Annotated in this window: 56 protein-coding genes and 1 pseudogene (1 of these 57 running past the window's edge); 17 read left to right on the forward strand and 40 right to left on the reverse strand. The window is 63.5% G+C overall.

Annotation, left to right across the window (positions count from 1 at the left end; genetic code table 11):
• Positions 1-462: 462 nt before the first annotated feature.
• On the reverse strand, positions 463-1,098 hold the full coding sequence (locus tag ABID44_RS17365) for a cysteine hydrolase family protein (protein ID WP_354152947.1): 636 nt from the start codon (positions 1,096-1,098) through the stop codon (positions 463-465).
• Positions 1,099-1,177: 79 nt separating this feature from the next.
• Positions 1,178-2,320: an ABC transporter substrate-binding protein gene (locus ABID44_RS17370; RefSeq protein WP_354152948.1), complete on the reverse strand. Its 1,143-nt coding sequence runs from the start codon at positions 2,318-2,320 to the stop codon at positions 1,178-1,180.
• 164 nt (positions 2,321-2,484) lie between these two features.
• On the opposite strand from ABID44_RS17370, the gene ABID44_RS17375 reads away from it, so the two are divergent.
• Positions 2,485-3,408 carry a MurR/RpiR family transcriptional regulator gene (locus ABID44_RS17375; protein ID WP_354152949.1) on the forward strand — a complete coding sequence of 308 codons (924 nt, stop codon included), beginning with the start codon at positions 2,485-2,487 and terminating at the stop codon, positions 3,406-3,408.
• On the forward strand, positions 3,409-4,725 hold the full coding sequence (locus ABID44_RS17380) for a type I glutamate--ammonia ligase (protein WP_354152950.1): 1,317 nt from the start codon (positions 3,409-3,411) through the stop codon (positions 4,723-4,725).
• 13 nt (positions 4,726-4,738) lie between these two features.
• On the opposite strand, the gene ABID44_RS17385 is transcribed toward ABID44_RS17380, so the two are convergent.
• Genes ABID44_RS17385 through ABID44_RS17405 form a run of 5 tightly spaced genes read right to left on the reverse strand, consistent with a single transcriptional unit; the run spans position 4,739 to position 8,770 of the window.
• Positions 4,739-5,368, reverse strand: coding sequence for a cysteine hydrolase family protein (locus tag ABID44_RS17385; RefSeq protein ID WP_354152951.1), 630 nt, complete (start codon positions 5,366-5,368; stop codon positions 4,739-4,741).
• Entirely contained in the window at positions 5,365-6,375 is a 1,011-nt protein-coding gene (locus tag ABID44_RS17390) for a branched-chain amino acid ABC transporter permease (protein WP_354152952.1), read from the reverse strand. The genes ABID44_RS17385 and ABID44_RS17390 overlap by 4 nt, the downstream gene beginning before the upstream one ends.
• A 1-nt stretch (position 6,376) precedes the next feature.
• On the reverse strand, positions 6,377-7,267 hold the full coding sequence (locus ABID44_RS17395) for a branched-chain amino acid ABC transporter permease (RefSeq protein ID WP_354152953.1): 891 nt from the start codon (positions 7,265-7,267) through the stop codon (positions 6,377-6,379).
• A complete protein-coding gene (locus ABID44_RS17400) occupies positions 7,264-7,986 on the reverse strand; it encodes an ABC transporter ATP-binding protein (RefSeq protein WP_354152954.1) in 723 nt (240 codons plus the stop codon). Before ABID44_RS17400 ends, ABID44_RS17395 begins: the two co-directional genes overlap by 4 nt.
• A complete protein-coding gene (locus ABID44_RS17405) occupies positions 7,979-8,770 on the reverse strand; it encodes an ABC transporter ATP-binding protein (protein ID WP_354152955.1) in 792 nt (263 codons plus the stop codon). Before ABID44_RS17405 ends, ABID44_RS17400 begins: the two co-directional genes overlap by 8 nt.
• 126 nt (positions 8,771-8,896) lie before the next feature.
• Here ABID44_RS17405 and ABID44_RS17410 point away from each other — a divergent pair, with 126 nt between their 5' ends.
• Positions 8,897-9,688, forward strand: coding sequence for an N-formylglutamate amidohydrolase (locus ABID44_RS17410; protein WP_354152956.1), 792 nt, complete (start codon positions 8,897-8,899; stop codon positions 9,686-9,688).
• A gap of 39 nt (positions 9,689-9,727) precedes the next feature.
• On the opposite strand, the gene doeB is transcribed toward ABID44_RS17410, so the two are convergent.
• The 10 genes from doeB to ehuR form a co-directional block, all read right to left on the reverse strand.
• Positions 9,728-10,714: a N(2)-acetyl-L-2,4-diaminobutanoate deacetylase DoeB gene (doeB, locus tag ABID44_RS17415; RefSeq protein WP_354152957.1), complete on the reverse strand. Its 987-nt coding sequence runs from the start codon at positions 10,712-10,714 to the stop codon at positions 9,728-9,730.
• Positions 10,715-10,717: 3 nt separating this feature from the next.
• On the reverse strand, positions 10,718-11,908 hold the full coding sequence (gene doeA, locus ABID44_RS17420) for an ectoine hydrolase DoeA (RefSeq protein WP_354152958.1): 1,191 nt from the start codon (positions 11,906-11,908) through the stop codon (positions 10,718-10,720).
• 34 nt (positions 11,909-11,942) lie between these two features.
• The gene (eutC, locus tag ABID44_RS17425; RefSeq protein WP_354152959.1) at positions 11,943-12,935 is read right to left on the reverse strand and encodes an ectoine utilization protein EutC; all 993 of its coding nucleotides are present in this window, start codon (positions 12,933-12,935) and stop codon (positions 11,943-11,945) included.
• A complete protein-coding gene (gene eutB, locus ABID44_RS17430; protein WP_354152960.1) occupies positions 12,932-13,918 on the reverse strand; it encodes a hydroxyectoine utilization dehydratase EutB in 987 nt (328 codons plus the stop codon). The genes eutC and eutB overlap by 4 nt, the downstream gene beginning before the upstream one ends.
• 5 nt (positions 13,919-13,923) lie before the next feature.
• Entirely contained in the window at positions 13,924-14,703 is a 780-nt protein-coding gene (gene eutA / locus ABID44_RS17435) for an ectoine utilization protein EutA (protein ID WP_354152961.1), read from the reverse strand.
• A gap of 3 nt (positions 14,704-14,706) precedes the next feature.
• On the reverse strand, positions 14,707-15,366 hold the full coding sequence (gene ehuD / locus ABID44_RS17440; protein WP_354152962.1) for an ectoine/hydroxyectoine ABC transporter permease subunit EhuD: 660 nt from the start codon (positions 15,364-15,366) through the stop codon (positions 14,707-14,709).
• On the reverse strand, positions 15,366-16,025 hold the full coding sequence (gene ehuC, locus ABID44_RS17445) for an ectoine/hydroxyectoine ABC transporter permease subunit EhuC (protein ID WP_354152963.1): 660 nt from the start codon (positions 16,023-16,025) through the stop codon (positions 15,366-15,368). Before ehuC ends, ehuD begins: the two co-directional genes overlap by 1 nt.
• A gap of 163 nt (positions 16,026-16,188) precedes the next feature.
• Positions 16,189-17,040, reverse strand: a complete 852-nt coding sequence (gene ehuB, locus ABID44_RS17450; protein ID WP_354152964.1) for an ectoine/hydroxyectoine ABC transporter substrate-binding protein EhuB — start codon at positions 17,038-17,040, stop codon at positions 16,189-16,191.
• 74 nt (positions 17,041-17,114) lie between these two features.
• Positions 17,115-17,900, reverse strand: coding sequence for an ectoine/hydroxyectoine ABC transporter ATP-binding protein EhuA (gene ehuA / locus ABID44_RS17455; protein ID WP_354152965.1), 786 nt, complete (start codon positions 17,898-17,900; stop codon positions 17,115-17,117).
• A gap of 150 nt (positions 17,901-18,050) precedes the next feature.
• Entirely contained in the window at positions 18,051-19,436 is a 1,386-nt protein-coding gene (gene ehuR, locus ABID44_RS17460; protein ID WP_354153003.1) for a MocR-like ectoine utilization transcription factor EhuR, read from the reverse strand.
• A gap of 86 nt (positions 19,437-19,522) precedes the next feature.
• Between ehuR and ABID44_RS17465 the strand changes: the two genes are divergently transcribed.
• From ABID44_RS17465 to ABID44_RS17480, 4 genes are all read left to right on the forward strand, one after another.
• Positions 19,523-20,014 (forward strand): Lrp/AsnC family transcriptional regulator, encoded by a 492-nt coding sequence (locus ABID44_RS17465; RefSeq protein WP_354152966.1) that lies wholly within the window; start codon positions 19,523-19,525, stop codon positions 20,012-20,014.
• 125 nt (positions 20,015-20,139) lie between these two features.
• On the forward strand, positions 20,140-21,633 hold the full coding sequence (locus ABID44_RS17470) for an NAD-dependent succinate-semialdehyde dehydrogenase (protein WP_354152967.1): 1,494 nt from the start codon (positions 20,140-20,142) through the stop codon (positions 21,631-21,633).
• A gap of 31 nt (positions 21,634-21,664) precedes the next feature.
• The gene (locus ABID44_RS17475) at positions 21,665-23,038 is read left to right on the forward strand and encodes an aspartate aminotransferase family protein (protein WP_354152968.1); all 1,374 of its coding nucleotides are present in this window, start codon (positions 21,665-21,667) and stop codon (positions 23,036-23,038) included.
• Positions 23,039-23,113: 75 nt separating this feature from the next.
• Complete coding sequence (locus ABID44_RS17480; protein WP_354152969.1) at positions 23,114-24,226, forward strand: alcohol dehydrogenase family protein; 1,113 nt, start codon at positions 23,114-23,116, stop codon at positions 24,224-24,226.
• A gap of 382 nt (positions 24,227-24,608) precedes the next feature.
• Here ABID44_RS17480 and ABID44_RS17485 read toward each other — a convergent pair whose 3' ends face one another.
• From ABID44_RS17485 to ABID44_RS17520, 8 genes are all read right to left on the reverse strand, one after another.
• Complete coding sequence (locus ABID44_RS17485; protein ID WP_354152970.1) at positions 24,609-25,433, reverse strand: transporter substrate-binding domain-containing protein; 825 nt, start codon at positions 25,431-25,433, stop codon at positions 24,609-24,611.
• A gap of 31 nt (positions 25,434-25,464) precedes the next feature.
• Positions 25,465-26,184: an amino acid ABC transporter ATP-binding protein gene (locus tag ABID44_RS17490; RefSeq protein WP_354152971.1), complete on the reverse strand. Its 720-nt coding sequence runs from the start codon at positions 26,182-26,184 to the stop codon at positions 25,465-25,467.
• A complete protein-coding gene (locus tag ABID44_RS17495) occupies positions 26,181-26,909 on the reverse strand; it encodes an amino acid ABC transporter permease (RefSeq protein ID WP_354152972.1) in 729 nt (242 codons plus the stop codon). Before ABID44_RS17495 ends, ABID44_RS17490 begins: the two co-directional genes overlap by 4 nt.
• Positions 26,906-27,589 (reverse strand): amino acid ABC transporter permease, encoded by a 684-nt coding sequence (locus ABID44_RS17500; RefSeq protein WP_354152973.1) that lies wholly within the window; start codon positions 27,587-27,589, stop codon positions 26,906-26,908. Before ABID44_RS17500 ends, ABID44_RS17495 begins: the two co-directional genes overlap by 4 nt.
• Positions 27,590-27,794: 205 nt before the next feature.
• Complete coding sequence (locus ABID44_RS17505; protein ID WP_354152974.1) at positions 27,795-28,151, reverse strand: RidA family protein; 357 nt, start codon at positions 28,149-28,151, stop codon at positions 27,795-27,797.
• Between the two features lie 31 nt (positions 28,152-28,182).
• A complete protein-coding gene (locus ABID44_RS17510) occupies positions 28,183-29,688 on the reverse strand; it encodes a hypothetical protein (protein WP_354152975.1) in 1,506 nt (501 codons plus the stop codon).
• Positions 29,689-29,712: 24 nt separating this feature from the next.
• Positions 29,713-30,969, reverse strand: coding sequence for an NAD(P)/FAD-dependent oxidoreductase (locus ABID44_RS17515; protein ID WP_354152976.1), 1,257 nt, complete (start codon positions 30,967-30,969; stop codon positions 29,713-29,715).
• Positions 30,970-31,147: 178 nt separating this feature from the next.
• A complete protein-coding gene (locus ABID44_RS17520; RefSeq protein WP_354152977.1) occupies positions 31,148-32,056 on the reverse strand; it encodes a LysR family transcriptional regulator in 909 nt (302 codons plus the stop codon).
• Between the two features lie 277 nt (positions 32,057-32,333).
• Here ABID44_RS17520 and ABID44_RS17525 point away from each other — a divergent pair, with 277 nt between their 5' ends.
• A complete protein-coding gene (locus ABID44_RS17525) occupies positions 32,334-33,314 on the forward strand; it encodes a zinc-dependent alcohol dehydrogenase family protein (RefSeq protein ID WP_354152978.1) in 981 nt (326 codons plus the stop codon).
• Positions 33,315-33,408: 94 nt separating this feature from the next.
• On the opposite strand, the gene ABID44_RS17530 is transcribed toward ABID44_RS17525, so the two are convergent.
• The 14 genes from ABID44_RS17530 to ABID44_RS17595 all read right to left on the reverse strand — a co-directional run bounded on the left by ABID44_RS17530 (position 33,409) and on the right by ABID44_RS17595 (position 47,310).
• Complete coding sequence (locus tag ABID44_RS17530) at positions 33,409-34,092, reverse strand: RraA family protein (RefSeq protein ID WP_354152979.1); 684 nt, start codon at positions 34,090-34,092, stop codon at positions 33,409-33,411.
• Positions 34,093-34,147: 55 nt separating this feature from the next.
• Positions 34,148-36,490, reverse strand: a complete 2,343-nt coding sequence (locus tag ABID44_RS17535) for a molybdopterin-dependent oxidoreductase (protein ID WP_354152980.1) — start codon at positions 36,488-36,490, stop codon at positions 34,148-34,150.
• A 130-nt stretch (positions 36,491-36,620) separates the two neighbouring features.
• Positions 36,621-37,997, reverse strand: coding sequence for an FAD-binding oxidoreductase (locus ABID44_RS17540; RefSeq protein ID WP_354152981.1), 1,377 nt, complete (start codon positions 37,995-37,997; stop codon positions 36,621-36,623).
• A 154-nt stretch (positions 37,998-38,151) separates the two neighbouring features.
• A complete protein-coding gene (locus tag ABID44_RS17545; protein ID WP_354152982.1) occupies positions 38,152-38,811 on the reverse strand; it encodes a 4-carboxy-4-hydroxy-2-oxoadipate aldolase/oxaloacetate decarboxylase in 660 nt (219 codons plus the stop codon).
• A 71-nt stretch (positions 38,812-38,882) separates the two neighbouring features.
• Positions 38,883-40,073 (reverse strand): mandelate racemase/muconate lactonizing enzyme family protein, encoded by a 1,191-nt coding sequence (locus ABID44_RS17550; protein ID WP_354152983.1) that lies wholly within the window; start codon positions 40,071-40,073, stop codon positions 38,883-38,885.
• Positions 40,074-40,129: 56 nt separating this feature from the next.
• On the reverse strand, positions 40,130-40,798 hold the full coding sequence (locus ABID44_RS17555) for a 4-carboxy-4-hydroxy-2-oxoadipate aldolase/oxaloacetate decarboxylase (RefSeq protein WP_354152984.1): 669 nt from the start codon (positions 40,796-40,798) through the stop codon (positions 40,130-40,132).
• Positions 40,795-41,742, reverse strand: a complete 948-nt coding sequence (locus tag ABID44_RS17560) for an NAD(P)-dependent oxidoreductase (RefSeq protein ID WP_354152985.1) — start codon at positions 41,740-41,742, stop codon at positions 40,795-40,797. The genes ABID44_RS17555 and ABID44_RS17560 overlap by 4 nt, the downstream gene beginning before the upstream one ends.
• A gap of 11 nt (positions 41,743-41,753) precedes the next feature.
• Positions 41,754-42,542, reverse strand: coding sequence for an RraA family protein (locus tag ABID44_RS17565; protein ID WP_354152986.1), 789 nt, complete (start codon positions 42,540-42,542; stop codon positions 41,754-41,756).
• A gap of 199 nt (positions 42,543-42,741) precedes the next feature.
• Positions 42,742-43,629 carry a LysR family transcriptional regulator gene (locus tag ABID44_RS17570; protein ID WP_354152987.1) on the reverse strand — a complete coding sequence of 296 codons (888 nt, stop codon included), beginning with the start codon at positions 43,627-43,629 and terminating at the stop codon, positions 42,742-42,744.
• Positions 43,630-43,636: 7 nt separating this feature from the next.
• Positions 43,637-44,536, reverse strand: coding sequence for an ABC transporter permease (locus tag ABID44_RS17575; protein WP_378226856.1), 900 nt, complete (start codon positions 44,534-44,536; stop codon positions 43,637-43,639).
• Entirely contained in the window at positions 44,529-45,335 is an 807-nt protein-coding gene (locus ABID44_RS17580; RefSeq protein ID WP_354152988.1) for an ABC transporter ATP-binding protein, read from the reverse strand. Before ABID44_RS17580 ends, ABID44_RS17575 begins: the two co-directional genes overlap by 8 nt.
• 169 nt (positions 45,336-45,504) lie before the next feature.
• Complete coding sequence (locus tag ABID44_RS17585) at positions 45,505-46,506, reverse strand: ABC transporter substrate-binding protein (RefSeq protein WP_354152989.1); 1,002 nt, start codon at positions 46,504-46,506, stop codon at positions 45,505-45,507.
• A gap of 130 nt (positions 46,507-46,636) precedes the next feature.
• Complete coding sequence (locus ABID44_RS17590) at positions 46,637-47,032, reverse strand: carboxymuconolactone decarboxylase family protein (RefSeq protein ID WP_354152990.1); 396 nt, start codon at positions 47,030-47,032, stop codon at positions 46,637-46,639.
• The gene (locus ABID44_RS17595; RefSeq protein WP_354152991.1) at positions 47,032-47,310 is read right to left on the reverse strand and encodes a hypothetical protein; all 279 of its coding nucleotides are present in this window, start codon (positions 47,308-47,310) and stop codon (positions 47,032-47,034) included. Before ABID44_RS17595 ends, ABID44_RS17590 begins: the two co-directional genes overlap by 1 nt.
• Before the next feature lie 119 nt (positions 47,311-47,429).
• Here ABID44_RS17595 and ABID44_RS17600 point away from each other — a divergent pair, with 119 nt between their 5' ends.
• Positions 47,430-48,965, forward strand: a complete 1,536-nt coding sequence (locus ABID44_RS17600) for an acetolactate synthase large subunit (RefSeq protein ID WP_354152992.1) — start codon at positions 47,430-47,432, stop codon at positions 48,963-48,965.
• Positions 48,966-49,085: 120 nt separating this feature from the next.
• Here ABID44_RS17600 and ABID44_RS17605 read toward each other — a convergent pair whose 3' ends face one another.
• On the reverse strand, positions 49,086-49,220 hold the full coding sequence (locus ABID44_RS17605) for a hypothetical protein (protein WP_354152993.1): 135 nt from the start codon (positions 49,218-49,220) through the stop codon (positions 49,086-49,088).
• A 217-nt stretch (positions 49,221-49,437) separates the two neighbouring features.
• Between ABID44_RS17605 and ABID44_RS17610 the strand changes: the two genes are divergently transcribed.
• From ABID44_RS17610 to ABID44_RS17645, 8 genes and pseudogenes are all read left to right on the forward strand, one after another.
• Positions 49,438-50,409, forward strand: coding sequence for a DMT family transporter (locus ABID44_RS17610; protein WP_354152994.1), 972 nt, complete (start codon positions 49,438-49,440; stop codon positions 50,407-50,409).
• Between the two features lie 86 nt (positions 50,410-50,495).
• A pseudogene (locus ABID44_RS17615) lies at positions 50,496-50,651 on the forward strand (IS6 family transposase); the annotation flags it as partial.
• Between the two features lie 288 nt (positions 50,652-50,939).
• Positions 50,940-51,995 carry an extracellular solute-binding protein gene (locus ABID44_RS17620; RefSeq protein ID WP_354152995.1) on the forward strand — a complete coding sequence of 352 codons (1,056 nt, stop codon included), beginning with the start codon at positions 50,940-50,942 and terminating at the stop codon, positions 51,993-51,995.
• A gap of 156 nt (positions 51,996-52,151) precedes the next feature.
• Positions 52,152-53,273 (forward strand): ABC transporter ATP-binding protein, encoded by a 1,122-nt coding sequence (locus ABID44_RS17625; RefSeq protein WP_354152996.1) that lies wholly within the window; start codon positions 52,152-52,154, stop codon positions 53,271-53,273.
• Positions 53,270-54,130 carry an ABC transporter permease gene (locus tag ABID44_RS17630; protein WP_354152997.1) on the forward strand — a complete coding sequence of 287 codons (861 nt, stop codon included), beginning with the start codon at positions 53,270-53,272 and terminating at the stop codon, positions 54,128-54,130. Before ABID44_RS17625 ends, ABID44_RS17630 begins: the two co-directional genes overlap by 4 nt.
• A 10-nt stretch (positions 54,131-54,140) precedes the next feature.
• The gene (locus ABID44_RS17635; protein ID WP_354152998.1) at positions 54,141-54,932 is read left to right on the forward strand and encodes an ABC transporter permease; all 792 of its coding nucleotides are present in this window, start codon (positions 54,141-54,143) and stop codon (positions 54,930-54,932) included.
• A gap of 44 nt (positions 54,933-54,976) precedes the next feature.
• The gene (locus tag ABID44_RS17640; protein ID WP_354152999.1) at positions 54,977-55,711 is read left to right on the forward strand and encodes an HpcH/HpaI aldolase family protein; all 735 of its coding nucleotides are present in this window, start codon (positions 54,977-54,979) and stop codon (positions 55,709-55,711) included.
• Between the two features lie 23 nt (positions 55,712-55,734).
• Positions 55,735-56,249, forward strand: the 5' portion of a protein-coding gene (locus ABID44_RS17645; protein WP_354153000.1) for a carbon-nitrogen hydrolase family protein. It continues 310 nt past the right edge of the window; only the first 515 of its 825 coding nucleotides appear in the window; the start codon lies at positions 55,735-55,737; its stop codon lies beyond the right edge, outside the window.

Genomic DNA, 56,249 nt, shown 5'->3' on the forward strand with positions numbered 1-56,249 from the left:
CCACGCGGGTCAGCGCCATCATCTGCCCAGACAATGGCCCAAAAGCCCATCATGCATTAAGACTGAAACCGGACCACCCCATGGGGTCAGGCCAGACAAGCCTGACACGCGCATGAGCGCCATAGGAGCCAGGGGCCTTGGTGAAATAGGCCTGCCCGGCGTAGCGGCGGCGATTGGCAACGCTGTTTTCCATGCAACGGGAAAACGATGCAGAAAGCTGCCGATCTCACTCGATTTTCTGACGCGGCAGGCAGGGGGCATTCAAACCCGTGAGTTTAGCGCCAAACAGGTTCTGAGCCTTGGAGGGAGCGAACATGCACCTCAAACTTGCCACCCATACCGCGCGAAATCATAAGACCGAACGTCTTCAGCAATCCCCGAATCTGGTTGCCACGTCGAGCGTCATGCTCGATCGGCTCGCAATAAATTAATTTTCTGAGAATTATGGGGGTGATATTGCAATTAATTCCGGCTTTCGAAATCGGCCAGAACTTCGTCAACCCGTTGCAGGCGGCAATAGCCGGCGAAGGCGCGCAGGGCGCCCTCATGCCGCTCCTGCGAATATGAGGCGCAGGCGTCGGCGGCGCAGACCATGTAGTAGCCCCGGTCGGCGCCATCGCGAATGGCCATGTCCACGCACTGATCGGTGAGGAAGCCGGCCACCACGACATTATCAGCGCCGAGATTGCGCAGCACATAGTCGATATTGGTCGAATTGAAAACGCCGGACGAGGTCTTGGGCAGGACGATATCGTCCTCAGCCGGAGCCACCTCGTCGATCACCCTGGCCAGCGGTGAGCCGCGCGGAATGTGGATGTTGGAAAGCTTGTGATCCAGCGAGCGATCGCGTCCGTCGCGGGTCAGCGACTCGATCACCGTGTAGACGATCTCCGCGCCATGGCGGCGCGCGCCCTCGATGAGCCTGCGCATATTGGGCAGCGCACGCGTGCGGACCTGCTCGTAGAATTCGGGATGATGCGCCTGCACCTCTTGGGAAATCTCGGCGTTCTGCGCATCCACGATCAGCACCACGGTGCGCCGGCCGTCCAGCTTGCGATTGCGCCCGCTATAAGAGGCCAGCGTGCTGCCCTGATGCATCCCTTTACCCTTTCCTGCAATGCAAGCGGGGCCATTCAGGCCCCGCCGGATTTCGACATGTCTTGCGCGAAGCCAGCCGCTACTGCTGTTCAGGTTTCCAGATTTCCTCGACCTTGTAGTTGCCCTGCTTGACGCTGATGACTGAAACCGGCTTTGGCGGCACCATCGAGGCGCGGGTGTAGCTGATCTCGCCGGTAACACCCTTGAAGCCGCGGGTTTCCTTGAGCGCCTTCTGGATATCGGCGGGCTCGGCGGAATTGGCGCGCTTGATGGCGTCGGCCACCAGCATCAGCGCGTCATAGCCGAGCGGAGCGAAGGCGTTTTCGGGATCACGACCATATTCGGCCTTATAATCTTCGATGAACTTACTGACCTCCGGCCGGTCGTCGGCGCGATAGGTGTGGGTCGAGAAATACACGTCGTTTGCAAGCTCGGGTCCGGGCACTGTCGTCACAAGCTCGGTGTCGAAGCCGTCGCCGGAGACAATCGGCATGGTGATGCCCTGCTCGCGGATCTGCTTGACCGATATGCCCGCTTCGGAGGGAATGGCGGAAACGAAGACCGCGTCGGGTTTCGGATCGATCGAGGCCAATCGTGCGATCTGCGCCGAAAAATCGGTGTCGCCCATCATGAAGGAATCTGTGCCCACCACTTCACCGCCCTTTTCGGTAAAGCGTTCGGTGAAGAAGGCGCTGAGGGCCTTGGTGAAATCCATGGAGTTGTCGGTCCACACCACCACCTTGCGTGCGCCAAGCTTGTCATAAGCATAGTCGGCAATGGCATAGGACTGGTCATCATCGCCGAAGGGCGCCATGAACATGTAATCGCCTACCCATTCGGGAAGCTTGGGGTGCGTGGCGCCGGACGTCACGAAAGGCACACCCTTTTCCTGGAACAACGGCGCTCCCGCCATTACGAAGGTGGTGTCGGACTGACCGATGCCCGCCACCACGCCTTCCGACAGCACGCGTTGCGCGGCCTTGGCTGTTTCCTGCTGGTCGGTCTTGCCATCGGGCGCGATCAGCTCCACCTGCTTGCCGAGAAGCCCGCCATCGGCGTTGATCTGCTTGGCGGCAAGCTGCGCGCCATATAGAGACGGCCCGTCCAGCGAGGACATGCCGCCCGTGACGTTGTAGAGTGCGCCGATCTTGATCGTCTCCTGGGCGAGCGCACCGCCCACCATTGCCGCCAGCGCGACGGACGCGATGAGAAACCTTTTCATTGCCGTCTTCCCCTTTGCTGTTTTCATTGAACCCGCAAACCGGAATGCAGGGCCTGTGTCTTTTGTCTAGATCAACAGAGGTATCGGGAAGAGTCAATCGAATCGTACATTTTTCTTTCTCTCTGGCGATTTGTCTGGTTTGATACAAATAAGGGTGAGGATGCATGACATATTCCGACACTGCGGATCTGGTGAAACGCCTGCGCGATGAACTGCCCTCGCTCGGCGCACGCGAGGCCCGTGCGGCCCGCTACCTGATGGACAACTATCCCATGGCGGGCCTGCGCACCGTAGCCGAGTTCGCTCACGAAAGCGGAGTCTCGACAGCGACGGTGCTGCGCCTGGTCAAGCGCCTGGGGTTTTCTGTCTATGCCGATTTCCAGGCGGCGCTCCACCAGCATATCGAGCAGACCTTGCAATCGCCGCTGCTACGCTTCGAAACGCAGCCGGGGCCGCCGGAAAGCGAGCAGGGCGGCTTTCTCGATCGCTTCGTGCTCACCATGGAGGAACATCTCAAGACGCTGCGCCAGAGCAACACACTGGCGGAGTTCGATGAGGTGACGGCGCTGCTGGCCAATGAGCGACGCGACATCCATCTGGTCGGTGGGCGTTACTCGTTCAATCTCGTACGCTATTTTGCCGACCTTCTGACAGCCTTGCGCGGCCGTGTGACGGTCATCGACGGCCAGACGCAGACCTGGCCGCAAAACCTGCTCGACATGGGCAAGTCGAGCGTGCTCGTCGCCATAGATGTGCGCCGCTACCAGCAGGATGTGATCGAGTTCACCGCAGCGGCCGCACGACGCGGGGCGACCGTGGTGCTGCTGACCGACAACTGGCAGTCGCCCGCCGTGCGGTCGGCCCGTCACGTGCTGCGCTTTCCGGTCTCGTCGCCGTCGATCTTCGACGTGCTGACCATCGGTCTGGCGCTGGCGGAGGCGCTGGTGGGGGCGGTGGCCCTGAGGCGCGGCGACGCCGGACGCAAACGCATGGAAATGCTGGAGGCGCTGCGCAAGCCCTTTTCGCCTCGTGAATCGGAGTTCAACCGCTCGCCGCAGAAGAGCGATGAGTCGACTGGAGCAGACTGAATGAAACGCGAAGAAATCGTCATGCTGTGCACCAGCGATCTCGCCGGCCAGGTGCGGGGGAAAGGGTTTCCCGCGCGCGACTACGAGACGCGGCTGCGCAAGGGGATAGGCTGGACGCCGACCAACAGCATGATCACGGCGCACGGCCCGATCGCGCCCAGCCCGTGGGGGCCGTTCGGCGACACGGTTCTGGTTCCCGATCCAAATACGCATGTCCGGGTGGATTTCGGCCCGGATCATGCCGCCGAGAATTTCATCATGGGCGATATCTGTCTGCTCGACGGCACACCATGGCCGGTATGTCCGCGATCTTTCCTCAAGCGCGTGGTGGCCGCTCTGGAGGAGCGTCACGGTTTGCGCGTGCGCGCGGCCTTCGAGCACGAGTTCGTCTATGACGGCGTCGACGAGCGGCCCAACGCCAGCTACGCGCTCGACGCCTTCCGCCGGCAGGACCGGTTCGCCGAAACTTACCTCGGCGCGTTGCAGCAGGCAGGTTTGGAACTCGACACCTTCATGCCCGAGTTCGGCCCGATGCAGTACGAGGTCACGGTAGGGCCTGCGGTCGGCGTGACGGCGGCGGATCAGGCGGTCGCAGTGCGCGAGACTGCCCGCGCCGTGGCCACCCGGCTCGGCCGGGGGGTCAGCTTCACCCCGATCCTGCGGCCTGATGCCGTGGGCAACGGCGTGCATGTCCATTTCAGCCTGTTCGAGGCGGCGACCGGCCGACCCGTGAACCACGATCGCGGCCACAAGGACGGATTGTCCGCCACAGCCGGGGCGTTCATTTTCGGCATACTCGCAAAGATGCCCTCGATCACCGCGCTGACCGCCGCCTCGACCATCTCCTATCTGAGACTGACCCCCAATCGCTGGAGCGCGGCATACAACAATCTCGGCTATCGCGACCGCGAGGCCGGTGTCCGCATCTGCCCGGTCTTCGCTGACGCTGGCGCGGACATATCGCGCCAATACCATTTCGAATTCCGCGCCGCGGATGCCGCCGCAAGCCCATATCTGGTGCTGGGCGCCATCCTTTCCGCCGGGCTCCACGGGCTGGATCGCGGCCTGCCGATGGCCCAGGTATGCGAAGGCGCGCCGCAAAGCCTGCCCGCCCCGGAACTCGAACGATTGGGCATCACCCGCCTGCCGCAATCGCTGGATGCGGCGCTCGATCTGTTCGAGGCGGACGCCGATATGGACGCGATGATTGGGGCTGATCTCAAGAGGGCCTACCTTGCCCACAAGCGCTTCGAGGCGGAGCTGATGCGCAACCTTTCCGATGAGGAGCAATGCGCCCGTTACCGCGCGGCTTACTGAACGCCGGGACCGGTCAGGAACCGATCTGGCCGAAGAGACTGTCGGTGGTTTCGGTCCGGCAGTAACCCTTGAAGGCGTTGAGCGCCGCGACGTGGCGCTCTTGCGTGTCGGTGGCGCAGCCGTCGCTGACGCAGATCATGTGGAAGCCACGATCCGCGCCGTCGCGGATGGTGTGGTCGACGCACTGGTCGGTGAGGAAGCCGGTGACGATGATTGTGTCGAGACCGATATTGCGCACCAGATATTCGAAATTGGTCGAGTTGAAGAGGCTGGAAGAGGTTTTGGGGATGATCATCTCGTCGCCGACCGGGGCCAGTTCGTCGATCACCCTTGCGTCGTGCGAACCCCTGGCGATGAAGAAGTTCGACAACTTGTAATCGAGGCTGCGGTCACGGCCGTCCCCGGTGAAGTTCTCCATCACCGTATAGATCACCTCGACACCGTGCCGGCGGCAGGCCGCCGCCAGCCTTTGCAGATTGGGGATGACGGTTTCGCGCGCCTGCCGGTAGAAAGTCGGCCGGGGCTGGCGGTTGGGTTCGTCCATCACCCAGTTCTGGGCGTCGATGATCAGCAGGCCGGTGCGCTCGGCCACAATAGGCTGAACGCGCGAGGCGTAGATGTCGCGCGGGCGCGGTGCGCTCATGGCAGGGAACCTCCGAAGATGCGACGCACGAAACGCGGCTCGCCGGAGCCCAGCAAGCCGTTCGGGCGGAAGAACAGAACGAGGATCAGGCCAAGCGCCACGATCACTTGGCTGAGCCCGTAGAGGCCGAGCTTTTCCTCCAGCGGGCGCACGGCTTCCGACAGGCCGGTGACCGCGACGGCGGCTGCGATGGAGCCGGTGATGCTGCCGGTTCCACCAATCACCACCATGGCGACAAGGTTGAAAGCCAGCACCACGGAGTAGGATTTTGGCGTCACCACGGTGATCAGGTGCACCATGAGACCGCCGGCGATGGCGGCGAAGAAGGCGCCGAGCACGAAGGCCAGCATGCGGATGCGATAGGTGCTGACGCCGGAGCTTTCAGCCGCCAGCGCGTTTTCGCGCGTGGCCATCATCGCCCGGCCCAATGAGGAGAATTTCAGGCGCAGCGCCGTGTAGACGACCAGAGCGGCGAAGCCGAAGCACCACCAGACGCCGGTGAGCCTCGGAATGCCATTGAGGCCCGAGCCACCCCTTGTCAGGCCGCTCCAGTTGGTGGCCAGCCCCTGCACGATGACGATCAGGCCCAGCGTCGCCACGGCCAGATAATGGCCTTTCAGCCGCAGCACCGGCAGGCCGACGAGGAAGGCGATGACCGCCCCGAGGATGCCGGCCACCGCCAGCGCCGGCAGCAGCGGAAGCTGGGTCGACATCAGGAATGACGGCAGGTCCGGCAGCATGAAGTCCTTGCGCCCGGGCGGGAAGGTCAGCACCGCCGAGACGTAAGCGCCGATGGTCATGAAGGCCGGGTGACCGAGGGAGAACAGGCCGGCCAGCCCATTGCTTATGTTGAGCGAAACCGCCAGCGACACGTTGATGAGCATGATGGCGAGCAGCGTCACCAGATAGGGGCTGAGCCTGGCCTGTGCGCCATAGACGAGCACGGCGCAGGCGCACAGGACGGCGATGCCGGCGACCGGACCGGTGACGCTGCGGGCTGCCGCCATGTCAGGCTCTTTCTTCGACATGGCGCACGAACAGTCCCGATGGCTTGAGAAGCAGGATGACGATCAGCAGCGTGAACACGAACACGTCGCGATAGCCGGCAAACTGAGGTGGCAGCAAGCCGACGAACAGCACTTCGGCCAGCCCCAGAAGATAGCCGCCCAGCATGGCTCCGCCGATCGAGCCCACACCGCCGATCACGCAGGCGATGAAGGCCTTGAGCCCCGGCGCGAAGCCGAGCAGCGGATCGATCTGCCCGAACTTGCCACCCCACAGCAGGCCCGCCGCGGCGGCCAGCGCCGAGCCGATCGCGAAGGCGGTCAGGATCGTGCGGTTGACGGCGATGCCCATCAGCCGCGCCGCCGTCAGATTGTCGGCGGTGGCGCGCATCGCAGCGCCCAACCGCGTCCGGTAGACGATCACGAGCAGCAGCGCGATCAGCATCACGGTGAGGCCGATGATGGTGAGATCGGTGAGCGAGGCGCTGACCGCGCCGATCTGGACGCGCTGACGCATGAAGGTGGGAAACAGGAAGTTGCGCGGCTGGCCGGACAAGAGCATCAGTCCGGTGTTCTGGATGACGATCGAGACCGCCAGCGTGGCGATGAAGCCCGTCACCTGCTGCGCTCCGCGCATCGGGCGGAACACCGTCGCCTCGATGGTCATCCCGGCCAGCGCGCCGACCAGCAGCACGAACATCAGGATCAGGGGCCATGGCACCCCGTAGCCGACGAGGGCAAGCGTGGTGAAAGCGCCGATCATCACCAGATCGCCATGGGCGAAATTGATCAGCCGCACGATGCCGTAGATCATCGAGAAACCGATGGCCACCAGCGCGTAAAGGCTGCCCAGCGCCAGCCCGTTGATGATCTGCTGGAAGACATACTGGCTCATTGCGCCATCCCCAGATAGGCCCGCCGCACGCGGTCGTTGCCGGCAAGTTCCGGCCCCGTTCCCGACAAGGTGATGACGCCGTTTTCAAGCACATAGGCCCGGTCGGCGATGTCGAGCGCCATGGCGGCGTTCTGCTCGACCAGCAGGATCGTCGTGCCCTGCTGCTTCAGGGTCGCGATCACGTCGAAGATGCGCTCGATCATCTGCGGTGCCAGTCCGAGCGAAGGTTCATCGAGCAGCAGGAGTCGCGGCTGCGCCAGGAGCGCACGGCCGATGGCGAGCATCATCTGTTCGCCTCCCGACAAGGTGCCGCCAGCCGCTTTCGCGCGCTCTTTCAGGATCGGAAACAGGTCGTGGACACGCTCCAGCGTCTGGCGCACCTCGTCGCGGTCGGTCCGCAGATAAGCGCCCATGGCAAGGTTCTCCGCCACGCTGAGCGACTGGAAAATCTGCCGCCCCTCCGGCGACTGCACCAGCCCTTCGCCGACGATCCGCTCGGGAGGCTTACGGGTGAGATCGACAGGCCCCGAGGCGCCCTGGAAGACGGCGGTTCCCGAACGTGGCCGCAACAGCCCGGAAAGCGTCTGCAATGTGGTCGATTTGCCAGCCCCGTTGGCGCCGATCAGCGCCGCCATCTCGCCCTCGCGCACGTCGAGCGATATGCCCTTGAGCACGTGGGTCGCGCCGCGAAACACATGCAGGTCGCGCACCTCAAGCATTTGCGCCGCCATTTCGCCTTGTGCCGAGATAGGCTTCGATAACGCCGGGATTGTTCTGCACCTCGGCTGGTGTGCCGTCCGCCACCAGCCGGCCGCGATTGAGCACCTGAACGCGCTGGCACAACCCCATGACCAGACGCATGTCGTGCTCGACGACCATCACGGCGGCGCCGAGTTGCCGGTTGATCCCGCGTATCAGGTCGACCAGCGTTTCCGTCTCCGACGGGTTGAGGCCGGCTGCCGGCTCGTCAAGCAGCAAGGCGGTTGGCTCACTGGCGAGCGCACGCGCGATCTCGACCCGACGCTGGTCGCCATAGGAAAGATCGCCGGCGCGTCGTCCCATCAGATGGGTAAGCCCGGTCAGTTCCGATATTTCCATCGCCCGTTGTTCAATCACGCGCTCGGCGCGGCGGAAGGCCGGCAATTGGAACAGGGTGGGGAAGATGGAAGCGCCATAGCGCATATGCGCACCGCACATGATGTTTTCCAGGACGGAAAGGTCGCTGAACAGGCGGATGTTCTGGAAAGTGCGGGCGATGCCGCGGCGCGCCAGCGCATTGGGCGCGCGCCCGGTAAGGTCCTCGCCGGCGATCCGGATACGCCCGGATGTCGGTCGGATGACCCCGGTCAACAGATTGAACGCCGTTGTCTTGCCCGCGCCATTAGGCCCGATCAGGCCGACAAGTTCGCCGGCGCGTAACGCCAGCGAATAGCCCTCGACCGCCACCAGTCCGCCGAAGCGGCGGGTCAGGTTGTCCGCAGTGATGACTTCCGGCGCTGACACGCTCGCTATCGTTCCCCGTTTGCTGCTGGAGCAAGCGTATTCGTGAATAGGCGTTTGCGTCAACCAAAAGATACAAGTAGAAGGGGAATAGCGATTTTGTACAATTTCGTACATCGGAGGGCATCCATGTCGCCACAGCCTCCCGCCGTCTTGCCGCATCGGCTTCTGGCCGTGGACGAGCCGCATCCGCTGGAGGTTTTCAACCCGCAAGGCGGATCGGACTTCTTCCTGATCTGCGAACATGCCGGCCGGCTCGTTCCCGCCAGGCTTGGTACGCTGGGGCTCGACGAGGCGGACCGTTCACGACATATCGCGTGGGATATCGGGGCCCGCGACATCGCCATGGAACTCGCCAGGCTGCTGGACGCGCCGCTCTATATGCAACGCTATTCGCGTCTGGTCTGCGATTGCAATCGCCAGCCCGACGTGGCGTCCTTCATTCCCGATATCAGTGAAACCACCGTCATTCCGGGCAATGCGAACCTGCCGCCCGAGGAAATCGAGGCGCGGGTTGCGGAGATATTCCAGCCGTTCCACGACGCGGTGACGCAGGCGCTAGACGCCCGCGATGCGGCAGGGCGCAGGACGATCCTGGCTACTGTGCACTCCTTCACGCCGGTCTACAAAGGCGTTTCCCGCCCATGGCAGATCGGCGTGCTGTTCAACCGCGATACCGTGCTATCGCCGCAGATCGTCCGCTATCTTGAAGCCAACACCGATTACGAGGTGGGCGTGAACCAGCCCTATGCGGTGGGCGACGACACCGACTACGCCATTCCCGTCCACGGTGAGAAACGCGGGTATCCTTGTGTCGAGTTCGAGATCCGCAACGATCTGACCGGCGGCAGACAGGCTGTGGAGGACTGGGCCGGATTGCTCGCCGACAGCCTCAGGCATGCCGCCGGAACGATGGCGTAACGCATCTGGAGGGCCAGGCGTTCGGCGGTGCGGTCTGGATTATTGCGCCAGCACGCACATGCAGTCGCCTGCCTTTACCAGACCGGGAAAGTGCCGCGCCACAAGGAGCCCGGACATTTTCGCCCGGATCTCCTGCGGGGCGACCCCGGTGCGCCCTATGGAATGGATGCGCGCGATGACCATGCCCTCACGCACGTCCTCGCCAAGGTCCACCATGGTCTCGAACAGGCCGTCATCCTCGGCGAAGGTGAAGCAATCGTCGGACGGCATATCGAGCCAGCGGGTCTCGGCCTTCTCGACCGCTCCTTCCAGCATGCCGGCATGGCGCAGCACATTGGCGATGCCGCGTCTTGCAATGCGCACCGTTTCGGCACGGGCCGTACCGCCGCCCCCAAGCTCCGTGGTGACGAAGACCTTGCCCATTTCTTCGGCGGCCGTGTCGTACATCCCCACGGTATCGATCTCGAGCATCTTCATCGAGTACGGCGCCGCGAAAGCTTCCACCGCCGCGAAGGCCTTCGCCTCCTGCGCCTTGTCCGGCAGTATGTGGGCCGCGCAATAGGGCAGGAAATCCAGCGTGCGCCCGCCGGAATGGAAATCGAAGACGAGGTCGGCGCGCGGCAGCAGTTCGCGCTGGAAATAGTCGGCGATCTTTTCCGTCGCCGTACCATCCGGCCTGCCGGGGAACGAACGGTTCATGTTGCCCTTGTCGATGGGCGAGGTGCGCGTGCCGGCGCGGAAGGCCGGATGGTTCATGGCCGGCACGATGATGACCGTTCCAGAAACTTGGTCGGGCTTGAGCGTGCGCGCCAGTTCGTAAAGCGCCAGCGGTCCCTCATATTCGTCGCCATGATTGGCCCCGGTCAGCAGCGCCGTCGGGCCCTCGCCGTTCCTGACCACGCAGATCGGGATCATCACCGAGCCCCAGGCGGAATCGTCGCGGCTGTAGGGCAGGCGCAGGAAACCGTGCTGCACCCCGTCGCGGTCGAAATCGACGGTTGGGGAAATGGGGGAAGGCTTCAGCATGTCCTAGTCCTTCACCACCAGCTTGCGGGGAACATTGGCGAGACATTCGACGCCGGTATCGATGATCAGGAGGGACTCGGTGATTTCCAGCCCCATGTCCTGAAGCCACAGGCCGGTCATGAAATGGAAGGTCATGCCGGGTTTCAGTTCGGTGCGGTCTCCGGGACGCAGGCTCATGGTGCGTTCGCCCCAGTCCGGCGGATAGGAGAGCCCGATCGAATAGCCGGTACGGTTGTCCTTGACGATGCCGTATCTCTTCAGGACGGCGAAGAAGGCGTTGGCGATATCCTCGCAGGCATTGCCGGGCTTCGCAGCCGCCAGCCCGGCCTCCATACCCTCCAGCGTCGCCTTCTCGGCATCGAGGAAAGCTTGCGTTGGTTTGCCAAGGAATACCGTTCGGGAAAGCGGGCAGTGGTAGCGGTTATAACAGCCGGCGATTTCAAAGAAGGTGCCTTCGCCCGCCTTCATCGGCCTGTCGTCCCAGGTGAGATGCGGCGCGGACGCATCGGCGCCGGAAGGCAGTAGCGGCACAATGGCCGGGTAATCGCCCCCGAACCGGCCATCGGGGCCGTCGACGCCGCGCGTGCCGGCGTCATAGATCTCGGCCACCAGATCGCATTTGCGCATGCCCACCTCGACCTTGTCGAAGATGCGCTGATGCATGGCCTCCACAATGCGCGCGGCCTTCTTCATATAGCCGATCTCGGCCGGGCTTTTCACCGCCCGCTGCCAGTTCACCAGCGCGGTGGCGTCGCTGAAGCGGGCGTTGGGCAGGTGCTGCTGCAGGGAGGCGAAGGCTTTGGCGGAGAACCAGTAATTGTCCATCTCGACGCCGATGCGCTTCGCGCCCCAGCCCTTGTCCGAGAGAATGCCGGCCAGATAGTCCATCGGATGGCGCTCGGTGGACTGCACGTAGTGGTCGGGATAGCCGATGATGTTATCCGGCTTCAGATAGGCCGTGCGCCTTGCCCCGTTGGCGTCCTGCCCGCGCCCGAACCAGATCGGCTCGCCCTCCGGCGGCACGATGACGGCCTGATGCACATAGAACGACCAGCCGTCATATCCGGTCAGCCAGGCCATGTTGGAGGGATCGGAGCAGATCAGGAGATCGACGCCTTTCGCCTCCATCGCCCGGCGCGTCTTTTCCAGACGCCCGGCATATTCCTCCCGGCTGAATTTCAGGTTTGGCTGCATTGTTGACGTCCTTCGTTAAGCCTCGCGGCCGGCATCAGCTTTCCAGAATGGTTCCCGCCCCGGCTGCCTTGGCGCGGTCGCGGGCGAGCGTGGCGATTGCGGTGTCCTGCACGCCGGTTCCGGTAAGATCGGCCAGCGTGATGTCGGCGGCGGAGCGGCGGCCGCGCCGGAGGCCGGCGATAATCTGGCCGAGTTCCGTCACCCCGGTATCGGCGGCGACCAGTCCGGCAGCAATCGCATGATGCAACTCACCCAGCCGGCGCGTCTGCGCGGCGCTGTCGGCGACATACAGATCGGCCATGCGGATGATCGCCGGCGCGATCTCGTTCTTGTGTTCGGCGTCCGAGCCCATGGCGGTTATATGCTGGCCGGCGGTGATGAAGCCGGCATGGATGAGCGGTTCGGATGCGGGCGTGGCGGTCACGATCACGTCGGCGTCGGCGGCCGCTTTGGCCGCGTCCGGCTCGGCGCGTACCTCGATGCCCAGCCGTTCACGCAATTCGCCGGCCGTGCGCTCGGCGCTTGCCGGATCGCGAGCCCAGATGCGCGCCTGCCTGATCGGTCGCACCAGCTTCAGCGCCTCCAACTGCATCTTAGCCTGCATCCCCGCGCCGAAAATGGCGGCGACCGCCGCATCCTCGCGCGCCAGATATCTGGCCGCCACGGCGCCGGCGGCCGCCGTGCGGATATCGGTGAGATAGCCATTGTCGAGCAGCAGCGCCTCAGTCAGCCCGGTAGTGGCCGAAAGCAGCACCATCAGCCCGTTGGTGCTCGGCAGCCCAAGCTTCGGATTGTCGAAGAAACCGGGGCTGATCTTGATAGCGAAGCCGTCAATGCCCGGCACGTAGGCGGTCTTGACGTCCACTTCGCCGCGCTGCTCGGGAATGTCGAGCCGCAGGATGGGCGGCATCGCCACCTTCTGCGTGGCCAGCGCGCGGAAGGCGTTCTCGACACAGGCCACCGCGTCCAGATCCAGCTTCACGATGCGCCGCAGTTCGGCTTCGGTGAGAATGGTCATCGATCTCATGCCGCCCGCTCCGTTTGCGTCGTCCCGCACACGATGTTTCTGTGCTGGCTCATGTCGATATTGCGGCCGGACAGGATGAGGACGGTCGGCCCGGATGGCTTCGCCTTGCCGGCCAGAAGCGCGGCGATGCCGACCGCCCCGGCACCCTCCACGATCTCGCGTTCCTGCTCATAGGCATGGACGATGCCGGCGGCGATCTCGCCCTCGGAAAGCAGCACCACATCGTCCAGAAGGTCGCGGCACATGGCGAAGGTCAGCCGGTTGTCGAGACCGATGCCGCCGCCGAGCGAATCCGCCAGCGTCGGCATCTCCTCGACCTGCACCGGCCGGCCGGCATCGAGGCTCGCCTTCATCGCGGCCCCGCGCTCCATGGAAATGCCGATGATTTTTGCCGACGGCTTCAGGCCCTTGACCGCGGCGGCAACGCCCGCCGCCAGCCCGCCGCCGGATAGCGGCACCAGCACCGTGGCCACATCCGGCACGGCTTCCACGATCTCCAGCCCGAGCGTGCCTTGCCCCGCGATGATGGCGGGATCGTCGAAGGGCGGCACCATCGCCAGCCCCTCCTGCACGACCAGCCGGTCCACCTCGACCTGCGCGTCGTCCTGGCTGTTGCCGACGATGCGGATTTCCGCGCCGAGGCGGCGGATTTCGTCGACCTTGTTGGCCGGCACCAGTTTCGACATGCAGATCACGGCGCGCACGCCTTCCAGCCGCGCCGCATGGGCCAGCGCCCGGCCGTGATTGCCGGTGGAGGCGGCCACCACGCCACGCGCCTTCTCCTGACTGCTCAATGAGGCGATCGCATTGGACGCGCCGCGCAGCTTGAAGCTGCCGGTGCTCTGGCGCTCTTCCAGCTTGAGATGCACCGGGACGCCGAACCGCTCGCTCAGCGTTGCAGAAAGAACCGTCGGCGTTGGCTCGATACGGCCGGCGATGTGCTGGCGTGCAACTTCAATGTCACGGAGAGGGACTGTCTGCATGGCGATCAATCGCAGGCAAGCGGCAAGGTCATCAGCCGCCCCCATTTCGGACGTGGCTCAGTATCGCCGCACAGGCGCAGGCAATTCCACGCCGTCGCCTGATTGGAGGTCACCACGGGACGGCCGATCGCCGCCTCGATTTCCGCTGCGACGCCGGCGGAACGCAGCGCCGTGCAAGAAATGAACAGCGCCTCCGCATCGGCGGCCGTGGCCTCTTGCGCCAGATCGACCAGAGCCGAGGGCCGGATGCGCGCCATCTCGCGGTCGTCATCCAGCCCGAGACAGGTGAAGCTTGCCAGATCGAACCCGTGCCGGCGGAAGTAGTCGGCCATCGGCCGGCCGGTCTCGGCCACATAGGGGGTGAGCACGCTGATGCGTCGGGCGTCGAGCGCCTTCAGGCCGCGCATCGCCGCCATGGTCGGCGTCACCACCGGCGCGCCCGGCCTGGCGGCGTGGATCGCCGTCTTGATCTCGTCGTCGCCGATCACCACAGAGGCCGAGGTGCAGGAATAGCAGATGGCGTCGAGCGGCTCGCCCGGCAGGATCAGTGACGCGCCTGCGGTCAGCGCTGGCTGCATGCGGCGCAGGTTTTCCGGCGTGGTCGGGTTGGCGTAGGCGATGCGCGCCACATAGACGCCGACACGATCGCTCGCCACCATTCGACGGAAATCGGGCTCCGTGGTGTGGTCTGTGGCGAGGATGACGAGGCCGACGCGCTTTTCCATTGGGCGCGGATCAAGCGGCGGGCGGCCGCCATGCAGGCGGATATCGGCCGAAGCGTTCATGGTCTAGTTCTCCACGCGTCCGTAACGCCGTTCCAGCCAGCGCAGCAGCACCACCGAAAACAGGCTGATGACGAGGAAGAAGGCGCCGACCAGCGTCATTGGCTCGAGGTAGCGGTAATAAGTGTTGGCGACGCTCTTGGCCTGGTTCATCAGTTCCAGGACGGTGATGGCTGACAGGAGCGGCGTTTCCTTGAACATGGCGATGAAGTAGTTGGCCAGCGCCGGAATCATCGGTGGAATGGCCTGCGGCAGGATGATGTGCATCCATGTCTGGCGCGCACCAAGATTGCAGGCCTTCGCCGCCTCCCATTGCCCGCGCGGCACGTTGTCGATGCCCGCCCGGTACACCTCCGCCGTATAGGTGCCGTAGTGCAGGCCCAGCCCGATGACGCCGGCCAGCAATGGCGGCAAAAGGATGCCGAAATCGGGCAGGATGTAGAAGATGAAGTAGAGCTGCACCAGAAGCGGCGTGCCACGGATGAATTCCGCAACGAAAGCCACCGGCCGCGCCACCAGCCGGTTGGAAGACCGGCGCAGGAGGGCGATGACCAGCCCGACCGCCGCGGCCAGCGCCGAGCCAAGGATGGTGGCCAGAATGGTGATCTTCACCCCCTCGATAAGGGTGGGCATGATCTCCCGGACGAAGTTCCAATCCCATTCCATTACACACGCACCCCGTCGATGCCGCGCGACAGTCGCCGCTCAAGGCTGCGCACGCCCCATGAGAGGATCATCGCCAGTGCGAAGTAGCCGATCAGGATGGCGGTGAACGGCACCAGCGTATTGCCGGTCTGGGCGCGCACCACCTGCGCCTGAAAGGTGAGGTCGGCCAGCGAGATCAATGACACGATCGAAGTCGCCTTCAACAGTTCGATGGCGTTGTTGCCGAACGTCGGCAGCATGAGGAGGAAGGCCTGCGGCAGAATGACATGGCGCATGCCCTGCCAGCGGCCGAGATTGAGCGCCACGCAGGCCTCATACTGCTCCTTGCCGATGGATCGCACAGCCCCGCGCACCACCTCCGCCCCATAGGCGCCGACATTGAGGCCGAGCGCCAGCACGCCGGCCTGCAAGGGCGTCAGTTCGATGCCGAGCAGCGGCAGCACGAAATAGGCCCAGAAAAGTTGCACGAAGATCGAGGTGCCGCGAAAGAATTCGATATAGGCGGTGGCCAGAGCCCTGACGGCGAAAAAGCGCGACAGACGGCCGAGCCCCGCCAGGAAAGCCATGAAAAGCGCCAGCACCGAGCCCATCAGCGTCAGCTCGATGGTGACGAGCGCGCCTTGCAGCATCAGGCCGACATATCCGGACCAGTCGATCATGGAGCCCTGTCGAGTTCGGTTTGCGAATTTCCTCTCACCCGGCCCGCGTCCCGCCCGGGAATCCTCTCTCCCGGCAGAAGAGAAGATAGCCGGCTCCGGTTTTCAGTTCCTCTCCCAGATTGGGAGAGGATGATCACGCAACCGTCGCATGAGAGGACGAAGTTTACTGGGCGGCGCACTGCTTCTCGCGGGTCGTCGAGATCGCCGCGGCGGCTGAGAAGCCATAGGGCTCGATGATCTTGGCGAACTCTCCGGATTCCTTCATTTTCGCCAGTTCGACGTCGAAGGCGTCGCGCAATGCTGTGTCCTTCTTGTTGAAGGCGGCGCCGTCGCAATAGACCGGCGCGCCCTCGACAGGTGCGATGACCTCGAGGTTCGGATCGTTGGCCTTCTGGACCAGATCGTTGATCGACAGCACCGGCAGCGAATAGGCGTCGATGCGGCCGTCCTGCACCATCTTGAGGCCGCTCTGGCCGTCCGGCACCACGATCACGCGGTCGCGCGGCACGCCGGCGTTGAGCGCCAGCTTCTCCTCGGTGCCGCCGCCCGGCGCGCCGATCTTCGCTGTTGGGTCGTTGGCGATGTCCTCATAGCTCTTGAAGCCCTTGGGGTTGCCCTTCTTCACCAACATCGCCTCGGCATCGCACAGCACCGGCTCCGAATAGGCGACGGCCGCGCAGCGTTCCGGCTTCATGAACAGACCGGCCGTGACGACATCGAAACGCCCGGCCTGCAGGCCGGGGATCATGGCTCCATATTCGGAGATCGAGGCGGCGACGTCCTCCACGCCGAGACGCTTGAACACCTCGCGCGCCACATCGGGGGCGGCGCCGGACACTTTGCCGTCGGCGGCCACCGCCGTATAGGGCGGCTCGTTGGCGATGGCGAGGCGGGCGAAACCCTGCGCCTTCAGCTGCTCCAGTTTTGCGTCATCGGCATTTGCCGCGGTCGAAGCGGCCAGAACGGCAGCGAAGGCCAGCCCGGCGGCGCCTGCAAGAATTCCCATTTTCTTCATTGTTCCCGGTTCCTCTTCTGTTTTTGTGTCTTGCGGTTTCTGCTCCATTCAGCGCGGCAAGTCGCGCCACGCGGTCAGACCCGATGTCCGGCCGCGATGATCTTCTTCAGGAAGCTTTGCGTGCGCTCCTGCTTCGGATTGCGGAAGATTTCTTCCGGCTTTCCTTCCTCCACGATGCGGCCACGGTCGAAGAACAGCACGCGGTCGGCGAAGTCATGGGCGAACCCCATCTCATGCGTCACCAGAAGCATGGTCATGTCGGTCTCGTCGGCCAGCCGGCGCATGACGTTCAGCACTTCCTCGACCAGTTCCGGATCAAGCGCGGAGGTGACCTCATCGAACAGCATGATCTTCGGAGACAGCGCCAGCGCCCGGGCGATCGCCACGCGCTGCTTCTGGCCGCCGGAAAGCTGCGCGGGCATGGCCTTGGCCTTGTCGGCCATGCCGACCATGTCGAGCAGTTCCATGGCGCGCTTCTGCGCCTGCGCTTTTGGCACGCCTTTGGTCAGCATCGGCGCCAGGGTGACGTTGTCGAGCACGCATTTGTGCGGAAACAGGTTGAAGAGCTGGAACACCATGCCGATCTTCTGGCGCATCTTTGCCAGATGCCGCTCGTCGGCCGTCACCAGCGCGCCCCCGCGCTGCATGTGGTAAAGTTGCTCTCCCCCGACCTCGATGTGGCCGCTGTCGATACGCTCCAGCGTCATGAGGATGCGCAGGATAGTCGTCTTGCCGGACCCCGACGGGCCGATCAGTGCAAGTTTTTCACCGGGCATGACCTGCATGGAAAGCCCGTCAAGCACCTTGAAGGCGCCGAAGCTCTTGGAGATCGAATCGATCTTGACGATGGGTTCGGCCAATGTCTCTCCCCGCTCAAGAGGACGTTCTGGCCTTTACGATGAGGACGACTTCAAATCATGTCAATTACCAAAATAGTACCATGACAATATTTGTCGTTTCGTTGAAATCCTGCCATGGACGGCCGGTCGCATCGCCCAGGTGATGCCGGCCTAGATCGCCAGCAGCAGATGTTCGGGGTCGGCCAGCAGCAGCCGGTTGACCACGCCGAGTCCGGTGCGCAACTCGCTTTCGGTGGTCGAGCCGAGCGAAATGCGCACCGCTGGCTGCCGCGCTTCCTCCGCGATGCGGAAGGAGGCGCCCGGCGCAATGGCTACGCTTTGCAGGCGCGCCTGCGCGACGAAATCTTCCTCGGCGCGGCCATCCGGCAGCGGCAGCCAGATATGCAGGCCGTCGCGATGGGCACGGAAGGCGACCCCGTCCAGCACCTCGCTGGCAATGTCGAGGCGGCTGCGCACGGCCTGGCGCTGCCAGCGCACCAGTTCCATGGCGGTGCCGTCGCTCACCCATTTGCTGGCGATCTCGGCCACCATGGGCGTGGCCATCCAGTTCGTCACCAGATGCCGGTTGGCTGCAGCCGTGACATAGCGGTCCGGCACGGCCAGATAGCCGATGCGCAGGCCGGGCACGGTAATCTTGCTGAACGAAGTGACGTAGAGCGTGCGCTCCGGTGCGAAATGGGCGACGGGCGGGGCGCGATCCTCGACCAGCGGGCCGAGCACATCGTTCTCGATGATGGCTATGTCGTGCAGTCGCGCCACTTCGGCCAGCCGGGAGCGCCGCACCGAGCCCATCAGCGATGCGGTAGGGTTGATGACCGAGGGCTGCACGAACACAGCGCGGATATCGCTCTGGCGGCAGGCGGCGTCGAGCGCTTCGGGTATGATGCCCTCTTCGTCGAGCGGCAACCCCTCGAGGTTGAACCCGCAATAACGCGCCAGAGGCACCAGGGTGTGGTGGCCGACGGCTTCCGTGGCCACGGTGGAGCCGGGCGGTGCGACGCTCATCAGCGCCACGGTCATGCCCCCGGTCGCGCCATTGGTCAGGGTTATGTTCTGCGGCGAGATCTCCAGTCCGCAGGCGCGCAGCCATTCCACCGCCACGGCGCGGTGGCGGGGGAACACCATGTTGGGGCGGAACGACAGCGCCGAACTGGCCGGCAGTTCCCCGGCGAGCCACGCCAGGCCCTGCTTCAGCTGCTCCAGATGCATCAGTTCGCACACGGGCTTGAGAATCGACAGGTCGATGACCTCGCCGGGCCGTTCCGGCAGATAGGGCGGATCGGGTTCGCGGCGCTGGGTCTGCACGAAGCTGCCACGGCCGATCTCGCCGACGATGAGCCCGCGCCGTATCAGCTCCTCATAGGCCCGGCTCACCGTTTGCACCGACAGTCCCAACTCATCCGCCAGCGCCCTGTGGGTGGGCAGGCGTTCGCCATTTTCGAGCCGGCCGTCATGGATGGCGCGGGCGAATTGGTCGGCCAGCGAAAGATAGGCAGGGCGGCGGATCAGGGCCGGGTCGGGTCGCCATTGTGTCATGACTTCATTAGAGATCGAAATCAGTTCAATTGACAATCGAAATCATTCGCCTGCATGGTGCGACCGCAGCACGAAACCGGAACGCCATGGCCGCCACGAAGCTCGACGCGACAGACCTGAAAATCCTTGACGCGATCCAGCGCGACGGGCGCATCACCAAGCTGAAGCTCGCCGAACAGGTGGGATTGTCGCCGACGCCATGCTGGATGCGGCTCGCGAAGCTTGAAAAGGCTGGCGTCGTCACCGGTTACCATGCCCGCATCTCGGTGCGTGCGATCGCCCCCGTCACCAGCGTTCTGGTGGAAGTGACGCTCGCCAACCACCGGCAGGCCGACTTCGACCGATTCGAGCGCGTGGTGCGCGACATGCCCGAAATCGTCGCCTGCTGGTCTGTGGGGGGCGGTGTTGACTATCTGCTAAAGGTGATGACGCGCGATATCGACGCCTATCAGCGGCTGATCGATTCGCTCCTGGAACGTGAGATCGGCATCGACCGTTATTTCACCTACATCGTCACCAAGACCGTCAAGGACGACACGGTGCTGCCGCTGGCCGAGTTGGCTGGTCAGCCAGACTGACTGCAACGGAGAATTGATCCACGTCTCCCGCGACGAATAGAGACTTTCTCTATCCTGGGCGTCCGCAACGGACTTTCTCTCGCGCAATCAGGCCTAGACTGTCCCCATCACAGGGAGGCCACGCCATGTCCGCGCACTTTGCCCGTCAGCAGCGCCACGAAGCGCTCGACCACCTGAATGACCGGCGACTTTATCGCGAACTCGCCTATGTCGGCGGCCATTGGACCGCCAGCGCGACGGCCAGCAGTTTCGAAGTGACCGATCCATTTAGCGGCGCGACACTCGCCTTTGTGGCCGCGCTTGACGAAGGCCAGACCGCAGACGCCATTTCGGCGGCGTCAGACGCGTTTCCCGCCTGGCGCGCCCTGCTGCCGCAGGAGCGCTCGCGCCTGTTGCGCGCTTGGTACGAACTGATCGTCGCGGCCAAGGAGGACCTCGCCTTGCTGATGACGCTCGAACAAGGCAAGCCGCTGAAGGAATCGCGGGGCGAGATCGACTATGCCGCCTCCTTCGTCGAATGGTATGCGGAGGAAGCCAAGCGGCTGAATGTCGAGGGGGTGAGCAGCCATCTGCCCGGCGCCGAAATGGCGGTGCGACGCGAGCCGCTCGGCGTGGTCGGCGTGGTGACGCCGTGGAACTTTCCGTCCGCCATGCTGACGCGCAAGGCCGCCGCCGCCCTTGCCGCCGGCTGCACCGTGGTGGCGCATCCTTCCTCGCAGACACCTTTGTCGGCGCTGGCGTTGGCTGAACTCGGCGAGCGCGCCGGTCTTCCGGCGGGCGTGTTCAACATCGTCACGGGTGCTGCCGCGCCCATTGTCGAAATGCTGTGTACAGACACCCGCGTGCGGGCGCTGAGCTTCACCGGGTCCACCGAAATCGGGCGGCGGATCGCCGGCCATTGCGCGCCCACCATGAAGCGGCTGGTCATGGAACTGGGCGGCCATGCGCCGCTGATCGTCTTCGCTGACGCCGACCCGGAGCGTGCCGCACAGATCGCGCTCGACGCCAAATTCGCAACTTCCGGTCAGGACTGTCTCGCCGCCAACCGCATCTATGTCGAGCGTCCGCTTTACGAGGCGTTTTGCACCGCCTTCACGCGCCGGATACAGGCCCTGAAGGTGGCCGGTGGCCTCAGCCCCGACGCCGACATCGGCCCACTGATGCATGAGCGCGCCATCGCCAAGGTCGAAGAGCAGGTCGCCGACGCACTGGCGCGCGGGGCGCGTTTGGTCTGCGGCGGATCACGCCATGAATCCGGGCCGCTGTTCTTTCAGCCGACGCTGCTGGCCGACGTGTCCGACGATGCGCTCATCATGCGCGAGGAAACTTTTGGCCCGGTCGCCGCCGTCACCGCCTTCGACAGGGAGGATGAAGTTGTCACCCGCGCCAACGCCACCGAATATGGTCTCGTCGCCTATGTGGTGACCGAAAACGGTGCGCGGCAGCGGCGCATGGCGAATGCGCTGGACTATGGCATGGTCGCCATCAACCGCGTCAAGATCACCGGCGCGCCGATCCCTTTCGGCGGCGTCAAGCAATCCGGGCTCGGCCGCGAGGGCTCCCGCCACGGGATCGAGGCCTTCACCGACCTCAAATATGTGTGCCTGGATCTGACCTGAGCCGGCGGCGAAATCTGCAAAGGAGAACATCATGCTCGACAAATCAAACGAACTGGCCGCATGGGACCGCGACCATTTCTTTCACCCTTCCACCCATATGGGCATGCATGCGCGCGGCGAGACGCCGACCCGCATCATGGCCGGTGGCGAAGGCGTGACGATCTGGGACACCAACGGCAGGAAGAGCATCGACGCCTTTGCCGGCCTCTATTGCGTCAATGTCGGCTATGGCCGCCAGAAAATCGCCGACGCCATCGCTGAACAGGCTAGGAACCTCGCCTATTATCACGCCTATGTCGGGCACGGCACTGATGCTTCCATCCGGCTCGCCAAGATGATCATCGATCGCGCGCCGCAAGGCATGAGCCGCGTCTATTTCGGCCAGTCGGGCTCGGACGCCAATGAGACCAACATCAAGCTGATCTGGTACTACAACAATGTGCTTGGCCGGCCGGAAAAGAAGAAGATCATCTCGCGCTGGCGCGGCTATCACGGGTCCGGGGTCATGACCGGCTCGCTGACCGGGCTGGCCGCATTCCACAACGCCTTCGATCTGCCGCGCGCGCCGGTCCTCCACACGGAAGCGCCTTACTACTTCCGCCGCGAGGATCGCTCGCTGTCGGAAGAGCAGTTCTCGCAACATTGCGCCGACAAGCTGGAGGAGATGATCCTCGCCGAAGGGCCGGACACCATCGCCGCCTTCATCGGCGAGCCTGTGCTGGGCACGGGCGGCGTCGTGCCCCCGCCCGCCGGCTACTGGCCGAAGATCCAGGCCGTGCTCGACAAATACGATATATTGCTTGTCGCCGATGAGGTGGTGACCGGCTTCGGGCGGCTTGGCTCTATGTTCGGGTCCGATCACTACGGCATGAGGCCCGACCTCATTACCATCGCCAAGGGGCTGACCTCGGCCTACGCGCCGCTTTCCGGCGTGATCGTCGGCGAAAAGATGTGGGAGGGATTGGTCAAGGGCTCCGATGAACTTGGCCCGATCGGCCATGGCTGGACATATTCCGCCCATCCGATCTGTGCTGCGGCAGGTGTCGCCAATCTGGAACTGATCGACGAACTCGATCTGGTGACGAATGCCGGCGAAGTCGGTCCATGGTTCAGGAACGCCCTGCAACAGGCGGTCGGCGGCCACAGGAATGTCGGCGAGGTGCGCGGCGAAGGTCTGCTGGCGGCGGTCGAATTCGTCAAGGATCGCGACGACCGCACCTTCTTTGACGCCGCCGACAAGATCGGCCCGCAGGTGGCGGCCGCGCTGGCGGAGCGTGGCGTCATCGGCCGGGCCATGCCGCAGGGCGATATTCTTGGCTTCGCCCCACCGCTGTGCCTGACGAAAGAAGAAGCTGACACCGTCGTCGCGAAGACGGCGGATGCAGTGAAGAGCGTGCTTGGCTGAGCCGGTCGTGACCGTCCCTCATCCTGTCCAACTGGATGAGGGGCAATCATCTTGTGGCAAATGAGCAGGACTGAAATGACGACATCTTTCCTTCCCGAAACCATGGCGGCTGTTCTGCTGACCGGCCATGGCAAGCTCGACAAGCTCGTTTACCGCACCGATGTTCCCGTGCCGAAACCCGCGCGCGGCGAGGTGCTGGTGAAAGTCACCGCCTGCGGCATGAACAACACGGATGTGTGGGTGCGGGAAGGCGCCTATGGCACGGAGGATGATGCCGCGGCCGTCTCCACATGGCGCCGGCAGGGCAACACGCTGACATTCCCGCGCATACAGGGCGCCGATACCGTGGGAAATATCGTCGCCGTCGGCGAAGGCGTTCCTTCGCACCGCATCGGCGAGCGGGTGATGGTGGATTTCTCCATATACAATCGCGACGACGATTCCCTCGCCGACATCGACTATATGGGCCATGGCCGCGACGGCGGTTACGCCGAATACCAGGCGCTGCCGGCGGAGAACGCGCATGTCGTCGACACCGCTCTCAGCGATGTCGAGCTGGCCACCTTCTGCTGCGCCTATCTCACCGGCGAGCAAATGCTGGAGCGCGCCGGGTTGAAGGAAGGTGAGCGCGTGCTCGTGACGGGCGCTTCGGGTGGAGTCGGCTCAGGCATCGTGCAGCTTGCCCGCGCCCGCGGCGCCATTCCCTATGCTGTGGCCGGCAAAGGCAAGGAAAAGGCCATTCTCGATATCGGTGCGGAAAAGGTCGTCACGCGTGGCGTTGCCGATTTGCCGGAAGCGGTTGCCGAAGCCGCCGGCGGCCAGTCGATCGACGTGGTGGCCGATCTGGTCGGTGGGCCGATGTTCAATGACCTGTTGCGCATCCTGCGTCCGGAGGGCCGCTACACCACCGCTGGCGCCATCGCCGGTCCGGTCGTGCAGCTTGACCTGCGAACCATGTATCTGAAGCAGCTTCAGCTCCATGGATCCTCACAAGGCACGCGCGGGGATTTCCAACGGCTCGTGCGCTATATTGAGGAAGGCAAGATACGGCCATTGGTGGGTGGGGTCTATCGTCTGTCGGATTTCCACCGCGCCCAATCAGTTTTCATGGAGAAGGCGTTCGTCGGCAAGCTGGTTGTCGTTCCCGATGCCGTCTACACTCCACCTGCTGAAATTCACAAAGACTGACAAGACACCGGCGGAATGCCCACTTGTTGCCAGTGTGGACCCTTCGGCTGTCCAGCGCCGCTCGTTGATCGACGGCCTCAAATCACAGGGCATAACGGCAACTGTGGTGACTAATCAAAGACGCCGTTTAGGCCGCCGACATCATAAGTTCTGGACGAACGCCACGTACTTGCCGCCGTTACCCAGCTTTGCCAAAAGGCCCATCTCGGCAAAGCGTTTTTGCGATGAAAGCGATCGAAACCGCTTCGCCGAAGCGATGCCGCTCGGGGTCGATGTCATCTGACAATTTAGCGTAACGCATACAATCTTATTGCTTGCAGGCGGGCCGGTAAGCCCGCCTGTTCTGTTTTCGGAGTCGCGACAACTTGCGTCGCGCCCGCTTCTACTCGATCGGCGCCACCTCGAAACTGCGCGGCATGTTGAACTGCGAATCCTTGCCGAGCCATTTGTCGTAGATGGTGTCCAACGTACCGTTTTCGTCGGCCTCTGAGAGAATCTCGTTGATCCTGGCAAGCAGGGGTTCCTCGCCCTTGCGCACGCCGACGCCTACTTTCTCCACCATCAGCGTCGAATCCTCGACCACCTTGAGCGCGTTGTCAGTATCGGCGCTGGTGGCGGCGAAGTCACGCAGCATCAGCTCGGATAGGACAAGACCTTGCACGCGACCCTGATTGAGAGCCAGCAGGGCCTGCGGAACGTCCTGGAACGAGACGACCTGCGAGCCCTGCAGCTTCTCCTTGGCGACCGCCTCGGAGGTGGAGGCCGATTGTGCCGAGACGCGCTTGCTCTCCAGTTCCTTGACGGATTCGATGCCGGACTTCGTCGTCACGCCGACCATCTGGTTGGAAAAATAGTAGGAATAACTGTAGTCGACCTGCTTGGCCCGCTCCGGCGTCCAGCCCAGCGAGCCGGTGACGATATCCAGGCGACCCTGATTGAGTTCGGGGATGCGGGCGGCGCCTGCCACCAGCACCACCTCCGCCTTCACGCTCAGCCTCTCGGCAATGAGATTGCAGATGTCGACGTCATAGCCGACGGTGGTGCGGGTGGCCGGGTCCTGGAAGCTGAATGGCGGCACGGTGCCGATGGTGCCGCAGACGATTGCGCCTTTGGCCTGAATGTCCGCCAGTTGGTCGGCCGCGGCCGGTGCGGCAAGCGCGAGCGTGGCCGCAGCAAATGCGAGCGCTGCGTGTAGCGTATGTTTCATTTTTCGTCTCCTCCTGTTGGACGTCTGGGTCCTAGTGATCGTTCAGAAATTCGCGGGCGCGGGGACCTGCCTCGCCGGCAAAGAAAGCGGCTGCGTCCGCATCGACCTTCAGTTCGCCCATCTCCATGAGCCAGATCCGGTCGGCGACGCGCCGTGCAAAGCCCATCTCGTGGGTGACGCACATCATGGTCAGACCAGCGCCGGCCAGTTGCTCGATTGTGTGCAGAACCTCGCCGACCATTTCGGGGTCGAGCGCCGAGGTCGGCTCATCGAGCAGCAGCACTGCCGGCTTCATCACCAGCGCGCGCGCGATGGCCACGCGCTGCTGCTGGCCGCCCGACAGCTGCGAGGGCATGTGGTGAGCCTTGTCGGCGAGGCCCAGTCGCTTGAGCTGGTCCATCGCGGCAGCTTCCGCCTCCTTGCGCGGCATGCGTCGCACATGAACGAGCGCCAACGCCACATTGCCGAGTGCGTCGAGGTTCTGGAACAGGCCGAAAGACTGGAAAACGAAGCCGACCTTGCTGCGCAGGTCGTTCACCGACCATCTGCGCTCGTGAATGTCGCGGCCCTCGATCAGGATGCGGCCGCTCTGGATCGGCTCCAGCCGGTTGACGGTACGGATGAGGGTGGACTTGCTGGAACCGGACGGGCCGCAGACCACCACCACCTGGCCAGCGGCCACCGAGCCGCTGACGTTGCGTAGCGCAGACAGACTGCCATAGGATTTGCTGACTTCGCAAAACCGGATCATGCCGCCACCGCCTGGGTCAGGGGCCGGGCGGTTTCCGCCGCCTGCTTGCGCCGCCGCAGCACCCGTCGCTCCAGCATTCGCGCCACAAGCACGACGCCGCCGCACAGCAGATAATAGGCGATGGCGAGGATGGCGAAGATCTCGAGCGGCTTCGTCACCTCAAGATTGTTCACCTGCGTGGCGGCGAATGTCAGTTCCTGCGCGCTGATGATATAGCCGATCGACGTCTCCTTCACGATGGAGGCGAACTGGGTGATGAGGCTGGGCAGCATGTTGAACAACGCCTGCGGCAGCACGACGCCGAAGGTGCGCACGCCATATTTCAGGCCGAGCGAATTGGCCGCCTCGATCTGGCCGCGAGGGATGGCTTCGATGCCGGCCCGCACGATCTCGGATATATAGGCGGATTCATAGATAATGAGCGCCACCACCATGGTGGTGACGCCGTCCAGCGAGACGCCGAAAAGAGCTGGCACGCCGAAATAGACCCAGAACACGAACATCAGGAACGGCAGGCCGCGCACGAAGGTGACGAGCCACAGCACCGGCCGCTCCAGCCATGGAACGCCGCTGGTGCGGGCCAGGGCGAGCAGGATGGCCAGGGGCAGCGATGCAACCAGCGCGCCGAAGGCGATGATGATCGTCATCGCCAGCCCGCCCAGCGGGCCGTTCGGATACTGGCCGATGAGAAGCAGCAGCCAGTATTTGTCGATGATCTCGATCATCGACGCTTCTCCTGCCCGGCCGACTGAAACCGGGCGCTCACCGCCATGATCACCAGCGAGATCACGAGGTAAAGCACGGTCGCCACAGCGAAGGTCTGGTAAGTCAGATAGGTGGTGTTGTTGACCGAATAGGCGGCGTGAGTCAGTTCGGCCGTACCGATGGCGGAGGCGATGCTGGTGCCCTTGAAATAAAGCAGGAACTGGTTGGTGAGCGCCGGCAGAGACACCCGCGCCGCCTGCGGAATGATGACCAGCCGCATTGCCTGGACATAGCTGAGCCCGACGGCGCGCGCCGCCTCATATTGCACGGGCGGCAGCGAGCGGATGCCGCTTCGCAGATCCTCCGACACATAGGCGCCGAACGCCAGGCTGATGGCCAGGATCGCGAAATAGATCTCGCTCGAACGCTGGTTGACCCACTCGCTGACGAAAGCCGGCATGAATTCGGGCGCCGCGAAATACCAGAACATGATCTGGACCAGCAGCGGCACGTTGCGGTGGATCGAAACATAGGCCGCCACGAGCGGGTCGAGCTGCGGCGCCATGCGCAGCATGGTCAGCATTACGCCCCATAAGCCGCCAAGCATCAGGAAGGCGGCCGTCATGATCAGCGTCAGCAGGAGCCCGTTCGCGAATTCCTGGAGATAAGGAGGCGACAGGATGGTGAGAAAATCACCCATCCCGATACCCGGACGACACCCGCCCCGTCGCCGTTTCGGCTTGCCCCGGCATCGCGGCCGGCTCGCCAGGGGTGTTTGCGACCGTCTTCATCTCGACCTCCCTTCACGCCGGTGCGGCGCTCTCCTTACCGTTCCTGCCTGCTGCCCTGCTTCATCCCCGACATTTGTCCTTGCGGGGAGGGATGCCGGTTTCACGGCCCGAGGTTCACGGCAGCGCCGCGACCACCGAAATCTCCAGCATGGCGCCGCCTTGCAGCACGGCCTGCACGCAGGCGCGGGCAGGCTGCCGCCCCGGCGCCAGCCATGCATTCCAGGCTTCATTGAATTCACCGACGTTGCGGTTCACGTCCTGCATCCAGATCGTCGCCGAAAGAAGACGGGAACGGTTGGTCCCCGCCTCGGCCAGACGCTGATCGATCTGCGCCAGCGCCTGCTGGGTCTGCTGGCCCACGGGCAGGGAGTTATCGCTCGGCACAACGCCGGAAACATAAGCGACGCCATTGAAGACGACGGTGTCGGAGCGGTGCTGCAGATTTTGCGGGTTGATGTAATGCGGTTCCATGAAATCTCCTGTCTGATACGGGCGCGCAGCGTCAGCCGCGCGCCGGCGAAAGCCCTTCGGGGGCGGGAACGGCGTGGAACTGGACTGCCCCAAACTGGCCATATGTCGTCGGGCCTTTTGTGTGGCTGGCGGCCGCACCCATTTCGACGAAACCGGCGATGCGCGCGGTCGAACATTCCTGAGCGACGAAGCGGTAGCTGACGGTGTTGCCTTCGACCATGTGAAACGCCTGAAGCTCAAAGCCTCCGCCCTTCATCGTGCCGCTGGCGTCGACCTCGCTGCCGGGCGCCAGATGTGCGCCGGAAATTTCGTTGCCCTGACGCCGCAGGCGCAGGCGGTGGCGGGCCGGGCCATTGGCGAACTGAAGCTCCGCCACCCATTCGCCGCTCACATCCACCTCTGTGACAGGAGGCGGGGAAACAATTGGGCGGACGGCGGAAAACGCCTCGTGGAGCGCCTCGGCGACCAGCACCTCCTCGCCATCGCGCAGCGCGAAGGGGTTGAGCATGGTCGAGCTATCGCTGCCGCCATAGTCGTCGATGAGGATGCGCGGCCGCCGCGCCAGCAACTCGGCACGCAATTCCAGGAAGGACAGCTCCGGCTGGCATTGCGACCAGTCCACCTTCAGCCGCGGCACGCCGCCAACCAACTCCGAAAGATCGAGTCGCAGCGTGTTGATCGGCCGCAGGTGGTCGCGGATAACCTCCAGCCGGCGCCGCCAACTGCGCCGCTCGGCCTCGTGATCGCGCGAGAACCAGTGTTCGACGGCGGCAATGGCGCCCACCATCTCCTCTTTGCCGATCTTCATGGCGCGGGCGAAGCCCTGGTGGGGCGGACCATTGAACCATGCCGCACGGACGAGGTCCTTGCGGCCCAGTAGCAGGCCCGCGGCGGCCGGGCCGCGGATCAGCTTGCCGATGCTGTAGACGGCGAGGTCTGCGCCGCGCGCAGTCCATGTTTCGGGGTAGCCGAGCGGCTCGGAGGCCGCGTCGACCAGCACCGGTACGCCGGCCGCGCGCGCCACGGGCAGGATATCATCGAATCTGATTGGAGCAGCGGCGTCGCGCTCGCCGAAGATCGATATCGCCACCACATGTAGCTCGCGCAACGCGACGCGAAACTCTTCCATGGTGGCGACCTCGATGATGGACGCACCGACGAGGCGAAGGGCTTGATCGTAGGCGAAGCGTTGTCCCTTCGGCGTCAGCACCACGCGCTGCTCGCCATGGAAGGATTGCGGCATGCGCAGCATCCGCAGCGGATCATTGGCGGCCACACATGCCGCGGCGGCCAACGCCAGCCCGCCCGATGATCCGGCGGTCACCGTACCCCATTCGGCGCCGGTGATGGCGGCCAGCCGCTGGCCGATCGCCTCGGCCAGCTCCTCCATGATGACGTAATCGAGCGAGGCGCTGACGATCGCCTCACGCACCGGATCGCTCATGACGCTGCTGCCATAGAAGGAGCGCGAGGAGCCGCAATTGACGACCGGTTCGACGCCGAGCTTGCGATAAATGGAGACGGGGTGCTGGTTCATGGTCAGTGTATGTCCGGCGCTAGGTCAGGAATAGAAACGGGTCGGCCTGAAGGACGACAGGTCGACAACGGACGGGCGGCTGGCGACGAGGTCGGCGACGATCCTGCCAGTGGTGCCGCCCAGCGTGAGACCGGAATGGTTGTGGCCGAAGGCGAAGATGACGTTGGGGTGGCGCGGTAGCTGCCCCAGCACGGGCAGGCTGTCGGGCGTGGAGGGCCGATGCCCCATCCACAGCGTTCGCCCGGCGTCGTCGAGGCCCGGGAGGATATGGCGGGCAAGCGGGATCAGACGGGTGGCGCGCTCATAGGCGGGCGGCGCACCGACCCTCGCAAGCTCCGCCGTACCAACGATACGGACCCTGCCATCAATCGGCGCCAGCGCGAATTTGTATTCGCCCGACACCACAGTGCGGTTAAGGGCAACGCCCGGCTGCGGCAGCATCACATGATAGCCACGCTCCGAATCGAGCTGCACCCGCACGCCCAGCCTACGCGCCCACGGAGCCGAGAAAGCGCCGAAGGAAAGTACGATGTGGTCGGCCCCAACGGCGCCGTTGGTCGTCGCCACCGTCACCTTGCCCTGTGGGCCGACCTGAACATCCTCCACGCGCGCTTGAATGAAAGTGCCGCCATTGGCGATGAAGTGGCCCGCCAGCGCCGCCACGAAACTCTTGGGGTTCACAGTCTGGTGGCAGTCGGGCAGGAACAGGCCGTGCCGCACGGTGTTGGTGAGGGCGGGTTCAAGCTCGCCGACCTGCGCAGCATCCAGTTCCTCGACCCGCACGCCGTGGCTGCGCCGTATGGCAAAGCCGCCCGACCGCGCGGCCTCGAAGGCGGCATCTGTCTCGAAAACGTGCAACTCGCCGGTTGATCGCACCATGGCGCTGATGCCTGCCGCCTCGATGAGCGGGCGGTAGTCGTCATAGGCGCGCGGCACGATGGTGGAGAGGGCGCGAGCGTTGCGGGCGGCGCGATCTGGCCGCGACTCGGCAAGGAAACGCAGCAGATAGGGTGTCAGCGTCGGCAGGTGCCGCCAGCGGATATGGAGCGGCTGGTTCTTGTCGAGCAGCATTCGCGGCACGGCGCGCGCCACGCCTGGAGTCGCCACCGGCACGACACTGGCGCACTGGATGAGACCTGCATTGCCGAAGGAACAGCCATTTCCCGGCTCGTCCTGGTCGACAAGCACCACCTCGTGGCCGTCGCGTTGCAGATAAAGCGCCACACACACGCCAATGACGCCGGCGCCGAGGACCACAATGTCGGCCTTGCGCACGCTCATCCCTGTGACCTTCGCGCGCAGCCGGCTACGCGAGCGCCACTCGGAACATCGCTGTCACAACCTGCAAGGCGACTTGCGCCAGACTCGACCAATCCTGCCTCCCCCGTTTCTCGGAAGGAGACTAGACCGCATATGCATATTGAAAAAAGAGAAATTTTTGATGATTTATTGATGAAGTTTAGGAAAGAATTGCCGAACCAAGGGGCCTGAAGTCGTTCTGCGCCCTTGCCATGTCGGCGATGCGGGCGCAGATCGGCGACATGCGGTCATTTCGATAAGCGGCGACGAAGTCGAGGGGCGGTGGCGGGGGCGATGTGTGGATGATACGCAGCGCCCCGGAATCGACCTGCGGCATGAAATGGGTTGAAGGCAGGCACGCCATGCCGAATCCAGCCTTCGCCAGTTCGGCCACGGCAGTGGTGTTGTTACAGATGATGGTGCGGTTGATCGATACGTCGCACTCACGGAACCATTGCGTCAGCAAGTCGTAGATCGACGATTGTTCGGACTGGATCAGCAGGGGGAATTCGACGATCCTGTCGACCGACAGCGTGTCGGGCCCGTCATAGAGCGAACTGGCGCACATCCACGAAGTGGCGACCGAGCCGAGGGGTAGGTGGGGCAGGCCGAGATCGCCCCTGAGCCGCGGCGCGATGACCAGGTCGAGCGAGCGGTCGCGCAGCCCTCGAAACAGCGGCGCCGCATCGTCGATAACCGGCTCCAGCACCACCCTTGGATAGGCGTTCCTGATCGCTGACACCAGGCGAGGCAGCCAGCTGACCGCGACCATCTCGGTGGTGCCGAAGGTGAAATGTCCCGAAAAATGGTCAGGGTCGCGGGCTGTGTGGCGGATTTCCTCCTGCAGGTTCAATATCTGTTCGATCAGGCTGATGATGCTGCGTCCGGCTGGAGTCAGGCGCACATGGCGCGTGCTCCTGTCGAAGATCTCGCAGGAAAGCAGCGCCTCGCATTCCTGCACCCGCTTGGAGACGGTGGATTGCGAGAGGTTGAGATGGCTGGCTGCGGCATGAAAGGTGCCAAGCCGGTTGACCCAGTAGACTGCTTCCATCTGCCGGTGGGAAATCAACTGCTCCTCCCCGATTCGTATGGACGAGATAATGCAGCAGACCATTTCCGTACGAAAACGGGAACCGTTTCTATGCGGCAAAAGATTTAGGTCGAGCCCAGCCGGCCCCCCGCCAACGAGGCTGGAAGCCAGCCGGGCCGGGCTGCCATGCTTGAGCTATGTAAACCGGATCCCCGCAGGCTGATGAACATATCTGATCGCTGCGATGAGAACTATTCGCTTGCCCGGTGGTTGGCGAGTCCCTAACCCTTGCCAATTCAACACAATGGAGGCGTGAATGCAGGCACAGGTGCTGACCGAGTTCGGCGGGCCCGAGAAACTCAAGCTGACTCAGGTTGAGAGCCCCGTCGCCGGCCCCAGCCAGGCGCTGGTGCGCATCCGGGCCGCGGCGCTGAATCCCGTCGACGCCAAGATCCGCGCCGGGCTGCCGATCGGCCCCGACATGCCGGCGATCCTTGGTGCAGACCTGGCGGGCATCGTCGAGGCGGTCGGCGAGGGTGTCGAGGGGATCAGCGTCGGCGACGAGGTCTATGGCTGCGCCGGCGGCGTGAAGGGCCATGGCGGAACGCTGGCGCAATATATCGCTGCCGATGCGCGCCTTCTGGCGCCCAAGCCGAAGAGCCTGAGCTTCCACGAGGCGGCGGCATTGCCGCTGGTCGCCATCACCGCTGTCGACGCCATGGAAAAGCTTGCTCTCACAGGCGACGACCATGTGCTGGTGCATGGCGGGGTGGGCGGCGTCGGCCATATCGGCATCCAGCTTGTCAAGGCAGCCGGGGCGCGGGTGTCGACAACCGTCAGTAGCGAGGAAGCGGCCGCGCTTGCCAGGCAGCTTGGCGCCGACGAGACCATCCTGCGCTCCGAACCCGTTGCCGACTATGTGGCACGGCTGACGGGCGGCAGCGGCTTCAGCGCCATATTCGACACCGTTGGCGGAGATAATCTGGCGAACAGCTTCGCGGCGGCAGCGATCGGCGGGCGCATTGCCACGACGAATGCGCGCACCACGGCAGACCTTGGTGATATGCACGGCAAGGCGCTGTCGCTGCATGTCGTGTTCATGCTGTTGCCGATGCTGCGCGGGCCGGGGCGCGAGCGCCACGGGCGCATCCTGCGCGAGCTGGCCGCGCTTGCCGATGCGGGCAAGCTCAGGCCCCTCATCGAAGAGCGCCGCTTCACGCTTGAAACTGCGGCCGACGCCCACGCGCTTCTGGATTCCGGCAAGGCGCGCGGCAAGATCGTTGTCGATATTTCCTGAATGGCAAAAGCCGGACCGGCATCGCCGGTCCGGCTGAAAGCAATTGACGGCGGCGGTCAGGAAATCTCCCGGCCGCCGCTTTTTTCTTCTGGCTTCAGCGGACCTTGTATTTCATCACAGCGTCGTAGAGCGAGGCGCCGCCATCCATGAAGGCCTGCATCTCCTTTTCGATACCGACGAGCTCTGCCGCCTTGCGGGCGATGTCGTTGGCATGTTCGGGCGGAATGACAATCACGCCGTCGCGGTCGCCAAGAATGATGTCATCGGGCCGCACATAGGCTCCAGCGCAGATAACCGGCTCATTGCGTACCGTGGTGGCGAAGCGATGCTGGCCGGCACGCACCGAGGTGCCCTGCGCAAAGACGGTCAGACCATAGCCTTCCATCTCGTCCGCGTCGCGCAGCGCTCCGTCGGTGACGAGACCGACAGCGCCCAGATGGCTGGCGCGATGGGCCATGTTGCCACCCCAGTTGGCATGCGAGGCAATGCCCTGGGTGGCGATGACGATCACTGAGCCGGACTTGCAGCCGTCGATCACCTGCTGGATGGCGAAGCCATAATCGCCGGCCATTTCGGCCTGGCCAGCATTGCCGGTGAGTGGGGTGCGCCCTACGGTGCGCGCCCGGCCCAGAAGCTGGCGGCCGGCAAGCAGGCGTACGCTCGGATCGAGCGCGCTGTCGCGCAGGCCGAGCGAAAACATCGCATCGGAAATCGTCGCTGCCTGGAATGGCGCGAAAGCATTCATGACGGCATCGTCAGACTGGGTGGAACTGGTCATTTCTTCTCTTCCTTCTTGGCTGGTCGGCAGGACATTCGTCGTATTGGTTGCGGGCTCATGTCCCGCGACTGGAGAATTGCGGCGGCTCGAAGACGCGAACCGGCGGCAGCTCTCCGTCGAAACGCTCCACCTCGACGAGGCACGACTGTGCGCTGGGCCCCTGCGCGAGGCGCGACGTGCCAATATCGGCCGTGAGCACATTGGGGTTGCCATGGCGTTCGAGCGGCTGCGGATCGTCACCCGGCGCCGGATCGTACCAGGCGCCGGTCGCCAGCTGGACGACCCCCGGCAGCAGTTCGTCGCTGATCTCCAATGCCGCCAGGCACGCGCCGCGGTCGTTGAACAGCCGCACGACATCGCCACCGGCGAGTCCACGCGCCGCCGCATCGGCCGGGTTCATGCGCATGATCTCGCGCCCATGGTGCTTGCCCTGGCGCGAGTGGGCGCCAACATCATACTGGCTGTGCAGCCGGCGGGCAGGCTGGGTCGACAAAAGATGCAGCGGATAGCGCGCCGCCAGCGGAGCGCCCAGCCACTCGCGCGGCTCGATCCACGCCGGATGACCGGGGCAGTCGTCATAACCGAAACCGGCCACCCGCTCCGAAAACAGCTCGATGCGACCGGAAGGCGTCTCCAGCCGTTGACCCTGCGGGTCGGCGCGGAAGGCCGCCAGCAGGTCGCGCTGCTCGTCGGGCGGCGTCGGCGGTAGCATCGCCACGCTTTGTGACCAGAAGCGCTCGAATTCGGGCAACTCGTGGCCGATGGCGGCGGCGGATTGCCGGGCGTTCAGATAAAGCTGGCGCAGCCATGCCTCCGTGTCGCGCCCTTGCGTGAACTCGTCGGCTGCGCCCAGCCGCTCGGCCAGCGCGGAAAATATCGCATAATCGTCACGAGCCTCGCCGGCGGGCTCCAGAACGGCGTGTGAGGCGGCGATGAAGCGATCACGCGCCGAGCAGGCAATGTCATTGCGTTCCAGCGTCGTCGTTGCCGGGAACACGATGTCGGCATGCCGGACCGTTGCGTTCCACCAGCTGTCATGGACGATGACGGTTTCCGGCAGCTGCCAGGCGCGGCGCAGACGATTGAGGTCCTGATGATGATGGAAGGGACTGCCGCCAGCCCAGTAGATGAGTTTCAGATCGGGATAGGTGCGGCTTTCTCCGTTGAAATCGTAGCGCTCGCCAGGGTGAAGCAGCGTGTCCGCGATGCGGGCGACGGGTATGTAATCGCTGACCGGATTACTGCCCTGCGGCAGCGACGGCCATTTCATGTCCGGGATCGGGTTGCCGATCCCGTTTGCGGAGGCATAACCGAAGCCGACACCGCCGCCGGGCAGACCGATCTGGCCCAGCATGGCGGCAAGGGCGATGGCGGCCCAATAGGGTTGCTCGCCAAAATCGGCACGCTGGAGCGACCAGGCCATCATCACGAAGCTGCGCGTGTCCGCCATGGCCCGGGCGAGGTCGGCAATCGCCGAGGCGGGAACGCCGCAGATAGCCGCCGCCCATTCCGGCGTCTTGGCGACGCCGTCTTCTTCGCCAAGCACATAGGCGCCAAGCCGGTCATAGCCGACAGTGTGGCTGTCAAGGAATGCGAGGTCGGCCCGGTCCTCGCAAATGAGCACATGCATCATCGCCAGCAGCATGGCCGTGTCGGCGCCGGGCCTTATCGGCAGCCATTCGACATTATCACCAAGCGTATCGTCGCGCATCGGGGAGACGGACACGATGCGCACGCCCTGCCGGCGCGACAGTTCCATCGCGTCGCGGACTATGTGGACGCTGATGCCTCCGGAGCCGACCTGCGCGTTGCGCAGCGGCGTGCCGCCGAACATGACGACCAGCCTGGCCTGCGTCATGATGCGCGGCCAGGGCGTATGGCCGTCGATCAGCCCCTTCCGGCTGCCGATCACATGCGGCAGGATCATGTCGGCGGCGGCGAAGCTGTAATTCTGGATCGAGCGCGTATAGCCGCCGATGGAATTGAGGAAGCGGTGGACCTGGCTCTGGGCGTGATGGAAACGCCCGGCTGACGACCAGCCATAGGAGCCGCCATAGATTGCCGCATTGCCCCATGTCCGGCGCACATGGTCAAGCTCGGCGGCGGCCAGGTCGAGCGCTTCGTCAAAAGGCAGCTCGACAAAGGGTTCGTGACCGCGGCCTGAACCGGAACCGGGGCCACGACGCCCGGCCTCGCGCGCCTCGAGAAAGGAGCGGCGCACGGCAGGCCGCAGGATGCGCGATGGCGCGGAATGAGCCTCGATAATGCCCTGCGCCAGCGGCGCTGGATCATTATCCAGCTCGAACGGGTCGAGGTCCGTGACATTGCCACCCGACATGCGGGGCCGGTAGAGGCCCCAATGGGTGGCGACCAGCCTGTTCGCGGGTGTCGGCAGCATGTGAGTGTCTCCCTCCTGCGCTCTACGTCGGGTCCTGCAGCAGCGGGTGTTGCTGAACCGGCGAAACTGTACCCGTCTTTCGGCTACCACAATTCCTTGATTGAAACGCCTCGCGTTTGTGCTGGAACTGCTAGGAAAAAGAGCCCAGCTTGCCGGGATTCATGATCCCGTTCGGGTCGAACGCCTGCTTGAGCGCGACCATGCTGTGCAATGCAGGGCCGTGCTCGCGTTGCAGGAATTTCAGCTTGCCAAGCCCGACGCCATGCTCGCCACTGGCCGTGCCGCCGCTTTTCAGGGCGCGCTCGACCACACCCGCCGCAAGGCGCTCGGCCTCGGCGATCTCGCGTTCATCGCCCGGCATGACCAGATAGTTGACATGGAAATTGCCGTCGCCGACATGGCCGTTGATCTTGGTGCGCAGGAAAGACCGGTCGGCCTCGGCGCGGGCTGCAAGGATGTTTTCGGCAAGTGCCGAAATCGGCACACAGGCATCGGTGACGAAGGTGGCGCTTCCTGGGCGCAGGGCGCGGGTGGCAGGGTTGGAATCGTGCCGTGCCTGCCACAGCCTTGCCCGATCCTCGGCAGCCCTCGCCCAGGCGAAGCCCTCGCCACCATTTTCGGCGGCGATCGCCTCCACCATTTCCGCCTGCTCGGCGATCCCCGTCTCGGTTCCATGGAACTCCAGGAAAAGCGTCGGCGCGACCTTCAGGTCCAGGCGGGAATAATTATTGGCCGCCTCGATGGCGACCTCGTCGAGGAACTCGATACGCGCCATGGGCACGCCGGACTGCATGGTGGCGATGACCGTATCGACGGCGCCCTGCAACGAAGCGAATGTGCAGACGGCGGACGAGACCGCCGCAGGGATCGGGTGCAGCCGCACCGTAAGCTCCGTGATGACGCCGAGCGTTCCTTCCGAGCCGACGAACAGGCGGGTCAGGTCGTAGCCGGTCGAGGATTTGCGCGCCCGGGTGCCGGTGCGGATGATCTGGCCGTCCGGCAGAACAACCTCCAGCGCCAGCACATTCTCGCGCATTGTCCCGTAGCGCACGGCATTGGTGCCGGAGGCGCGGGTCGCGGTCATTCCGCCAAGGGAGGCATCGGCGCCGGGATCGACCGGAAAGCTCAGCCCCGTGGCGCGTAGATATTCGTTGAGTTGCTTGCGCTTGACGCCGGGCTGGACCACGGCGTCGAAATCTTCCTCGTGAACCGCAAGGATGCGGTCCATGCCCGACACGTCGATGCAGATGCCGCCCTGCGGAGCATGGATCTGGCCTTCGATGGACGTGCCGGTGCCGAAGGCGATCACCGGCGTGCGATTGGCGTTGCAGATGGCCAGGGCCTGGCTGACCTCGCTGGTGCTGGCCGCGAAGAAGACTGCGTCGGGCAACATCGCCGGCAGATAGGAAAGATCGTCGCCATGATGCCTGCGCACCGCCTCGGCCCTCGACACGCGCTCCCCAAACAGCGCTTCCAGTTCGGATATCGTGTGATTGATGCTGGTCATGTCGTCATCTTCCATCCCGCCGCCAGAGCATCGGACCGAAAAGTGGAAACCGGTTTCCGATGCTCCACCAATAATTCAGACCGCCCTTTGTGCGTCCGGACGGACGCACGGCGATACGCGGCCGGCCTTGAAAGCCGGCCATGCTGGCAGCGCCTCACAGGCGGAAAGGATTGCCCTTCTTTTCCATCAGTGCGTTGAGGCCGAGCATTTCCCATGTGGTGTTGCCCTGGAGCAGCGCTTCCCGGAAGCGCGTTTCCTTTGCCTCGCGCTCGATGCAGGCGGCAGCCGTTTCCTCGATCAGCGCAGCCGGAATGGCGACTACGCCGTCATCGTCGCCGATGATGAGATCGCCGGGCGAGACGAGTTCGCCGCCGACGACGATCGGTTGGTTGATCGGGCCCAGCGTCTCCTTGACAGCGCCCTTGATCGAGATTGCACGGCTGAAGACGGGAAAGCCTATGCGGTCAATATCGGCGGCATCCCGTACCCCGCCATCGACGACGAGGCCGGCGAGGCCCTTGCCCTTGGCGCAACTGGCCATCACATCGCCGAACAGGCCCTGCTCGGTGAAGCCGGCGGCCGCGCAGATCAGGACGTCGCCGGGCTTGGCGAGCTTGAGTGCGGCATGCAGTGTCAGATTGTCGCCGGGGGGACACAGGCAGGTGAAGGCCGGGCCCAGCACGCGCATGCCCCTGCGGATCGGCTTGATCGCGGAATCGAGCGCTCCCTTGCGGCCCATGGCCTCATGAGCGGTGGCGGCGGTGATGTCGCGATAGCGGGCAAGCAATTCTTCGGAAAGGGTCTGGGCGGTCATGGTCTTCCTCTCATGGGCTGGAGCGGCGGGTCGGCGCGGTGTCCTTAAACGGGCATCGGGTCCAGGTAGATTTAGCGGGTGACGTTTGCGACGCCCCACACATAGTTCTTGCGCGGGAACTCCTCCCAATATTGACGCATGTCCTTGTGCGGGAAATCCTTGTAGGGGCGGCGGCGCAGCGCATCGACGTCAATGTCGACGCCGAGCCCCGGGCCGGTTGGCAGATCGACCCAGCCATCTTCGATCTTCAGTCCCGGCGCCGCGATCTCGGCGCAGGCCTCCGACAGATTGATAAAGCACTCGGCGATCAGGAAATTGGGGATCAGCGCCGACAGGTGCACCGTCGCGGCCAGGCCGATGATCGGGCTGTTATAGTTGTGCGGGCTGATGGCCACGGCGTGCGGATGCGCCATCGCGGCGATGTCGAGCATCTGCAATATGCCGCCGACGGCGCAGATGTCGGGGTTGAGGATGTCGGCGGCGCGCTTCTCGAACACCTGCGCGAACTGCTCCTTGGTGTAGAGCGTTTCGCCCGTGACGACGGGGGTGGCGATGGAGCCACGCACCTCGGCCACCAGGTCAAGATTGTCAGACAGGCACGGCTCCTCGTAGCAATAGATGTCGAACTCCTCCAGCCGGCGCGCAACACGGATGGCGTGATGCGGCGCGACGCGGCGATGGGCGTCGATCAGAAGGTCCATATCCGGGCCGAGCGCCTCGCGCATGGCGCGAACGTTGTCTACCGCATAATCTTCCTCCTCGCGGGTGATGAAGGTGCGCCACGGTCCGGGGAAGGGGTCCCATTTCAGCGCCGTGAAGCCCATCTCCTTGACCTGCAGCGCGCGCTCGACCGTCTGGTCGATATTGGTGACGCCATACCACCAGCCATTGGCGTAGAGGCGCACCTTCTCGCGTGAGGGACCGCCCAGCAGATTGTAGATCGGCTGGTTCGACAGCTTGCCGACGATGTCCCACAGCGCGATCTCGATGGCGCTCCAGGCGCACAGAAAATCGACCGAGGTGCGGCGGATGGCGAAGTCGTCGAACATGATCTGCGCCATATGGCGGATCGTGTAGGGACTGCGGCCGACCAGATAGGGGGCCATGGCGTTGATGTATTTCTCAACGATGACTTCCTTCTTGACGCCGACATAAGCCTCACCCCAGCCATAGGCGCCGTCGGATGTCTCGATGCGCACGAACAGAAGGTTCTTGCCGCTGCCGGGGTGGAACAGGAAGGTCTCGATATTGGCGATCTTCATGATCTTGTCCTGTGATGGGCGGGACGAAATGACGGGTAGGGCTTGCCGGGGTGTCTTCAGAAATCGACGGAGACGCCCTTGGCGCGCAGGAATCCGCCAAGATCGTTGACATCCCAAGGCGTGCGGCCACCTGCCAGAGCGGCGACGGTTTGCGCCTCTTTCGCGGCGCGCTGGCGACACGCTTCCAGCACCGCATCGATGTTTTCGGCGGCGACGACGACGACACCGTCCTCGTCGCCAATGATCAGGTCGCCGGGCCGAACAAGAACGCCGCCCAGGGTCACGGGAACGTCGATGGGGCCGAGCATCTCCTTGACGGTGCCCTTCATGCACACATTGGCGGCAAAGACAGGGAAGCCGACATCAATGATGGTCTGCAGGTCGCGGACGCCGCCATCGGTGACGAGGCCGGCAAGGCCACGGCCGAGGCCGCAACTGGCCATGACGTCGCCGAACATGCCCTGCTCGGTGGCGTCGGTGGCGTCGCAGACCAGCACATCGCCCGGCTGGGCCATCTTCAGCGCCGCATGCAAGGTCAGGTTATCGCCAGGTTCGCACACGCAGGTGAAGGCCGGCCCTGCGACCGTCATCGCCCGATCCAGCGGTTTGATATTGGAGGCCAGCGCCCCGGTCCGATTCTGGGAATCGAACACCACGGCCGAACCGAAGGACAGGAGTTCCTTGCAGATGGTGATAATGTCGTTGCGTTCGTGGCGCGGGCTCATGACTGACTCCGATCTTCTTTTGCGTTCATGTCGTTTCCGGGGGCGCGGCGTGGCAGGCATTCATCGAGAATGGCAAGCGCATCGTTCATGGTGGCGGGCTGCCTGCCGCCAGCGCTGCCTGCCGCATCGGTAGCAGCGGTGCGCCGCATGATCTCGATGACCGCGTCGGTCATTACGGGATCGAGGCCGGCCTCGATCACCAGGTCGCGCGACATCGCCACTTCCTCGGCGCGCCTCGCCGCATGCACCACATGCGACTGAAGCAGCAGCGCCGCCGTCGCATGCGCTGGGCGGGCATCGAGGAAGGCGCAGAAGCTGCCGAGCACCTCATCGGCGACGCCGGATCGCCGGGCTGCGACGAGCGCCTCGACGTAAAGCGCCTCCAGCCCCTTGGCCAGAACGCTGCGCACCAGCTTGATGCCGGCGGCGGCGCCGACGACATCGCCGGCCACCGTAATATCCATGCCATAGGCGGCGAAGACGTCGCGAAATGCCGCCGCATCAGGGCCTGACGCGAATATCGGCACGCGGTGCCCCGACGCCGGGACCGAGCCGATGATGCCGGCATCGACATAATGGCCACCATGCGCCGCTACCGAAGCGGCCGCCGCTTGCTTGCGCTTCGGCGAAGCGGAAGAAAAATCCACATAAAACGATCCGGGCCGCAGATGCGGCGCCGTCTCGCGTGCCGCCTTTTCGGCAACGCCCGGCTGGACCATGGCGAAGACCCACAAGGCGTCGGAAAAGCCCGCGCGGTCGCTCAGCAGCGCCGTGCCGGTCGCGGCGGCCCGTTCGCGCAGCAGCGCCTCGCCCGGGCCGCCATGCACGGCGATGTCATAGGCGGCAAGGCCATTCAGCCCGGCCTGGGCAAGCCCGGCGGCAAACAGCGACGCCGCCTCGCCAAAGCCAAGGAATTTGAGCGCAATAGGCCCGACGGGTTGCATGGGCGGCGGCCTCACCATTTGTCCGGCGAGATGATGGAGGCGCTTTCGCTGGCGGACGCGCCGCTTTCGAGCGCACCAAGCAAAGCCTTCTCCTTCTCCGCCACCTGCTCGGCGCGCTCCAGCACCTGCTCGCACAAATCCAGCGGCACGACCACGACACCGTCGGAATCGCCAAGGATGAGATCGCCGGGCAGGATCTGCACGCCGGCTATGTCGACCTTGCCGTTGAATTCCACCAGTTCCATGCGGTGTTTGCCGGTGCGCGGCGTAGCGCCGCGCGCCCATACGGGCAGCCCCATGCGCTTCATGTTCTCGATATCGCGGACGCAGCCATCCACCACGACGCCGGCAAATCCCTTGGAAGCCACCGCCGTCGCCATGATGCCGCCAATATTGGAGGCCGTCGGCACCGCGCTTCCGTCGATGACCATGACGTCGCCCGCTTGCGACAGGGTCACCTCGTCAATCGCGCCGAGTTGCGGCGAGGTCTTGTTGGCGACGTTATAGCCGGCATTGAAGCGGGCCGGGCCGTGCTTGACGGTGACGGCGGGTCCGACCATGCGCTGGCCGGGCGCGATGGGCGCCAGCAACGTCGTGGGGATGGCGCTGTCGACGCCGAACTGGTCAAGGATATCGGCGATGGATGAGGTCAGGTCCGGCAATTGCCGGTAGCGCTCGATGATCGCCGCCGCTGGACGCGAAAAATCCACAGCCTTGATGCGGTCCACGGGGATAAGGCCCAGAAGCTGGCCCTCATAGGCCTTCAACTGTTCGGCGACGCTCGGCTTGGTGTCTGACAATGATTCCTCCGCGCAGGATCTTGGCAAGGTGGTTTGCATAACGAAGTTACGCGACGTGGTTAGGCAGGGGCGGGACATAGTCGGACCCGCCCGTCTGGTTCGTAAAGCGAATTATTTTCGGCAAATTCGATCGCTTTTCCTCATGTCAGAAGGCTTCGTTTTCCGCTCGTTTCCCTTACCCGCCTCAACATCGGCTGTGTCACAGGCTTGGCCGTGAGAAGTCGCAAAATTCCTGCGCCAACTCGGCGATCTGCGAGGCGATGAAATCGTCGCGGTAGATTGCGGCATACTGGAGCGGGCGCATCGTCATGTTGGTGTGAAGAATGTTGAGCCCGCCATGGGCCTGAAAATAATCGCGTGGCAAATAGGCGATGCCAAGCCCGCCGCGCACCAGTTCCGCAATTGCGATCATGCTGCTGCAGGAGATTGTCTGTCGCGCCGCAAAGCCATGCTCGGCAAGGGTCTTGACCACCCTTTGGTGAAGCAGCGAGCCTTCGGCATAGGTCAGGATCGGCAGGCTGGCGATCTCTTCGGGAGACAGTACGCCGCGGCGGCTGGCGGTCAGTTCGTCACCGCACATCCACGCCGATTCCAGCGCTGGCAAAGGCAGCGACGGCAGACCGGCGAGCGACTCGGCATGGGTGAGCGGGCAGAGGATGAGGTCAAGCTTGTAGTCCCTGAACTTGTCCTGCAATTCATGGGTGAGGTTGATGCTGGTCCTCAGATTGATGTTGGGAAAGCGTGCGGTGATCGCAGGTATCAGCTTCGGCAGCCAGGTAAGCGCCACCATCTCGGTCGCCCCGAGATGAAAATAGCCGGAATAGCTGGTGTCGTTTTTTGCGCTGTGCTCGATCTTGCGATGCAGATTCAGCATCGCGGCGAAATCGGCGAGCAGCCCACGTCCTTTCAGCGTCACCTGCGACGTGCGGTTGGAGCGGTCGAAGATCGGAAAGCCCAGCGAATGCTCCAGCTCCTGAATGCGTTTGGAGATGGTGGACTGGGTGGTGTTGAGCCGCTCGGCAGCCGCATGGAAGCTGCCGAGTTTCTCGACCCAGTGGGCGGCCTCTATCTGCTTTAGCGTCACCATATCAAGCTCAGCTTTGCATACCCCAGCGCCTGACGGTCGCAGCCTCTATCGTCCGGAAGATCACTCCCTCGACAAACAGCCCGATGATGATGACCGTCAGCAGGCCGGCAAAGACATTGGCGGTTTCCAGCGCGTTGCGGTTCTGGAAGATGTACCAGCCAAGCCCGGCCGAATTGCCGGAGACACCGAAAACCAGCTCGGCGGCGATCAGCGTGCGCCAGGCGAAGGCCCAGCCGATCTTGAGGCCCGACAGGATCGAGGGGAAGGCTGCGGGAATGAGTATCTTCACCACGAAGCTGACACCCTTGAGACCATAGTTGCGGCCGACCATTCGCTGCGTCTGGCTGACCGCCAGGAAGCCGGTGAGCGTGTTGAGCGAAACCGCCCACAATACGGAGTGGACGATCACGAAGATTAGGCTGGTGACCCCCAGGCCAAACCACAACAGCGCCAGCGGCAGGATGGCGATCGCCGGCAGTGGGTTGAACATGGCTGTCATGGTGGCCAGCACGTCGGTGCCGACGCGTGTGCTGATGGCGAAGGTGGTCAAGATTACCGAGATGCACACCGCTACCGCATAGCCCAGGAGCAGCACCTGAAGCGTGCCGTAGACGGATGAGATCAGGACACCCGAGCGCATGCCCTGCCACCAGGCGTCCAGCGTGGCGCTCAGCGACGGGAACATCAGCTCGTTGCCGGCATAGCGGGCATAGGCCTCCCAGGCGATGCCCAGCACCACAAGCACAAGGGCCCGTCGCACCCAGGTCTTGCCGAAAAGGCGCTCCCAGAGGCCCAGATCCTGCGCGACGTCGCCAATCATGTGTGCCGGCGCACGCGGCCGCTCGATGTCAGGACGCGCGTCAAGCTCGACGAAGCCCACCTCCTGCGTTGGGGAAACCTCAGCCATGGGCGGTGTCCTCATGTCCGAACAACATGTCGTTGATCTTCTGCTGGAAGGCGACAAATTCGTCGCTTCCAGACTGGTCGTAATTGAAGTCGGTGGCGTCGAGCTCGGCAATGATCTGGCCCGGATGCGGCGTCATCACCACGATGCGATTGGCAAGGATGATCGCCTCCTGGATCGAATGGGTGACGAACACCATCGAGAACTGGATCTCGGCCCACAGATCGAGCAGCTCTTGCTGCATACGCCGGCGCGTCAGGGCGTCCAGCGCCGCAAAGGGCTCGTCCATGAGCAGCACCTGCGGCTCCATCGCCAGCGCACGCCCAATCGCCACACGCTGCTTCATGCCGCCAGAAAGCGTATGCGGGAAGGCATCGGCAAATTTGGAAAGTCCGACCTTCGCCACCGCAGCTGCGGCGCGGTCGGCCCATTCGGAGCGGGGAAAGCGCCCGGTGGCGCGCATCGGGAATATGACGTTCTCCAGAACGGTCTGCCACGGCAGCAGCTGGTCGAACTCCTGGAATACGATCATGCGGTCGGCGCCGGGGGCGCTCACGCGCTTGCCGTTGAGCCGGACCTCCCCCTCGACCGGCTTGAGGAAGCCGCCGATACTCTTGAGCAGGGTGGACTTGCCGCAGCCCGATGGGCCCAGCAGGACGAAGCGGTCACGCTCGAACATGTCGAACGAGACACGATGGGTCGCCGTGACGATCTGCTCTCGTGTTGCATATTGAAGCGTCACGCCATCGACCGCCAGAAGCGGCTCGCGCAGGCCGGCAAGGCTTACGTCCGACTGATCCATATTCGACGCACTCCACCTGGTTGCAAGATCCGCTGGACCACAGGGCCGGACGGATCCGAGAAACGTGTGACAGAGAGACCAGACGGCCCGGTGCCCAAGGGAGGAAGGGCAAGCTTATTTGCTGACCATGGCGCGCAGCAATGCGCGCCATGGTGCTCATGACCCTATGTCAGCTACCCGGGCCTTCGTTGACCGGCGGGAAGAAGACCTCTTGCCAACTGCCCGGAACTTCCTTGAGCTGTCCCAGCGATTTCATGAAGGTCGCCGTCTCGACCACGCCATTGGGTATGGTCGTATATTCATGGGCGTTGTTGCGGATAATCTCGACCTTCTGCTCGTCATCGACCTTGGAAGGTTCGGCCGCAAAATAAAGCTCGGCCGTCTTTTCGACATTCTCGGGAATGAAGGCGTTGGCCTCGTCGAGCGCCGCCAGGAACGCCTTGACGGCCAGCGGATTGTTGGTCACGAAGTCGGAGAGCGCCGCAGTAACGCCGTTGGTCATGTCCTTGGGGTTGTAATCGACGGATGAGCCGATGACATGGACGCTCGATTCACGCCCCAGGATTTCGGCGAAGGGCGACGTGGCGAAATACACCTGCACCGTGTTGCCGGTCGAGAGCGCCGCCACTGCGTCAGGATGGGGAAGCGCCACCATCTGCTGGTCGAAGCGGTTGGCGTCGCCAAAGATCTTGTGCGCCGCGCGCCGCAGGATGACGGCCTGGGAGCTGGTCGGCCCCGGAACCGCAATCTTGTCGGTCGGACGGATGTCGGCGATCGACTGGATGGCGGGGTCATTGGCATAGATGGTATAGGTGCCCTTCCAATAGCCGGAAATGCCGCCCATCTTGTAGTTGCTCAGCGTCTTTTCCCAGCCGATCAGCAGCGGCTGCATGCCGAGCGCGGCGATATTGACGTTTCCGCTGAGCAGGCCCTCCGTCAGCGCAGTGGGGCCGCTGATACGCGTGATCTCGAAATCGATGCCCGCACCCTGTTCCTCGGCGTGTTTCTGGAACAGGCCGAGCCCCTCGGCGACGATGAAATTCAGATAGGGCAGGCCGAACTGGATGCCGATGACGGCCTTGCCGGCCTGCGCGCGGGCGACATGCGGCATGAATGGCGCGGCGGCGGCGCCGGCCAGTAGTCCCAGGCTTTGACGACGGGTAAATCGCATGCGTTTATCTCCTCCTTGAACTGCGGCAATGTAAAACCGCAGGATCTGCTGGTTGCTGCTGCCGGTCCCCGCAGGGACCACGAAATTTTCACTGCGGCAGGAACGGCCGGCACTCAGCGCCTGCGGGCAGTCACTTCTCGAAGGCCGGGTCGATCGGAATCCGGTATCCGTTCACAAGCCTGTTGGTTTCGTTAGCCATGCCGACAACGGCGACCAACTCGTTGAACTGTTCTTCCGTCATGCCTGCCTTGGCCGCGGCGGCGCTGTGGCTGGCGATGCAATAGCTGCAATTGTTGGTGATGCTGACAGCGATGTAGATCAGTTCCTTGACGAGAGGATCGATCGCGCCCGGCGCCATGACCTCCCTGACGCTCTCCCATGTGCGGCGCAGCGTCTTTTCGTCATTGGCGAGATATTTCCAGAAATTATTGACGTCCTCGAGATTGCGCGAGGACTTGATGTCATCGAACACCGCCTTAACGGCGTCGGAAGCCTGCTCGTAATTGATAGCCTTGGGCTTCGGCATCACTCATTTCCTCCCTCACAATCAGCAGATGTATCGGAAAGGTTGCACACAGTTTGAGAGGAAAAAAGAGAATTATAACGATCAAAAATGATCGCTAAAAGGAATATGTTCTGACTAACATCCCCTCGGAGTACAAGGTTCGGCCGGAATGCCGGCAGGCGAAAAGGAGATTGCGCCGCATCGCTGCGATGCGGGAATTTATTTTCTCGTCTGAGCCGCGCACAGATGCGGCAACGCCAGGCGATGCCGATGCGGTTGACATCGGCCGTGCCATTCATCCACACCCGGCTTGGGCGAGACGATAGGCATGGCGGCGACCGGAGCGTGCGCCGACTCGCCTGCGAAAATGACCGGCGCCACGAGGCGACCGGCAAGTACGGAGATGTAGGGAAAGCCAATGAACGGTGCTGAAAGCCTTGTCCGGACGCTGCTGGCGAACGGGATCGATACATGCTTTGCCAATCCGGGGACGAGCGAGATGCATTTCGTCGCCGCGCTCGACCAGGTGCCGGGAATCCGGTGCGTGCTGGCGCTGTTCGAGGGTGTGGCGACCGGCGCCGCCGACGGTTATGCGCGGATGACCGACAAGCCGGCAGCCACCCTGCTGCATTGCGGGCCGGGACTGGCCAACGGGTTGGCAAACCTTCACAATGCGCAGCGCGCGCGGGTGCCGATGGTCAATATTGTCGGCGACCAGGCAACCTATCATCGCCCGCTCGATGCGCCGCTGACGGCCGATACAGAAGGCTGGGCGCGGCCCGTTTCGGCATGGTGCCGCACCTCGACCGCTGTGGCAGCCGTCGGCCGTGACGCGGCGGCGGCCGTGCAGGCGGCGCGCACCGCCCCCGGCATCGCGACGCTGATCTTGCCCTCCGATGTATGCTGGGACGAAGGCGGTGAGGTAGCCGGCGCGGCCGACATCGCTGCGCCTCCAGCGGCTTCGCCTGAAATGGTGGGGCGTGCGGCGCGCATTCTGCGCTCGGGCGAGTCGACGGTGCTGTTCCTGGCCGGAGCCAGCTTGCGGGCCGGGCCGCTGGCGCAGGCACGGCGCATCGCCGAGGCAACCGGGGCACGCATCATGGCGCCGACCTCCAACGCCCGCATCGAGCGCGGCGCTGAGCGGCACCGTGTCGAACGCCTGCCTTATGTAATCGACCTGGCTTTGGCGGCGTTGAAGGATGTGCGCCACATGATCCTGGTGGGCGCGCCCGAGCCGGTCGGGTTTTTCGCCTATCCCGGCAAGCCCGGCCGTCTGCTGCCGCCCGAAGCCCAATTGCACGTGCTGACCCGCGCCGAACAGGACGGCCCACTGGCGCTGGAGCAACTGGCCGACGCACTCGACGCGCCGCCGGCCGGCGTTCCCGCACCGGCAGCCAGGCCCGAACCGGCGCGCGGCAAGGTGACTTCAGAAGCCGTGGGCCGGACACTGGCGGCTCTGATGCCCGACAACGCCATCGTGGTCGATGAAAGCGTTAGTTTTGGCCGCGCCTTTTACGCGGAGACGGTCGACGCGCCGTCCCATGACTGGCTGCAGCTGACCGGTGGGGCCATCGGTGAGGGATTGCCGCTGGCGACCGGAGCGGCCATCGCAGCACCCGACCGGCGGGTGATAACCATGCAGGCCGACGGCTCGGCGCTGTTTACAGTGCAGGCCCTTTGGACGCAGGCGCGTGAACGCCTCGACGTGACGACGGTGATTCTGGCCAACCGCAAATATGCGATCCTGCTCGGCGAGCTTGCAAGCGTCGGCGCCAATCCGGGACGCACGGCGCTCGACATGCTCGACCTGTCCAATCCCGATCTCGACTGGGTAGGCATCGCCAACGGCTTCGGCGTCGAGGCTGCTCAGGCGCAGAACATGGAGGAATTCGCCGACCTGATGGCCACCGCAAACAACCGGAAAGGCCCGTTCGTGATCGAACTCATCATCTAAAGCAGTCTGTAGCCGGATGGAAACGCCCGGCTGCAGCCAATGGCTGCTGAATGAAGCGTGCCAGCAGGAACCGCAACCCGCTCCGGCGCGAACCTTCAGCCAGATGAAGGGGCGCGCAGTCTATACATCGTCGACAAACAGCAAGGCGCCGGAAGGCGTCCGGCCAGCATAGCGCATGTCGTTCAGCAGCCGCGTGGCCCGCAACGGCGCTTTGCCGTGTTGCAGGTAGGCCACGATGCGGCAGGCGATTCCCACGCGGTCCCCCAGGGTGGCGGCCCGATCATCTCAATCGAGACCTTCATCCTCAATTGTGCCATTGCTCTTTTTGGAAAAGACCTCGACGGCTCAAGGATTATTACCCCCACATTTTCCCACTCCGACTATAAAGACGCATTTGCGATCAAGCGCCAAGCGACGTCCCACATTGCCCTCCGCCGTAAATTGAGTCTCCGATCAAGACAGGATTTCAACAGTGATCAATAAAGATAGCGACGGCGCAGTCAGACTGGAAAAGAGCCAAGACCATTTTCCGCAGCTCCACGTCGACAACTACCTGACCGGAATGGGTTGTGCTTTGGGAGCATATTTCTTTTTCGCCGTCATGAATGTTCTCGCCAAACTACTCTCCGATCACCACCATGTGGTTGAAATTGCATTCTATCGCAATCTTGTCGCCGTGCTGCCGTTCCTGTTCATCATCTATGCGATGGGGAAGCGGGAAATCCTGACAATCCGCAGCAATACCAAAGGCATTATTGTTCGATCCGTGCTCGGCACCATTTCTCTCATCGCGACGTTCGCCGCCTATGCTGTTATGCCGATGGCCGATACGACCGCGTTCTTGTTCACCTCGTCACTGATCGTACCAGCCCTCGGCTTTTTCTTTCTGGGCGAAAAAGTCGGCTGGTTTCGCTGGTCCGTCATAGTCGTCGGCTTCATCGGCGTGCTGATCATGCTGCAACCAAAGGGGGAACTGAATATGCGAGGGGCTTCATTGGCCCTCGGCGCGGCGGCGACGCAGGCCGTCCTGCTAACCGTTCTGCGCGCACTCGGCAAAGTAGAAAGGCCGGAAACGGTGACCTTTTATTTCCTCCTGATCGGGACGCTTATAACGGCGATTCCGATGATTTTTGTCTTTACCGTGCCCACATGGGAAACAGTGCCACTCCTTCTGGGCATCGGACTTTGCGGGGCGCTTGCCCAATTTTTGCTATCCGTTGCCTACAAGAATGCGCCCGCCAATATCATTACGGTGTTCAACTACAGCGGCATCATCTGGGCAACTGCGTTCGGATGGTTCATCTGGAACGACTGGCCGACCGTCCCCATCTGGATCGGCGGGCTGATCGTCATCATGTCAAACTTTGTCATAATCTGGCGTGAAACGCGTCTTGCAAGGGCCGTCTATAGAAGATCCAGGCTCGGCCGGAGAGGAGAGTCCTGAGGGCTCTGTCGCAAACCACGGGGTTAACGTAGCCTGGAGCATGAAGGTTCTCCAAGTTCAATGGCCGTCGCTTCGACCGATCGGTAATCCTGCTTTGCGTAAGTTGGTATCTGGCTTACACCCTCAGCCGGCGTGGTCTGCAAGAGATGATGACCGGGCGCGGCATGCACGTCGACCACTCCACTGCCCATCATTGGGTCGTTCGTTTCGCGCCATTGCTGCTTGAACGCATCAAAGCCCGTGCATAACCCCGACGGACGCCTGAGCGTGACGATGGTTGACGCCGACCAAAGTTCGTCGCGGCCGATCCTCGCAATATGCTGACGGCTGGCCGGCTGGCGCTATTGACCAGTCTGGCTGCGCTGGGCGTCCTCGCGACCAACACCTTGCGGCGGATGCATTCAGCGGGGATCGTGCAAGGCGAGGCCGCTTCGGCCCGTAAACCTTTTCTTGTCCGTCGTCATAATTTTCCCGTTGGACTCAGCGTCGCTCTCCTTTCAAGCTGATCCTGTTCAATAGGGGAAGTCAAAATGAAGAAACTGTCCTGCTATCTGATCGCAACGGCCTTGGGTTCGGCGTTCGCCACTATCGCCATCGCGGAAGAGATAACGGTGATGGGCTACCGCGGCGCGTTCGAGGAGAACTACGTCAAAGCCGTCATCCGGCCGTTCGAGGCAGCCCATCCCGACATCAAGGTCAAGTATTTCGGCGTTCAGAACGCAGCGACCTCGCTGGGCAACATGCGCGCGCAGAAAGACGCGCCTGCCGTCAACGCTGTCATCTATGACCTGTCGGTCGCCAAGATCGCCTCGGAAGAGGGGCTGGTTGAAGACATTCCTCTGGACAAGCTGCCGAACTACGCCGACCTCTACGACATCGGCAAGGATCTGGATGGCAAGGCGATTCCGCTCACCTACGACACGCTCAGCCTGATCTACAACACGCGCGTCTACCCCACAGCCCCGGACTCCTGGGAAGAGCTGTGGAACAAGAGCAATGACGGCATGGTCATCCTGCCGGCGCAAGGCGGTGGCGACATCCAGGCCATCCTGCTGACCATCGTGGCGAACCGCATGGCAGGCGAGGAAGATTACAAGAAGAATATTCGTCCCGGCGTGGAAAAGCTGATCACGGTCGCCCCTCTGGTGCAGACATGGGAGCCCAAGCCGGACGCCTATACGCTGGTGGCGGATGGCACAGCCAATATTTCAATCGGCTATAATGCGCGCTCCCAGTTCTTCTTCGACTCGACGGAGAAACGGGTGTCGTCCGTCTCCCCCAAGGAAGGCACCGCCGCGCAGATCAACGTCATCAGCCAGATCGCCAAGTCTCCGGATGCGGAAGCCACGCAGACTTTCATCAACTATGCGATCAGCCCGGAGGCGCAGGCGAATTTCGCCAAGGCGATGTTCTATGCTCCGACCAACTCGAAAACCGAGCTCGATCAGGAAACGTCGGCCCGCATCCCGTTCACGGACCCTGAAAAGCGCAAGAACCTGATCAATGTCGACTGGATGGCCATCGGCGATCTGCGCGAAACCTTCCTGACCGCCTGGCGGCGGGAGATCATTCCCGCCGGGCGCTGACAATCCTCCCGGCCGCCACCACCAGAGCGGGCGGTGGCGGCCAGATCGCTCAGGCATATCTTGCGGACAAGACAAGGCCTTGCCGGAAAGCATGGCCCGAAGCGGACCAGATGAACTGGGCGGATCACGACACGCTCTCAAAAGCCAGGAAAACGCATGACCTACTCTCCCGCGCTGGGGCCTTCCGCCGTGGTGGAAGCGGACCCCGCTTTTCTCAGCCTTTCCTCGGTCGGCAAGATTTATCCGAACGGTTACAAGGCGGTCGTCGATCTGGATATCGATGTGCCGCAGGGCCAGATGCTTGGCCTGCTGGGCCCCTCCGGTTGCGGCAAGACCACGACCTTGCGCATGATCGCGGGCCTCGTCCCCAATACGGCCGGCCACATCCGCGTCGGCGGTCAGGATGTGTCGCGGGAGCCGCCACATCGGCGCGACATGGGCCTCGTCTTCCAGAGCTATGCGCTGTTTCCGCACATGACGGTGGCCGAGAACGTGGCCTTCGGTTTGGAAATGCGTGGGATTTCGCGGCGCGACGCCAGGGATCAGATCGAGGAGGCTCTGGAAATGGTGCGCCTGCCAGGTCTCGGTTCGCGCAAGCCGCGCGAATTGTCCGGCGGTCAGCAGCAGCGCGTCTCGTTGGCGCGTGCGCTGGTCATCCGTCCCAGGATCCTGCTTCTGGACGAGCCGCTCTCCAACCTCGACGCCAAGCTGCGCGACGAGATGCGCGTCGAAATCCGTGAAATCCAGAAGCGCCTGAAGATCACCACGCTGTTCGTCACGCACGATCAGGTCGAGGCGCTGACCATGTGCGACCTGGTGGGCGTCATGCATGGCGGCAAGTTGGCGCAACTCGGCTCGCCCGAGGATATTTATGAACGTCCCAATTCGCTGTTCGTGGCCGAATTCGTCGGGCGCACCAACAAGTTCCCGGCCCGCATCACCGGCCGCGACAAGATCGCGATCGGTTCCGAGACCTTCTCGGCCGACACGCGGGGCCGGCTCTCGGGCGATGCGGTGGCGACCGTACGTCCGCATCGCATTGCGCTGACGCCGGATCGCGATCGCGGCATCGTGTCCAACCAGACCAATGCCGTGCGCGGCCGTGTGCTGCGGGTGACCTATATCGGCGACGTCATTCAATACGACCTCGATATCGGAGGCCAGGAACTGAAGGTTGAGCACCATACGCTGAGTTCCGGTCCGCGCCATGTCGAGGGGGAGATGCTGATGTGCGAATGGGCGCCCGCCGACATGTTCGTCTATGGGGACGAAGCATGACGGCCGGCGTCTCCGCCAGATCCACGCGCTGGCTGATCCTGGCGCTGCTGCTGCCGATGGCGGCGGTGAACCTGCTCGCCTTCATCCTGCCGATGGCGCGGCTGGGGATGATCTCGCTCCTGGAAAGCCGGGCGGGCGGCGTCCTGACCGACACCTTCACCCTCGGCAACTACATCAGCTTCTTCACCGACTATTTCAGCTATCAGCTCATCTGGAACTCGCTGGTCATGTCCTTCATCGTGACCTTGGGCACCCTGATCGCAGCCTATCCCATCGCGCTGTTCCTGCATCGCGTGAACCCGCGCTGGCGCAATATCCTGTTCGTGATCACGGTTTCCCCGCTTCTGGTGTCGTCAGTGGTGCGCACCTATGGCTGGATGGTCATCCTGGGCAACCAGGGCCTGGTCAACGGCCTCCTGATGCAGGTCGGCATCGTCGATTCGCCCATCCGCCTGATGAACAACACGCTGGGCGTCTATATCGGCATGATAGAGATCCTGATCCCCTATATGGCGCTTGCGCTCATTGCCGGTTTCGGCAGGCTCGACGCCGTCTATGAAGAGGCCGCGGCGACATTGGGCGCGAATGCCTTCGTGCGCTTCCGCAGGGTTATTTTGCCTCTGACCATGCCGGGCGTTTTGCTGGGCTGCCTGTTGGTCTTCGTGCTCGCCATCAGTTCCTTCATCACGCCCAAGCTTCTGGGCGGCGGCCGCGTCTTCCTGCTCGCCACGGAAATCTACGACCAGGCGGTGGTGCAGCTCGCATGGACCAAGGCGGCGGCGACCTCGGTCATCGTGCTGGTGATCTTCGGTCTGGCACTTGCACTGTATTCGCGCCAGTCGCGGCGCTACGAGTGAGGAGGAAAGCATGATCGGACATATGTCTCTGCCACTCAAGATCGTGGTGTTCCTGCTCTACCTCTTCCTGCTGGCGCCGGTACTGGTCGTCGTCCCGCTGTCGTTCAGCGCCGACAGCTTCCTGGTCTTTCCGCCGGAAAGCTGGGGTATCCGCTGGTATCGCGCCATGTTCCAGCATGAAGGACTCATGCAGGCGCTGAAGGTGAGCCTGTGGCTTGGCGCGGTGGTGACCGTTCTCAGCCTCCTGATCGGCGTGCCGGCAGCTTACGCGTTGAAGCGGTTCGAGTTCCCCGGTCGCGATTTCCTGATGAGCGTGTTCACCGCGCCGCTTCTGCTGCCCTCCATCGTGCTTGGCCTGGCGATCCTGCTGGTCTTCGTGCAGATGCGATTGCTCGGCTCCTATACCGGGCTGGTTATCGCCCATCTGATCGTCACCACGCCCTATGTGATCCGTATCATGGCGACGGCGTTCTCGACCTTGCCGCCCTTCGTGGAGGAAGCGGCGACCATGCTGGGCGCTTCCCCCCTTACCGTGTTCCGCCGCATCACGCTGCCGCTGATGATGCCCGGCTTCATCGCCTCGGCCGCGCTGTCGTTCCTGATGTCCTTCGACGAGGTGGTGATCTCGCTGTTCGTGACCGGACCCAATGTCCGCACGCTGCCGGTCGAGATATTCGACTATGTCGAAAGCCGGACCGACCCGATGACGGCCGCGGTCTCCGTGGCGCTGATCCTCGCGACGCTGCTGGTCATCGTGGTGCTCGAGCGCACGCTGGGCTTCTCCAAGGCCGTGGGCAAGTGACCCACTCCCGATTGCATCTCACGACAAGGAAACCTCTTTTTCTCATGGAAAATGTCGCTCTGTGGATATCGCAGCCCCATTTCAGCTTCCTCGAAATGGCGAAGCTGTGCGGTTACCGAAAAATGGTGGTCGAACTCGAGCACGGGACCTTCGACCTCGCCACTCTGGACCAGTTCCTGGCCCTTGCGAAGGCGCTGGACATTCCTGCGATCTGCAAGGTGATCGCACCCAATGTCGAGTCTATCCAGCAGGTGTTGGATTTCGGGGCGCAAGGCGTCGTCATTCCCCATGTGCGCGACGTGGCGCACGCCGCCGAAATCAGCAAGGCGGCGAAATACCCGCCGCTCGGTGTGCGCTCCTATACCGGGGGGCGGATCTATGACTATACCCGCCCCTCCACCACCGCCTTCGAGGACGAAAACCGCCGCACCAAGTGCTATGCGATGATCGAAACGGCCGAGAGCCTGGCCGACGTCGAAAAGATCGTCGCACTGGATACCGTCGACGGCCTGTTTCCCGGCCCTTCGGACCTGGCGCTGGCCTGCGGTCGCGGCGCTTATGCCTTCAACGACATCGACCGCGCCGATCTGACCCGTATCGCGCGTGCCGCCCGGAACGCCGGCAAGAGCTGGATCATGCCGGCGTGGACGCCCGCCGAACGCCAGTTCGCCCTTGAGGAAGGCGCCGAACTGCTGGTGGTCGCCACGCAAAACATGGTGTTGCGCGCCGGCGTGGAATCCACCGTTTCCGCCCTCCGCCGCGAAAATGTCGTGGGTTGAACTATTTCATGAAAGGAAATGCCATGAAGATCTCGATGATCCAGAATCATGCCAAGCCGGACCGCGCCGCCAATCTGGCGCGCGTCGAAGCGCTGATGGAAGAAGCGGTGAAAACCGATTCCCCCGACCTGATCGTGCTGACCGAATATTTCGAGCTTTACGGAACGAGCGTCGCCGAGAAGCTGGCGGCGGCCCAGCCGGCGCCTGGCGGCGAGGCCTACGCCATGGCCCGGGATTTTGCCCGCAAGCATGGCGTTTATGTTCACGCCGGCACCATCATGGAGCGGGTGGAGGGCGAAAACCGGATCTACAACACCTCGTTCGTATTCGACCGTAACGGCGCTGAAGTCGCGGCCTACCGTAAGATCCATATGTTCGATATCGAAACGCCGGACGGCATGGTTTTCCGCGAATCCGACAGCGTGAAGCCCGGCGACGAGATCGTCACCTATGACATCGACGGCATGAAGGTCGGTTGCGCCATCTGTTACGACATCCGTTTCTTCGAGCTGTTCCTGCAACTCGAGCGCGCCGGGTG

It is taken from the genome of Aquamicrobium ahrensii (assembly GCF_040545755.1).
GTDB classification, from domain to species: Bacteria; Pseudomonadota; Alphaproteobacteria; order Rhizobiales; family Rhizobiaceae; genus Mesorhizobium; species Mesorhizobium ahrensii.

Bases quoted from the DNA above. Each gene is read 5' to 3' on its own strand.
- eutA (WP_354152961.1), bottom strand. From the start codon at position 14,703: ATGAACGCTTCGGCCGATATCCGCCTGCATGGCGGCCGCCCGCCGCTT.
- ABID44_RS17620 (WP_354152995.1), top strand. From the start codon at position 50,940: ATGAAGAAACTGTCCTGCTATCTGATCGCAACGGCCTTGGGTTCGGCG.
- ABID44_RS17500 (WP_354152973.1), bottom strand. From the start codon at position 27,589: ATGGGTGATTTTCTCACCATCCTGTCGCCTCCTTATCTCCAGGAATTC.
- ABID44_RS17635 (WP_354152998.1), top strand. From the start codon at position 54,141: ATGATCGGACATATGTCTCTGCCACTCAAGATCGTGGTGTTCCTGCTC.
- ABID44_RS17575 (WP_378226856.1), bottom strand. From the start codon at position 44,536: ATGGCTGAGGTTTCCCCAACGCAGGAGGTGGGCTTCGTCGAGCTTGAC.
- eutC (WP_354152959.1), bottom strand. From the start codon at position 12,935: ATGAGATCGATGACCATTCTCACCGAAGCCGAACTGCGGCGCATCGTG.
- ABID44_RS17510 (WP_354152975.1), bottom strand. From the start codon at position 29,688: ATGAACCAGCACCCCGTCTCCATTTATCGCAAGCTCGGCGTCGAACCG.
- ehuC (WP_354152963.1), bottom strand. From the start codon at position 16,025: ATGATCGACTGGTCCGGATATGTCGGCCTGATGCTGCAAGGCGCGCTC.
- ABID44_RS17395 (WP_354152953.1), bottom strand. From the start codon at position 7,267: ATGAGCCAGTATGTCTTCCAGCAGATCATCAACGGGCTGGCGCTGGGC.
- ABID44_RS17530 (WP_354152979.1), bottom strand. From the start codon at position 34,092: ATGACCAGTTCCACCCAGTCTGACGATGCCGTCATGAATGCTTTCGCG.
- ABID44_RS17485 (WP_354152970.1), bottom strand. From the start codon at position 25,433: ATGAAACATACGCTACACGCAGCGCTCGCATTTGCTGCGGCCACGCTC.
- ehuD (WP_354152962.1), bottom strand. From the start codon at position 15,366: ATGGAATGGGATTGGAACTTCGTCCGGGAGATCATGCCCACCCTTATC.
- ABID44_RS17570 (WP_354152987.1), bottom strand. From the start codon at position 43,629: ATGGTGACGCTAAAGCAGATAGAGGCCGCCCACTGGGTCGAGAAACTC.
- ABID44_RS17545 (WP_354152982.1), bottom strand. From the start codon at position 38,811: ATGACCGCCCAGACCCTTTCCGAAGAATTGCTTGCCCGCTATCGCGAC.
- ehuR (WP_354153003.1), bottom strand. From the start codon at position 19,436: ATGACACAATGGCGACCCGACCCGGCCCTGATCCGCCGCCCTGCCTAT.
- ABID44_RS17550 (WP_354152983.1), bottom strand. From the start codon at position 40,073: ATGAAGATCGCCAATATCGAGACCTTCCTGTTCCACCCCGGCAGCGGC.
- ABID44_RS17580 (WP_354152988.1), bottom strand. From the start codon at position 45,335: ATGGATCAGTCGGACGTAAGCCTTGCCGGCCTGCGCGAGCCGCTTCTG.
- ABID44_RS17365 (WP_354152947.1), bottom strand. From the start codon at position 1,098: ATGCATCAGGGCAGCACGCTGGCCTCTTATAGCGGGCGCAATCGCAAG.
- ABID44_RS17380 (WP_354152950.1), top strand. From the start codon at position 3,409: ATGAAACGCGAAGAAATCGTCATGCTGTGCACCAGCGATCTCGCCGGC.
- ABID44_RS17590 (WP_354152990.1), bottom strand. From the start codon at position 47,032: ATGCCGAAGCCCAAGGCTATCAATTACGAGCAGGCTTCCGACGCCGTT.
- ABID44_RS17515 (WP_354152976.1), bottom strand. From the start codon at position 30,969: ATGAGCGTGCGCAAGGCCGACATTGTGGTCCTCGGCGCCGGCGTCATT.
- ABID44_RS17375 (WP_354152949.1), top strand. From the start codon at position 2,485: ATGACATATTCCGACACTGCGGATCTGGTGAAACGCCTGCGCGATGAA.
- ABID44_RS17370 (WP_354152948.1), bottom strand. From the start codon at position 2,320: ATGAAAAGGTTTCTCATCGCGTCCGTCGCGCTGGCGGCAATGGTGGGC.
- ABID44_RS17385 (WP_354152951.1), bottom strand. From the start codon at position 5,368: ATGAGCGCACCGCGCCCGCGCGACATCTACGCCTCGCGCGTTCAGCCT.
- ehuB (WP_354152964.1), bottom strand. From the start codon at position 17,040: ATGAAGAAAATGGGAATTCTTGCAGGCGCCGCCGGGCTGGCCTTCGCT.
- ABID44_RS17505 (WP_354152974.1), bottom strand. From the start codon at position 28,151: ATGGAACCGCATTACATCAACCCGCAAAATCTGCAGCACCGCTCCGAC.
- ABID44_RS17390 (WP_354152952.1), bottom strand. From the start codon at position 6,375: ATGGCGGCAGCCCGCAGCGTCACCGGTCCGGTCGCCGGCATCGCCGTC.
- ABID44_RS17410 (WP_354152956.1), top strand. From the start codon at position 8,897: ATGTCGCCACAGCCTCCCGCCGTCTTGCCGCATCGGCTTCTGGCCGTG.
- ABID44_RS17495 (WP_354152972.1), bottom strand. From the start codon at position 26,909: ATGATCGAGATCATCGACAAATACTGGCTGCTGCTTCTCATCGGCCAG.
- ABID44_RS17625 (WP_354152996.1), top strand. From the start codon at position 52,152: ATGACCTACTCTCCCGCGCTGGGGCCTTCCGCCGTGGTGGAAGCGGAC.
- ABID44_RS17400 (WP_354152954.1), bottom strand. From the start codon at position 7,986: ATGCTTGAGGTGCGCGACCTGCATGTGTTTCGCGGCGCGACCCACGTG.
- ABID44_RS17525 (WP_354152978.1), top strand. From the start codon at position 32,334: ATGCAGGCACAGGTGCTGACCGAGTTCGGCGGGCCCGAGAAACTCAAG.
- ABID44_RS17560 (WP_354152985.1), bottom strand. From the start codon at position 41,742: ATGCAACCCGTCGGGCCTATTGCGCTCAAATTCCTTGGCTTTGGCGAG.
- ABID44_RS17465 (WP_354152966.1), top strand. From the start codon at position 19,523: ATGGCCGCCACGAAGCTCGACGCGACAGACCTGAAAATCCTTGACGCG.
- ABID44_RS17480 (WP_354152969.1), top strand. From the start codon at position 23,114: ATGACGACATCTTTCCTTCCCGAAACCATGGCGGCTGTTCTGCTGACC.
- ABID44_RS17535 (WP_354152980.1), bottom strand. From the start codon at position 36,490: ATGCTGCCGACACCCGCGAACAGGCTGGTCGCCACCCATTGGGGCCTC.
- doeA (WP_354152958.1), bottom strand. From the start codon at position 11,908: ATGCAGCCAAACCTGAAATTCAGCCGGGAGGAATATGCCGGGCGTCTG.
- ABID44_RS17595 (WP_354152991.1), bottom strand. From the start codon at position 47,310: ATGAATGGCACGGCCGATGTCAACCGCATCGGCATCGCCTGGCGTTGC.
- ABID44_RS17540 (WP_354152981.1), bottom strand. From the start codon at position 37,997: ATGACCAGCATCAATCACACGATATCCGAACTGGAAGCGCTGTTTGGG.
- eutB (WP_354152960.1), bottom strand. From the start codon at position 13,918: ATGCAGACAGTCCCTCTCCGTGACATTGAAGTTGCACGCCAGCACATC.
- doeB (WP_354152957.1), bottom strand. From the start codon at position 10,714: ATGCTGAAGCCTTCCCCCATTTCCCCAACCGTCGATTTCGACCGCGAC.
- ABID44_RS17470 (WP_354152967.1), top strand. From the start codon at position 20,140: ATGTCCGCGCACTTTGCCCGTCAGCAGCGCCACGAAGCGCTCGACCAC.
- ABID44_RS17600 (WP_354152992.1), top strand. From the start codon at position 47,430: ATGAACGGTGCTGAAAGCCTTGTCCGGACGCTGCTGGCGAACGGGATC.
- ABID44_RS17490 (WP_354152971.1), bottom strand. From the start codon at position 26,184: ATGATCCGGTTTTGCGAAGTCAGCAAATCCTATGGCAGTCTGTCTGCG.
- ABID44_RS17555 (WP_354152984.1), bottom strand. From the start codon at position 40,798: ATGAGCCCGCGCCACGAACGCAACGACATTATCACCATCTGCAAGGAA.
- ABID44_RS17475 (WP_354152968.1), top strand. From the start codon at position 21,665: ATGCTCGACAAATCAAACGAACTGGCCGCATGGGACCGCGACCATTTC.
- ABID44_RS17630 (WP_354152997.1), top strand. From the start codon at position 53,270: ATGACGGCCGGCGTCTCCGCCAGATCCACGCGCTGGCTGATCCTGGCG.
- ABID44_RS17640 (WP_354152999.1), top strand. From the start codon at position 54,977: ATGGAAAATGTCGCTCTGTGGATATCGCAGCCCCATTTCAGCTTCCTC.
- ABID44_RS17585 (WP_354152989.1), bottom strand. From the start codon at position 46,506: ATGCGATTTACCCGTCGTCAAAGCCTGGGACTACTGGCCGGCGCCGCC.